Below are 57,671 nucleotides of genomic sequence, written 5' to 3'. Positions count from 1 at the left end.
CGGTCTGCTGAACACCGTCATCCTCTCGGAAACGGCTTCGAGGAACTTCGAGCAGGGAATGTCCGAGCAACAAGGACAAACTGAAAATCTGAAACGGTAAAGGCATGGCGATATGATAAGATGCGTGATGATAGAGCTATGCCGGTGTCTGTTCGGGATATCCGTTCTCGGACTGCACGTTCTGGGCTGCTACCGGTTGTTCGGGCTGGTGGCGACACTTGTCATCGTGGGCGTGCAGGTGCTGATTGCGGCATGGATTATCTATATCAAGATACGCGCTCCCGATTAGGACGTGTTTTTTCAGCGTATTCAACTTCAACAGACCTCACATTGTCCGAAGTGGCATATGTATCACTAAAAGACAAAGGAATTATGATTAAATGTAATGTAACGGTGTGCGGCGTTATCGGCCGTGACGCTTCGACACGCACAGGCAAGGATGATAAGATGTTTCTGTCTTTCCCGCTCCGTGTCGCAATCCAAGGTAAGGACGGCCAGAACGGTACGGTCGAAATCAGTGTAAGCAAAGACGGCAACGAGGAGGAAGCCGCCGACTACCGAAACGGCTCGCGTGCAGCGGTTACGGGTACGATGTACCTGAAACGTCGGGGCGACAAACTCTATTTCAACCTCTTCGCGGACCGAATCGGCACGGCTTCGGCGGACGACGCGGATTCCCTCAAGGGCGAGATGGCCTTCCGGGGCAAGGTGGGCAAGAACATCGAGCAGCGAAAGGATAAGAACGACAAACCTTACACGGTGTTCTCAGCGTTCAGCACGGAGAAGGTAGATGACGGCTTCGAATACCAGTGGGTACGTTTCTTCTGCTTCAACGGAGCGTGCGAGGAGTGGATGCAGCCGGGTATCAAGGTGGACGTCAAGGGCGAGATGGCTGTCTCGCTGCATAACGGGAAACCGGACATTTCCTGCCGCGTGGAGGAACTCACGCAATATGTCGCTTCACAGGATAACTCCAATCAGTAACGGTCATGGCTGGTTACAGAAAACCGAAAAACGACGGACCGAGCAGCGAGGATAAGGCACTGGACCTTTTTGCGGAAATGATGATTGAGAAAATCGAGAGCATCCGGGGTGACTGGAGGAAGCCGTGGTTCACCGAAGGCGCACTGCAATGGCCCCGTAACCTCTCCGGACGTGAGTACAACGGCATGAACGCCTTTATGTTGCTCCTGCATTGCGAGAAGGAGGGCTATACAATTCCACGCTTCTGCACGTTCGACTGCGTGCAACGGCTCAACAAGCCCGGCAAGGACGGACAGGAGCTGCCCCGTGTGTCGGTGCTGCGCGGAGAGAAGTCGTTCCCGGTCATGCTGACGACGTTTACCTGCATACACAAGGAGACGAAGGAGAAAATCAAGTACGATGACTACAAGAAACTCTCCGACAAAGAGAAAGAAGAGTATAACGTCTATCCGAAAATGCAGGTATTCAGGGTATTCAATGTGGCGCAAACCAACCTGAAAGAAGCCCGTCCGGAGATGTGGGAAAAGCTGGAACAGGAGAACGGACATCCTAAAATCGGGAACGGCGAGCAGTTCAGCTTCGCACCTGTGGACATGATGATAAAGGACAACCTCTGGATTTGCCCCATCAAGCCGATGCACCAGGACCAAGCCTACTACTCAATCTCGAAGAATGAAATCGTCGTGCCCGAGAAGGAGCAGTTCAAGGACGGAGAGGCGTTCTACGGGACACTTTTCCATGAGATGACGCATTCAACCGGAGCAGAGAGCGTACTCGACCGCTTCAAACCTACGGCTTTCGGCTCTCCAGAATATGCAAAGGAGGAACTGGTGGCCGAACTCGGCAGTGCGCTGGTCGCACAACGCTACGGCATGACGAAATATATCAAGGAGGACAGTTGTGCCTATCTCAAAGAGTGGCTCGATGAATTGAAGGAATCGCCGCAATTTATCAAGACAACGCTTCTTGACGTGAAAAGGGCGGCTTCACTGATTACCCAAAAGGTGGATAAGGTTGCGCTGGATTTGAAACAGGATGTCTCTGAGCAGGAGCAACAGGAGAACAAGGTATCTGCTACAGAGAAGATTTTCTACGCCTCGGTGGCTTACCTCCAGTTCGCCGATGACACGAGACAGCTTGACGAACTCAAGGACAAGGGCGACTATAAGGGACTGCTGACGCTTGCCAAGGAGTATTACGACGGCAACGGCATGGACGAGCAACAGACATACTCCTCTCCACTCCGGAGCCGTGGCGATGACCTCCTTATCGAGGATAAGGATTTCGCTGTAGTATATAACGGGAGTGTCGGTGGAACCTACGAGGTCATGCTGAAGTACACGGAACAGGAAGTATGCGACCACATCAGGCGCTACGGCATCGGCCGTGCCAGCGACGATGTTAAAGCAGTGGCGCGGGATATGGCGGCGGAGCAGTTTGCTGCCGTGTCGAGGCTGAAAATCCCCGCGTTCGAGCTTCCGGGCGGTGAAGTCCTGTATATCGGGTACAACAGGGAAACCGACTCGTTCGATGTCGGGCCGGCCACCAATGCTGGCATCATCGCACAGCACAGTTTTCCTTACGACCACGACGCCACGCTGGACGACAACCTGCAAAGGGTGAATGAACGGCTGAACGAAATGGAGGAATACCGTGCCGAAGAGGTACAAGAGGAGGATTACGGCGGGGGTATGCGCCGCTGACAATTGTGCAAAAAAAGGAATGTGGGGCGACTTCATCAGAAGTCCGCCCCACATTTTTCTCCATTGCAGATTGTCAATCAACCATGCGAACTTGTATTCTTATGTCTATTTTCCATTATCGTTTCAAAATTCTCCTGCCCCCATTGCTTCAAGCACTCTAAATGAGGAATTAAAGTCTCTCCAAATTCAGATATATAATATTCCACTTTCGGTGGAACTGAAGGGTATATTTTTCTATTTACCAATCCGTCCATTACCAATGAATGCAGAACTGTAGATAGCATTTTTTCCGATATAGAGGGGATTGTTTTATATAGTTCACTGAAACGTATTACTCTTTTCTCGTGTAATTTCAATAAGACGACCAAAGCCCATTTGTCTCCCAACCATTCCAGTATGGGAGATGCAGAACAATATTCGTAATCTAACTTTTTTCGCATTTTTTTCGTCCTTAAATATATTGATATTGAGAAAAACTAACTCAAACGTAAGTAGCTGACAGATAGTACAGTTCTTTTTTTAAAAAAAAGAGCATCCTAACTTCGCACTACAAAAATACGGAAAATAATTAATTCCAAGTGCTTAATTTATAAATATATGGAACTATTACATTTTACGGGACAAGTGTGGCGACCACCATACGAGGCAAATTCTCAACTCTTACAGGTAACTGCCGGATGCACTCACAACAAGTGCAAATTTTGTAGTTTATATCACGGAACAAAGTTTCGTCTATCTCCTGTTACGGAAGTCGAAGAAGATTTGAAAGTGATACAAAGTTATCAACCCAAAGCCCGGCGTGTGTTTTTAACAGGAGCCAACCCATTTGTGTTAAGTTATAACAAGCTGTTGGATTTAGGTCTTTTGATTAGGAAATATCTTCGTCATTGTGAAAGCATCGGTATGTTTGCCCGTATTTCGGACATTAAGCCGAAAACAGTAGAGGAATTGAAAAATCTGCGTCATTTAGGCTTTGATAGTATCAGTATTGGAACGGAATCGGGTGATGATGATACATTGGCAACAATGAACAAGGGATATACGGCGAATGATATTATTGAGCAATGCAAGAAACTGGAAGAAGCAAATATCGAATATAATCTCGTGTATCTAACAGGACTTGCCGGAAATAGCAAAGGAGAACGGAATGCTATCAATACAGCCAATGTATTCAACCAGTTACACCCTTTTACCATAAACTTCGTATCGCTGACTGTTTTCCCTGAAACAGAATTATATGAAGAAGTACAGCGTGGCAATTTTGTAGAAGCTACTGAGCACGAAAGACTATTGGAACTATGGACTTTCATTTCAAGGCTCCGAATAGAGACCACCTTGTTAGGAAATACGGTATCAAACACCGTTCCGTTCATTGGAATGATACCTAATGACAAAGTTCGACTTCTCAATGAATTGGATTTAGCAATAAAAAATATAAACAAAAAAGCATTTAGGCAATATAGAGATAATATTAAATCACTATAGGCGGATTATTCTTTTCTGTTTTTCTAAAAAACGTACCATTTTAATGTCGTTTTCTGATTGATTACGCTAACACGAAATTCAAGAAAGCCTATCAATTTGCTTTCTTGAATTTTAATAGGCTATTTATTACAATCAATTAGCCTGTAACCGTAACTGTCATTATTAGTTATGCCGATATAGTCTTATTACTGACTTTACAAATATTCTTCCCACTTTCCGCTGCTCGCTTATGCGGCGGGCGGCTTCCCGATGCTTGTCCGGCAGTATCAGAAGTGATAGTCGATGACCCCTCCGATGTAAAGTGTCGTACCCGGTTCAAGAGCGAAGATTTCCCGCAGGAACTCATAGGATTGTTCAGCATACGATTGTACGCCCTCTGCGTCCGTATAGAACCAGTAGCCGGTATCCAGCGGGTCTTTCAGGAATTTTTCGAGTTGGTAAACGGGGCCAATCCAATCCTGCATCTTATCAGGGGTAATGGCTTCCGCTCTCTTGCGGATTTCGGAAACAAACTCTTCTTTCCATTTTTCCGTTCCACCTTTGTAAAGGATAGTATCTTCGGAAGTCAATTCAAACATCCCTTTGGGGAGGACATGGTTTACCAGATAGCCGATATACTCCTTTCGTTCCTCGTCGTCAATTTCGGCACAATAGTCAAAATGACTGTTGTCCCCTTGCATGAGCGTGTCCTCGTTCAGGTAGTTGTCCTTCTCCACCCGTGTCTGGGTAATCTGAAAAATCTTGCTGTGCATAACTTTGAAATTTAATAGGTTATTTTTTTACTTTCCCTTTCATCGAGCCTTTTCGGCTTCTTGTCAGGGAGGGATTTTACATGCAGGACCAATAGCGGTAAGGGACGGGTAAGACAAGTAAACAGCCGGGAGACTTAACGGAATACCCACCCCGGAGGACGAGGCAGGAGCAGCGATATCCCGTCTGCCCCTGCCCGGCAAAAGACGGGGGACGGAAAGTCAATCTTTGATTTGGGAAGGCTGCCGTTAACCTCCGAAGGCCGTTAGCACAGCGGTACTTGAAGACCGGACAGCACGCTATACCTTTACATGATAAAATCGCACCGGCAAGGATAGCCGATGATGCGATATGGTAAGAACTGGAACGGGAAGCTAAAAGAGGGAGGAAAAACAGCCTGCGGTTAAAAAAGGATTCGCGACCTCTTTACGGCAGGAAACAAAATCCCCCGAACCTGCATGACAGATTCGGGGGCGTCACTCATAAGCGGTCGTGTTTGAACTTAATCCGTTATCCGATACTCGTTGATATTGACAAAGGCATCCTCGTTTTCCTTTTTCCATTCTTCAACGAGAGCTTCGACTTCCTGCTGCGATTTGACAGGCCGCTCTGCAAGGTCCTCCAGCCACTCGAACAGCCCCGACATATCGGCAAAGTATTCAGTGAGGTATTCCCCGTCATCCGTGCATACATCGGCGATATACTTGTCAGGAAAGTATTTGCCTTCATGGTCGTTTGTCCAGTATTCAACCATACCCGGCTCTTCCGATTGATAAAAATAGTAGAGAGAGGGGAATTTCTTGCAGACAAAATCGAATGTCTCGTTGCAAGGCGACCATGCGGTCATAGTCGAGAGTCTCAACACCTCTCCGTCGAATTGTGGAGTATCCCATTCGCCCCGACACCACACCTCGTTCCAATCGCCGCCCAAAGCGTCCACGAGGCAGCCGAGCCATGTCGTTCCAAATCCGTTTTTGACGGACGGCTCTTTCCGTTCCTGTAGTCTTTTCATCAACTCATAGAGGCTCTTCACTTCTTTTGCGTCGCCCTCTATCACATACGCAGTTGAACACCAATTCGGCATAATTTTGAATTTTAACTGTTGAACTTGTTTTTACTTTCCCTTTTCTCAAAGCCTTTTCGGCTTCTTGTCGGGAATTTTACAATGCAGGTCCAGCAACGGAAACGGGACGGGAAAGGCAAATAAATGGTCAGGAATTGAACGGAATACCCAACCCGAAGCGTATAGCGGTACGGGGGACTGAAAGTCAATCTCCGATTTGCGGAAGGCTGCCGTCCAATCCATGAAAACAATTAGCGCAGCGGTATTTGACGTCCGAACGGACGCTGCACCTTTGCATGGGAAAATCACACCGACAAGGATTGCCGATGATACGATAAGGAGAAGAATATAAAAACGCCGTCCCTCTCTTTCCGGTGACGACGTTTTCTTTTATAAAGGTAGGTTTGTTTTTTCGCGATAAGTGGAAAACAATACGCAGGGTTCCCTGTCCGATGGTTCAATGCTTATCCGTTTCCAGTGGGATTTGAACTCGGACACCGGGAACCTGATACCTCCTTTACGCAACTTGACAGGAACATGTATCAACCGGATTTCCGAAATGCAATGTGCTGCCATCAATGTTCTCAGGATGGGGGCTGATTGTGGAGACGCTTCCAAAGCAATGTACCCGGACAGCGTTGCCATAGACGACAGTTGCTCTTTTAGCAAGGAGGGCTCTACACTTATTTCTTCTTGTCCAGTTACGATGACACATTTACCGTCCTCGTAATAAAGCATGGCCGAGGCATTGCCCAAAAAGTTGCTTACACCAAACAACTCCGGTTTCAGGTACCAGTCTCGCAAACCGTCCTTGCGGGCAATGTAGCCATCTTTGGTGATTTGGGCCTGTAATATTAATTTCATACCTTAATTTATATATTCTTTATTATAAAATTTCCGTAAACATTACACAGAAAACAAAAGCTCTACCTGCCAGCGATTTTTATAAAGTTCAGCAACTTGAAGCGCAGATATATGCGTAGCATTGGTTATGAATGTAAATTCTCGTTCTTGTTCTTCATCCCAATATTTAACCAGTCTAAGTGGCTCTGGGTAATATTGTTTAGGATAGAATCCTGTCAGAAGTACACTCGCGTCTGAAAGCGCATTTTTAGGTAGCCTACATTTCCATTGGATGGATTTGTATCCGAGATTCTTTTTTGCTCTGACAACAAAGTAGGCTTCAATTTGATGAATTTTATACAGCATTTTGAAGTTGTTATAACCGCGGTCAAAGATGTAATAAGAGTTTGGTTCATAAGGAATTTCAATCATGACTTTAGAATCGTGTACGGATGCTTCCGTGATATGAAAGAATGCAGGAATCTGTGTTTCCACATCATATAATGTATGCACTTTGATACCACCTTTCTTTTTGCGGAATTTCGCCCACCAAAAGACTGAAAGGCACAGGTCAATAGTTGTCGAATCGAAAGCATAAACGTTACCGCTAAGTTTAAAAATATGATTAGCACACTTTTATCGTGCTTCGCTAACCAGGCAGTAAGCATATTCTTCAAAGATGTGATAGTCTCTATCTTGATTTGCTCTTGCCAGCGATGACTTTGATACATTTTTACCCATTCCTAAATGATAACATTTAGAATGATGAGCTTCAAGAGCAACTATCAAATCTCGCAGACTTTCACGATTAGAAAGTTGACCAAACATCAAAGCAAGTAGTTGATCCCAGCAGGTGAAGTGCTTCACATCTTTGTCGCCATCATACTTGGTGACTATGCGGTTAAACTTACTTCGATTCAGAAATGAAGCCAATTGAGCGAAAACGTATTTGTCTTGGAACATATGCCATCGGATTAATCTGATGCAAGGTTACAAATTCAAGTCCGTTCGCTCGGAAAATCGCTATAACTAACTAAATTTCAAATATTTCAAAGAACTCTTTTAAATTTTAATGGGACAGTAATGAAAAATTATATAAAAAACAAGAGTGGATATATTTTTTTTCTGAAAAATTTGCATATGAAAAATATTCTCCGTATATTTGAAGCACTGAAGTAGTCATTGGCGCCAAGGCTGTTTGATGTATCATATTAACTAAATAAAAAGAATATGGATACTTTACTAAATTCAACCTTCCACCAAGCATATCTATCGAAAAGATATATGCTTATTAAGATTGTTCTTTCGGCAATTGTCGTATTGTCTTAATATTTGTGTTCAGAATATTAAGACGTTAAGATTCACGTGACAATTGAATTCCTATTTTATCAATCTTATTAAGAATATAGTTATGAAAATTATCAATTTATCCAATCAGAGATTTGGAAAGAATGCAATGGTTGCATCGGCAGCCGGTTGTTGCTGTTGCTGTTGCTGTAATTGCAATTGCGGTGGGGATGAAAGTTCCACTACCACTGTCATAGTTGCAGAACGCGCGACAATTTCTAGCTTATAATCTGTAGTCGTATACATAACTTCAAAGTTGTGTAAATACCCAGTAGAATTATTGAAGTTTATTAACATAGGTGCGCAGAATTCTGCGCACCTAATAAAAAAGATATATATGCTAGCTAATTATGATATATTTAAAGATGAAGATAATGGCTGTTATCAAATCAGATCCAAAACATCAACCTATGCAATTGTTTTTGATGAAGAAATATCAGAGGCGATATTTTTACGAATAGTAGAATTGTCTTCTCAAGATAAAAGATTCAATTTGCAGAAAATAAGAAAGAATTTACTTGGAACTTTTGAAGAAGATAAGGTTTTGAGTGTCTTAAATAATCTTAGAGAAGCTGGACTTATCCCTGATGATATACATACATGCACAGGAGAGGATCTTTCTGAGTTTAGAAGTATAGGAGATATTTCTTTGGCAATTATAGGCGTTGGAAGCCTCACTAAAGCTCTAAAATCAGTTTGCGAAACCGAGAAATTCAAAACAATTTCTGTGGTTGAGTATACCATAAAAAATTTCGAAGAAAAGATTCTTCAAGTTTTTAATGAACATGATTTTGTTATTGTTGATGCAAATCAATGGTCTCCTTTTCATTTGGAAATAATTAATGATACTGCTGTCAAACAAAATAAGCCATGGCTATATATTTCTGGTGTAAATGAATCTAATATTGAGATCGGACCATTGTTTTATGGGAAAGAAACCGGATGTTATAATTGTTTGATATCAAGAATCAAAAGCAATCATGCACATCCTCAATATTTAACATCTTATGAAAATTATTTAAGGGGCTTAAAACGTCCGTCTATATCCAATGAGTTGCACCATGACGGTATCATATATTCATTAATTGCTAATTTTGCTATTTATGAAGTGGTAAAATTTATTGAAGGTTGGGCATTGCCAATAACATGGCAAAGCATTGTAACATTTAATTTATATAACTATGAGTCTACAATTCATATGTTATTAAAGAAACCATTGTGTGAAGTATGTAAACCGAATATTAAATACAATCCCTCACCGTGGTTGGATAAAATAACTTTAAAATAGAAACTATATGAACTATTCTTTTATAAATAAAAGTCTTAATGCTGTATCAACAGAATTAGGAATTTTGTACCATTTGGTTTCATCTCCAAGTTGCGCACAAGATCCTAAAATCCTTGGGTATGGTATTTGGCCATGTAATACAGTGTATTTAGGGCCTGAAAAATTCGAAGGGCGTAGTTCTGGATGTGGTTATGATCAGGAAGGATGTTTGTTTTCTACAATTGGGGAATCTGCAGAAAGATATGCACCGACTTTTTATGACAGTAAAGAATTGGTATTTGCTTCATATAATGAATTATCTATAGAAAAAGAGGCAATACATCCAAATCAGATTGCTTTATTCCATGATAAACAATTTGATTCAAATAACAATCAAAAAATCACAAAACTTACTCCAGATTTGAAAATTTCTTGGGTTCCGACTGTAGATTTGGTAAATAATAGAAAAATAACATATGTTCCTGCACAATTGATTTTCCTCCCGTTTACTAAAGATAACAAATGGATAACATACAACACCTCTACAGGTCTTGCTGCACACATTAATTATCATAAAGCTATTTTGAATGCGATATTTGAATGTATTGAACGAGATTCATTTGTGTTAACTTGGATGCAAAAGATTGCTGCTCCTAAAATTATCATATCAGAAGATATACAACAATATATAAATGAGAGATTTACTGCAAAATGTGAATGGCATTTTTTTGATATTACATATGATTTAGAGATTCCAACTGTATTTGGTATATGCTTTGGCGAAGCTGATTATGGTAGTTTTGTAGCTGTCGGATCATCAACACGGGCTACTATTGGTGAAGCTCTAAAAAAAGTAATATTAGAAATCGGACAAACAGCACCATATTTCAGATATGTTTTAGGTAAAAAGAAAGAAGAGAATTGGATACCCACAAATGATTTCTCTAAAATTAAAAATTTTGAAGATCATTCAGCTTTCTATCTAAAACGCCATGATTTGTGGCATGTTTTTGATGATTGGAGAAACATTGTACCCAGTAAACATATCGATTTTCATCAGAAGCAAGAATTAAGCGATGTGGAGCAAATCTTAAGATGTTTAAGAGTATTTAAAACAAAAGGATACAATGTGCTATTTAAAGATATAACGACTCCTGATATAAGACAATTTGGGTATTATAGTATAAAAATATATATACCTCAATTAATACAAATGGGAGGTTCATATTCGTGGTATTTTTTGGGGAGTCAAAGATTGTACACTGTTCCTAAGCAATTCGGATATACTTGTAACGGATTTGAAAATCTAAATCATTATCCACATCCTTTTCCATAAAAATATACAACGTAATAACATAAAAAATGATTCCATGGACGATAAATTACAGAAAAAACTCTCAAAGTTAGATGTTACAATATTTGGCAAAAAAAATATTGAGGAATCTTTAGCCATGTTGTATCACGAAAATTCAAAGTTTAACAAATATAAATTAAGAAAAAATGGTGAACGAATAGAAGCATTTAATAGTCCTTATATTATCGCTAGAGCTGCACAACCATATAAAATTTACCCTGCCAATATTTCTATAGATTTGAATTTATACAAAATGGCACCTCAAGTTGCTCTCCATGAAATTTTGGCTCTTCGCAGATCACTTAGACAATATAACGAGAATTATAAGATTTCATTGAATGAAATAGCGTATATACTATATAATTCTTATGGAGTGACCAAAACATTTAAAATTGCAGATTCATTCGAAGCCGATGGAAATTGGGGGCTTCGCAATGTTCCGTCAGCAGGAGGTTTGTACCCTTTAGAGTTATATATTGTTATTTTGAATGGTCACATTAGTTCTGGTATATATCATTACCGATCAGATACTAATACATTAGAGTTAATAAAAGAAGGAAACTTTCTAGATTATTTACGAGAAAATATGCAATGTGAACCATATGTAAATATCTCTACGGCGTCCGCAGTCATTTTTTCTACAGGAATTTTTGAAAGAGTTGCTATAAAATATGGAGATAGAGCTTATCGTTTTTTAATACAAGAATCGGGTATTGTTGGACAGACTATAACTCTTCTTCTCGAATCTATTGGTTTGGGTTCTTGTTGGATTGGAGCTTATATAGATGACATGATAAATGAATTGCTAGAAATAGATGGCGTATATGAGTCGGTAAACAATGTTATAGTAATTGGAAAAAAGAAATAAGTATGGACAATCTTATCACTTTGCAAAATGTCTCTTATTTTAGAAATGAAAAAAAAATATTGGACAAAATTAGCTTCACTATTGGTAGAGGTGAAAAAATAGCATTGCTTGGAAGTAATGGGGCTGGTAAATCGACTCTAATTGACATAATGACACAAGATATTAATCCAACAGATGGTAATATATTTTTTGATCGTACGTCAGTATTTCCCAAAAATAGAACTGGTGTTTTATATGGTTGTTTACCATTATTCCCTTACTTAAGAGTATTTGAGCAAATACGATATTTTACAGCTATTTATAGGCTTGATTATAAAGAGGTTGAAAAAGAATACTATAAACGACTCGGCATAGATAAAATTGAAAACTCTTTTATTTATCAATTATCGCAAGGTGAAAGACAAAAACTTGGACTGTTAATTTCAATCATTAATAATCCCGAACTACTAATTTGGGATGAACCTTTCAGTAATTTAGATCCTACTACTATTGACACCTTTTGGGGAATTGTTAACTCAAATAAAAAAACAATTTTTTACTCTACTCATAACTGGGAAGATGCCATGAAAAAATCCACTAAAGTATGCCTGTTACACGAAGGTAGATTATTAGAGGAGCCTAAAAATCCAGTAGAACTACTATCAGAATTTCAAAAGCAAAATGTTCTTATTGTCGGCATTGACAATCTTGTTTCTGAAGTAATAATAAATTATAAATACTATAAATTAGATGGTTGTTATTATGTCTTCTGGAACACTGATGAGCCTATTGTAACTGAAATATCTAAATTAACAACTAATTTTTCAGTAAAAAAAATCAGTCTTATAGATTACTATAGATACAGAACCTCTAAATTATAAGAATTATGATAAAAGTCTTTTTTAGTCTTGTATATTATAGAATAGTAGAATATCTACATGTAAGGCAAGCTATCTTCTTTTCTGTAGTTTTTCCTATATTCTTGTTTGTGATAATGACATCACTATGGGGTAATGTTAACGTTGATTATTCAAATTTCATGTTAACGGGTGTCATTGGAATGACCATAGCGAGTGAAGGAATATTTTCCATTGGTCAGAGTGTGAAAAGGTTTTATATGTCTGGAATGATAAAGTACATACGAAAAATGCCTTTTAGTGTGTTATTTTATATGATGAGTATAGTTGTGGCAAAGATAATTAATTTAATGGTTATCATAGCCCTTATGTATGCGATAGGAATCGTGTTTTTTGACTGTACGATAACGCCTATGGATATAGTTAATGCTATTAGTGGTTTATTAATAGGACTTACCCTATTTTCTTTTATCGGGCTTGTTCTTTATTTTATTAACATACGGATGGAGTCAGAAAAAAGCATTGTACATATTGTTTATTTATTAACTATTTTTGTCAGTGATGTTTTTTATTCTGTAGGAGATATCAGCGTTGTTATCAAAACTATGGGGGATATTCTACCTTTAAATGGTATCCTAAATATTATTAGATATGGAATATATGACTGGTCAATACTTCCATGGGCTGTTATTCCGGTATGCGTTTTTATCATTTTGATTAAAAAAATTGAAGTAAAAAGATAAACTTATGATTGAGATTATTCAATTATTGCTTTTTTCCTTGATAATTATATTTCTTCACGAATTAGGACATTATATAGTTCTGAAGATATTTAATATACCTATTTATAGCATGGGAGTCTCATGTCAACCTGTACCGCATTTTTATATTCGATATAAGTGGCCAACAAGTATTATTAAACATTGTGCTATTATTCTTTCTGGTTCGCTAACGACAATCTTGGGACTTAGTATATTGCTTTTATTTATTAATTATAATATGATGAAGATGTTGTTTGCAGTATATTTTTTTCAGTTAATATGTGAAACTAATCCATTCTTTTCAGATTATGTCTTTGCATATGTAATTTATAAAAATAAAATAATAAACTCAAGCCCACAAAGTTTGAATGTTTATCGTTCATTAATTAATAAATACATGTTTAGTTTTGCTTGGTATATTCATTTCATATTATGGAGTATTCTTATTATTTTATTAATACGATTAATTGATTTTAAGGATATACTAAATATATAATTTTATTTGTCACATTACTTTATAAAATAAATTGTTTTACAAATAAAAGAATTCATTATGGAAAATAAGAAATTAAATGAAACTGAGAGTATTGAACTAATAATACAAATGATCAGAAACACTCGGAGAAATATTGTTGTTGGAGGTGGGAATCAATTTATAGTATGGGGAGTATCTATTCTCTCAGCATCTATAATTGTAACTATACTTAATTTATTTATAAACAATCATCTTTGCAATTTTGCTTGGTTCATTATACCCGTTATTGGTTGTGTCTGGAATAAAGGATTGAAGCATAAGGAAAAACTATTTACTTATGTCGACAAGATATTAAAATATATATGGATAACTTGTTGCATTTTCTGTGTTTTAACACCAGTGTTTATCGGGGTGTCATATCATTTTAATGGTTCCGAATTATTGTATAGCATTATCCCATTTATTGAATTATTGATAGTATCTATCGGTGTTGCAATATCAGGTTTAGTTTTAAATGCAAAGTATGTAGTAGTTTCAGGCTTTGGAGGATTTGTTGTTTCATTTATTACATTTATCAATATTCCACACATTATACCATTAACGTATGCAATTTGGGCTATAGCTTGTATGATTGTTCCAGGAATATATATAAAATACAAAAGGTTATGCTAAAAGAATTAAATCCGCTACTTCATTCTGAATTGAGATTGGCTATAATGTCAATTCTTTTAAATGCAGAAAAAGCTGATTTTACTTATCTACTTGAAACGTGTCATGCAACCTCAGGGAATCTTAGTATCCAACTTAGCAAATTACAAAAGGCTAATTATATATGCATACAAAAAGAATTTGTTGGTAAACGTCCTCAAACGATGTGCTTCATAACAGAACAAGGGAAATTGGCTTTTGAGCAATATGTTGAAAACTTGAAAAGCTATATAAATTTATAACATATGTTTAACCATTTAAATTAAAAAAAATGAAGTCTCTATTATTAATTTCAATTATTGCACTAAGTGTAGTATTTCAGAGCTCCTATGCCACTACTAGCGTATGTTTTTACATGAATGATCAAATTTGTGTGGAAACACAAGAAGAACAGAATGTTCATAATAGAATAATGGATGCTTTTATGAATTCATTTGTTGAACAAAACAACTCAAAAATGTTATCACTTATTGATGAATTTTCATCATTGTATCACAAAAGCAATAATTCTATTTTCCTATATTGGAAAGGATATACTCATTATTACTGTAGTATATTTTATTTAAAAAAAAGTGAAACAGGTAAATCTTACGAAGAATTAAAGAAAGGTATTGACGCATTAGAATCAATAAAGAAAAAGAATTCGGAAGATTGTGCCCTGCTTTCAATGTTACACAGTTTCTCATGTCAGTTTTTAAAATTTCCAAAAGTAATTCAAGCGTCTAAAAGTGCAACTGATTATATTGAGCGTGCTTTAAAACTTGATGATAACAATCCAAGAGTATACTATGTCTTGGCTAATAATGATTATTATACTCCCGAAACCTATGGTGGAGGAAATAAGGTTGAAGAATATGCATTGAAAGCTCTTTCTATTTCTTCTATACAAAAAATTGCCAATCCTTATTTACCTTCCTGGGGCAGACAAGAGAGCTATGAATTACTGACAAATTATTATATAAAAAAAAACAATATGAAACAAGCAAAAAAATACATTGAGTTAGGACTATTAGAATATCCCGATAATTATACTCTAAAGTACAATAAGTCTAAGTTGTAAAAAATCTCTTTGAAATTCTGGAATAAGGTTCTTAATATTATATTACCTGTTTCAGAATTTCAAATTAGCTATATCCATTCAACAACAATATATTATGAAGAAATTATTTATATCATTAATTACAGTTTTTACTTTAGCAAAAATTGTAAATGCGCAAGAAATATCAGGGACAGTGGTGGATGAGAGGAATTTGCCTATATTTGCTGCTAATGTTTACTTTAAATCAAATCCTCATAATGGTGCAATAAGTGATTTGAATGGGTATTTTTCTATTCCTTATACATATGATAATGACACCCTCATTATAACATTTATTGGCTACCAGAATAAAAGAATTCCGGCTGTTGAATTGGAAGAGGATTCAAAGAATATCATAACATTAAATGCCGACCCTGTACTTTTAGATGAAGTTGTTATTGCAGGGACTACTCCAATATCAGAGCAATTTTCGACAGAAAAACTCAGCAGTTTAGATATATATATGAATCCTATATCTCAAGCCGATCCTTTAAAAGCCATAATTAATATGCCTGCTTCTACCAATAGTGATGAAAGCGCAAATCCATCTCTGCGTGGAAGCAGTTCTGATCGTTCAAGAGTTATATACAATGGCGTACCAATTTATCGCCCAGTAAGAGCTTCAAGTTTAAATAACATTGGTTTTTTTAGTATTTTTAATCCTGAGATGATAGACGTACAAACTGTATATCCATCCAATCCTCCTTTAATAACTGGCAATGCTTCAGGGGGGATAATAGATATATCAACTATTAAGAAAATTAGCAAAAACACATATCAACTTTCAGCAGGGATTGGAAATATTGGCTTTTCAATGGGGCAAAAGTTACAAGGAAAATCTACTTTTATTCAAATTTATGGAAATTGGCAAAATTCATATTTGCTAAAAAAAATAAACACTAAGAGTTTGCCTGATATGAAAAGTTATGATACAAAAGATGTGGGTATAAATTTTCGATATACTCTTAATGATAAAATGTATTTTAATTCTTATAATTACTTTATGAGCGAGAATTATAATGGTACATCTGCAATGTTAGCTTACCAGGGAAATCTTAAATCTAATGGATTAAGATATTTCTCTGTTAACAATTTTGTTATATTTTTTAAAAAAGGGATGTTTAAAATTAATCATGGGTATAATTACGAAAAAAAAGAAGTGCTATTTGGAAATAATATTTTGAACTCAAAAGACTATTCCCATTATGCGTCAATAGATTATAAAACAGATATTACAAAAAAAATAACTTTTCAAACAGGGGTAAGTTTAGATAACCAGAATACTTTGGTAAAAAATAAAGTTCCGTTGTATTATTATGCGATGAATAAGGAATCTCCTACCTATAATCAAGATACAATAGTTTCAAATTATATACTTGAACCATATTTTTATGTGAATTGGGATATACATAAAAGAGTTTCTATGTCAATAGGAGCTAGAACAAACATACCAATCAATAAACAAAAACAATACACTAGTTTTCAATATAGCCTAAAGTATGTACCTGCTAATAATCATACATTGATTTTAAGTGCTGGACATTATCATAATTACACACAGCCTGATTATTATAATTTAAAATACAGATTATTGAAGAGCAAACAAGTTTCTTTGGACTATATATATGAAAATAGACAAACTAAGATTCAATCGGCATTATACTATAAGCAAGAAAGTGGAGAACGAGACATTGACTTTTATTACACTATAAATAAGACTCAGACTTTGGGGGTTGAATTCTCAATATCGCAAACTTTATGGAATTATCTTACTATATCTTTATCTAATTCAACAATCAAACAAGAAGCGAATGTAAATGGAACAAAATATAAAGGAGGACATAATTTTTTATATTTTTTGAAACCATCAATTACATATAGTAATCCTAAATTGTTCTCAATCGGTCTTATGTATATAGGACGTCCTGGAAGTTATAACCTGCATTATCCGGTACTTTCTTCTCGTTGGAATTCTGAAGCAAAGGCATATGAACCTATATATAGTCAATTAGAAGAATTTCAAAATAGAGCATATAACAGATTGGATTTATCTATGTCAAAATACATGACCTTCAAAACATGTACATTAACTGTATATTTATCAATAAATAATATATTGAATACTAAAAATGAAACTAATGAATTGTATTATTATTCAGACTATTCCAGTATTTATAAAAAATATCATTCTTTAAAAACTTGGTATTTTGGTGTAGTACTTACATTTTAATAATAATAACAATAATTATACTATAAATTATTCAACATCACAGATATAGATTATAAATTTCTGAGGATTAATGCATTTTTCTTGTAAGCACCCGAGAGCCTGTGCAAAAACCTTAGACGCTATATTGAATTATCAGTTATTTTTCGTATATTTATATGGGTAACGACATTCCTGCATGGTTATATCCTTTCGAACATCAATGCGGAGATACAAATGACAAGGACCGCCTCGTCTCCGATTACATGTTAAAAACCATTTGGTACGAACAATTTCCATGTGCAATACCTGTACCTTATGTTCCGGGTAAAATATCTTATACTGAAGTTCCACATGAGAAATGGGCCATAAGCTCAAAATTTTCCGGCTGTAAAATGGCTTTGTTTTATAGTAAAGGCGAACAAGGCAGACGTTATGTCTGTCATCTTGCCATTAATGACAGAGCGTATAGATACGAAAATAAAGAAGCATTTGAAAGGGATGAGAGAATCCAAAAACATTATATGTGAAATATTTCAAAGAGAGAGAATTTTTGCTGAACTGATAGTAGATTGTCAGATTGAATTGAACAAAGATGTATATGGTCTTATTTCCGGAACAGACGAATTCTATTCATTTGTCATAGGAAGAAAAGAAGGACGTCCTTGGAGAATTGTAGCGTGGGCACGACTAACGGTTTGTGGAAAACCACATGAAATCACTGAAATGAGATGGCTGTAAAAAAACTATATAAATAGTTGAATTTCCCGTTTCAAAGAAGAGTGCCGAATCGAAAGAAACAGCACTCTTCTTTCAGTTAATCGTATGTATTATTTCGTTGTTTTTGTCGTTTCAAGAAAGAACAGTTCCACTTTCGTATGGCGGTTGGCTTCTATCGGTACATAGTCGCTGATACCGCCCTTGCCTGTCTGTGTTATGCGGTCATACGGGATTCCTCTATGCTTCAATTCATCGGCAATGTAGGCGGCGCGTGATGCACTCAATGATTCGTTGATGTCTGCCGTGCCTGTTGAACTGTCCGCCGCACCTGTCACCATCACCGCCACCCCGTGTTTCTTTGCTACCCGTGCCAATTCATCAAGATTGAGCATTTGCGAAGCATCCGTCAGTCTGTTCGAATTGAGGGAGAAAAAGAAATATACGGGAGAGCCAATACATTCGCTTCCGTCAGATGCAAGGGAGGCATATCTTCCAGACGTGAATATGGTATCGGTATCGGAAAGATTGCCGTTCCCGCCTCCGTTTTCATTGATGCCGGACGTGCTGTTTCGATTAGCAGCCGTCAGGGTGTCCGTCCGTGTATCTCCGTATGAATACTCGCCCTCAAGAAGCGACTTCCCGTCCCAATGCCTGTTTTTCAACCTTGCCCGGAGTGAATTTAATCCACTGTAATTGTTCACGGGATATTGGCGTCCGGTGGCATCCTCGCTCCCGAACAGTTGGCTGTACGTGTCGAGCAGACCTTCTATTTCCAGTATCTTCTTCAATTCGGCAAGCGTCCGCCTGTCCTGATCGATACGCCCCTTGGAACGGTTGTTCTCCTCCGACAGGAAGTTCGTGTAGTCCGTGAGCCATTCGTTCCTGCGGATGTAGGGCGTGGCGTCTATCGCACGCTTCCATCCGGTCTGCCCGATGTGGAACGTGAACCCTGCCGAGAGCGACACCATGTGGTCGCCGAGACGGTTCGCCCTGCCATACCCGTCGAAGTCCTGGAATGTGGTCATGCTTGAGAGTTCCAACATGGCGCTTAACCGGCTGTTGATACGATACTGTCCTTGTACGCCATAGGAAATAGCGAACGGATTGTGCCCGTTGGTAGCGTGGTGTAGTAGCCCGACACCCGCAAAGGGTGCAAGGCTCCAGCGCACCTGTTCTTGCCGGGCGTACCCGTAACCGAGCACATTCCATAGCAGATCCGCATGGATGTGGTGATAGTCCTGTGTGGATAGCCGGGCGTCCTTGAACTGCAGGCCGCTGTAATTTATCCGTGCGCCGACAGACGGCGTGAACCACTTGCCGACAGCGAGGCTGTACGAGGGTTTCATCCGCCCGAACAAGTCCTCACAACCGAGCGGGGTGCCGAGAAAAGCGGTCGTGCCTCCGGCAATGCTGACAAACCAGTTGCCGCTTCCGCGAGCCGGAAGTACCACTCCGTCGAGATAAGCCGGCGGCATTGATTGGAGCTGTTCAGTGACAACATGATGGGACGTGTATCGTACAGTGTCCTCTTGTTTGGGTTGGCTATTTGCCCATGTCTGCATCGAGCAAAATAGCGCAAAAATAAAAATGATTTGTTTCGTCATATATTGATGATTTTATGTTATACATTTGATTTATTTACGGGATTATCCGCCATTTACCGCTTGGACTTTTTGCCGATGCTCGGACGCATCATACGACTTGCCATCCTCATGCAGCGGAGCGCCCACGCCCGGTTGTCTTCATCATCGTCGCGCCCCCATTTAAGGTCGCTTCCGCCGCCTCCGCCGCCATGTGTTTCGGCAAACGTGGTGGCATCATCGACCATGCCGAGAAAGAGCATCGTAGCGCAGTGCATGACTTCCGTACCCTGTTCCGCGATGGACTGTACGAGTGTACCGTCAAACAGTTGCCGTTCTGACACGCCCATCTGTGCCGACACGTTCCGGAACTCGCTGACCACACTTTCCAACAGGGCATCCTTTAACAGGTTGTCCACTTTGGAGTGTACGTCGTGCGAATACCGGTAGGCTTCTTCCTTGAGTTCTTCCGTGCGTTCCTCAATGGCACTCATGTTCTCTTTCAGGTCGGCGAGTTGTCGGTCAGCCGCCTGCAACTTGCCTTGTTTGTCTGCCAGTTGCCGGGTGATTCCTTGCAGCTCTTTCTCCAAACCTTGAACCTGCACGGCCAATTGCACTGCATCCCCCTTGTTCGCTTTCAGGTCGCTTTCGGCTGCCGATAGCTGCGCCTCCTTTTCGGCTTTCGCCTTTTCGAGGTTCTCTACCATCGTCGTAAGACCTTTTACCCTGCGTTCTGCCAGCCGGATTTCCGATTGCAGGGAGGACAACACTTCCTGATGACGGCCAATCCGTTCCTCCATAGTCGTGCATTCCTCCGACAGCATACGGCGGTATTCCTCGGTCGTGCGGTGCCGTGCGCCGGTCTCGGCGATACTCCGTCCTCTCGACATTCCCCATTTCGTATTGACTTCGGCGAAAAAGTCGGTATGGAGCTGTTTCATCCGTTCGCTGTACTCGAACTTGTCCTTTCCGGCGAATATCTCCTTGTACGCAAACTTGCCGTCCTTGATTGGCAGAAGCGTACAGTGGACGTGCGGGTTCAGCTCGTCCAGATGTACAATGAAGGCGGCTATATTCAGCTCGCCGTATCTGCGGCTCACGAACGAATAGACATCTTTCGCCCAGCGTTCGATGTCGCCTTTCCTTTTGATGCGTGAATTGTCCGCGCCCTCCTCAAAATCCACCTGCTGCGTGCCGAACGCCAGCTCGTGCATCCGCTCTCGCGAACCTCCGAAGATGATGTTCACGACCGTGCGGTATTTCGGCTCCACCAGCCCCTCATTGGGGTCCTTGATGCCACGATGTTTCAAGATGTCGGCCATGCGTTCGGGAATGCTCCGACTCGTGTCTATGGGGCGTATTTTACCACCGGGAGCAATCTCGAAGTTCAACTGTTTGCGCGTCGGATCGTAGTTGCCTTTTTTCATGGCGTACTTTTCCGCCTTTTCGCTACGGTTACGCTGATGCTCGTTGCTTTGGGCGGTGGTGATGCCTTTCGACACCTGAACGTCGAGCACTTGTTTTGCATTTGCCATATTGTTTTCGTGTTATTTCGGTCAATCCACCGTGTCCCAGCTTGCTGTTCCAAAGGACACCCTTCCCGCCGACGTAAGGCAGGTGGGGTATTAGGCTCCCCACTCCCTCTGTTCCGTGGCAGGCGGGCAAGCCCGCGTGCCTGTTATAACTGGCAAGGTTCCCGACCGGGACCAAAGGCGAATCGTCCGGGGTTATACATTCGGTTTGCGGTCTCCGGTCTGATACGCCGCTTCCTGTGCCCTCGCGGCGAGCGCCATGAAAGGCTTGGAAAGCGCATCGAAAATCTCCTTGTCGTCATCGTCGAGATTGTCTTCCTCCGCTTCGGGATCGAGAATATACTTGGCGAGCAATCTCGAAATTTCAACGATGCCCGTCCAGTCTCCGTCGAAGCGGGTACGGAAGTCTTCCAAAAATTCCGAACCGTTGTCGAACCTTCGCTTGCGTAGCGCCCGCTGCATGGCGGCATGGGAAATACACCCCAAAGCGGTCGTGCAGATTTTTACGGCCCGTTCGTCATCACTCGCGGCCAAATTGACAGAGGAGGAGTTGTCCGGTTTCGGGCAAATGCCGGGTACGCCTGTCTCGGTCATCGCCTGACGGACGAGCCGCTCGCACTCGTATCCGATGTCATCGAGTTCCGCTTTGCCGATTACCCAGTCGGACAATACCGCACGCAGTTGGTCGGCAAGGCCGGGTGTTTCCTGTACATTGCGTGAATCCGCAGGATGTCCGGTTTGCAAGGGCATGGTTATGATGACGCTTTTCGTCAGCCGGGTGCGTTCCAACTGTCCGAGCGCTTCGAGCGTGTCCAGAAACGAGCGGACGGTAGCGCGGTGCCAGCGCCACTCCGAGGCGAGGTCGGAAACAGTTACATGACACTGGCATGGACGGAGTTCATAGTCCTGCTTTCTTAAAAAAGGTGATACGAAACCTGCCAGCGATTTATCCAGAAGGTCCGCGTAGGCTTCCGTCCTTGTCTTTCGCTCGCCGACTTTTTCCTTGAGGTAGTCGAAAACCTCTACGTTTGCCAGTATGGAGGCCGGCATTTCATTTCCATTTTTCATTTTGATTCTTTTTTTGATGATTTGTCATTGTGAAAATTGTTCGGGTTTATCAAGTTGTCGTTGTCCGCTTCGTGCGGCAACATTACGTGATGATTGTCGTGATAGCTTTCGGCAAATGTCTCGGGGTGCTCAACCCAATTGAAAATCTTATCCATGTCGTTTTCCTTCCATTCGGACATTACCCGCACGGAAGGATAGAACAAGGCTGCCAGAAGAACGAAGGAGATGGTAACGGCCAGCGTGTGCAGATGCGGTATGCCGACGATGACCACTGCCACGAGCGCGTAGATGGCGAACGCACGCGGCCGGTCGAGCAGGTAGCGCAGCCAGCGGTCCGTCCGTCTGTGAGAGGCCAATGCGGCACATACAATGGTCGAGAACACGATACCGAAATCACCGGGGTGTCCGTTCGTATATACATAGTGGTACAGGAGCAGCACGGTGAGCAGTACCCACGTGTGGAGTTTGCGGGCCTTTTCGTTGCGGACCATTCTCTCGTAGAATCTGTCCATGAAACGACGGTTGCTCTTGTACAATGCCGATGTTATGGCGACAGGCATGGCGAGAAACAGGAATTGCAGTATAATCCAAGTCATAGATAATATGAGTTTGAGAATATGTTAAGTGGCCGGACCACAAGTTCAAGCCGGATAACGCCGTAGGTGGCCAGCCGGATAATGGCTTCGGCATCTCTTGCCGAGAGGTAGCTGTCGCCTTTCTTGATACGGGTCTTGAACGAGGCGTCCTGCTTTCGGTAGGTGGCCAAAGCCTTGTCCAGTTCGTGTTCGGGAACCATCCACGTCATGCCCTTGTCGTATGGAGCATTGTCCTTGTAGGCACGCAGTACCAGCGTGCGGGAAACGAGGTAGTCGGTACGGGTGCGTCTCTTGATGACATGTTCCTTGTAGAGACTGTCGTCGGCGACCTCTATCCATGTACGGTACGTGTCGATGCAGAATACCAGCTGCCGGTATATCGTATTTCGCATGGCCCGGTGTTTCAAAAGAAATCAATCAGGACATCCGCATGGTCTTTCTTGTACTTGAAATGCCCGTTCTTGGAGTGCAGTTTCAGGTCAAGGCAGAGGTCGCCGTACATCATTTCCAGCGAATCATAGACAGTCGCGGTGATATGACGCACCTTGCCATCCGCCTCCGTCCTGGCATTGATTTTAAACATCTGTCCGAATGCGGGGTTTGAATAAGCGCAGGTACTGTGTCCGAAATTACCAGATCCGCCTGGGATGTGATGGTAAAGCGTGATTAGCTCCATATCATCCTCAAACATATCCATCACCTCTTCCAAATCGTAAGGATCGCGTAACGGGAACGTGAGCAACACGTAGTCGCCGTAGAACTTCGGCTCTTCCATTGTCGTAATGTTAAGCAGCCGGGGCAACTGCAGGGGAACGGACGCCATGAAGTCGTCCAGAAAATGTCGTAGCATAATCATATCATGTATTTTGTTAGACTTTGTTTTTATAGCGTGGCGATGTGGATTTCGATAAGCATACCGGGCAATTCTTCCAGCCTGTCGTTCTCCGAGGACAGGATTTTACGCAAAGTGCTGAAAGCACCGGGCGTTTCCGTCGCCATCCTGTCAAGCACCTCCTTTTCACGGGGTGAAAGCAGTGCCAGGCAGAAACCGTCCAGCGAGGCGTATGGCTGGAGAATCATCCAGATAAAGGCATGGGCTTGTCGGGGTGTGGTAACCTCGCCCCGGTGTATTCCGTCAAGGCAGGCCTGTACATTCTGTATCACCCGCCGGTTGGTGCGCATGGCCATGTAGAGCATGGCTTCCTTATAGGTGATTTCCTGCCGCTCGGCGGCACGGAACACCTCGGCGCAGCATTTTTCCGTATCGCGGGTGATGTCGGACAGGTCCATGTCGTCGTAATCGTTCAGGCGTGCAAGGAAAGCACGGAAAAGGGCATCTTCCTTTCCGATGAACCGGGTAAGGTCGCTGTGTCCGTGTATGCCCTTGCGCTGTGTCTCGGAGAGAAGCGTGCGGTACGCCGACAAAAGTTGTTCTTTGCCACCCCGGTATGCCATGCGGCTGTCCAGCGAGGCGAAAAACGGTTGTATTTCCTGCGCAGAGCGATGCAGCTCCCCGTCTTCGGCGTATGGAGAGAAGTGCTCTTTAAGTGCCAGCACCTCTTTATAGGTGCGCGGTCTCGACAGCGCCAGCCGGGAAAATTCCATACGGATGGAATCGTGCAGCAAGAGACATTCTTTGCGCATATCGGTGTGGGAACGCCACAGCGTGTCCCGTCGGATATGTGCGGACACGGAATCCCTGACCGTCTGCCATTGCCCGAGACGTGCCGTCAAACCTTCAAAAGAGAGCCTGTCCTGTGTTCGTAGTTCGGACAGGTATTCTCTGTATGTTCCGGCAGGGGTGTCTTTGGCTTCGTCGTATGACTTTCCGCTTCCTCCGCCGCATGATGTCAAGGTGAAAACGGCAACTGGTATGGCATATATTCCGATAGCGGAAAGTGCAATTTTTAAGTATGACATATATAAATCATATTTTAATTTCATATTTTAACCGCAAATCTATGTATTATTTTCAAGACATCTATCACCCTGTTCCGTTTTTTGATTATTTTTCAATATCATACTTAATAGTATGATTTTCAGTGAAAACAAGTGAAGAAAAAGCGGTCAAAAAAGTGGCAAAGTTCATTTTTTCAACCAAAGTATGATATTAGATGAAATAAAACTCTTACATTTGCACTTGTTAGCATAGCAATATAGATGGTATGGCAAAAGTTGGTTATATATTCAAGGCGGATCTTTATGAGGGATTCGACGCGGACAGAGAGTGGATGCAACAGCACGGGTGCATACAGATAGTAGAGGAATCAGTTGAACACGAGTCGCTTCGACCTCAATGGAAGCAGCTTATCTCCAAGCTCGAACGTGGCGACGAAATTGTGGTATCCAAATTCAGCAATGCCGTGCGGGGAACGCGCGAGCTGGCATCGTTCATCGAGTTCTGCCGTATCAAGGTAGTGCGTATTATCTCCATCCATGACAGGATAGATTCAGCAGGCAAGATGTTCCCCGAGACGACGGCTGTCGATGTGCTGAACATGCTGGGGGGACTTGCCGAGGAGGTAACGGTGTTGCGTAACTCGTCCGCCCATGCCATGCAACTGCAACAGAACATAGGGGCGCGGACAAAAGCGGTAAAGGCCATGGATCAGAAAGACCGGGAAAATACCATCGTGGATATGTACAACAACGGTCATTCGATTGATTCCATCCTTGCCGTGAGCGGTTATAACAGCCGAAGTTCGGTGTTCCGCATTCTCAACAAGTACAAGGTAAATCTCAACCGGGGCAAGTTCAGCGGTCCTCTGGGAAAAAGGAAAAAGAAAGGAGATGACGGTCTTGAGGAAGAACTGTCTGACTAAGCGGGGCGCAAGCATGGTTCATGTCGGCAATGCCGATTTCCAAGCGGACGTGTTCTTTTCATTTATGTAACTACATAATTATATAATATAATAACTACAATCCGTACATTATCGTCAAGATGGTGTACGGATTGTCTTTTATACGTTTGTTATCACATTGATTATCCGAGCTATTAGTTATGTTTATGTCTTATATAATTATATAATTCAATAAGATAACAAATATATAATTATATACCGCTTTCCCTTGGCGGAATGGATGGAAATCCGTATCTTTGCAAAAGGAAAATAATTAAAGAAAACATAGAGCGATGAAGAACAAAATCATCATATTCAGCAACATCAAAGGGGGCGTCGGAAAGACAACACTATGTGCGCTGTTTGCAAGTTATCTGGCTGAACGGGGCTACCCCGTCATGGCAATCGATGCGGATTTGCAGGCGTCATTGTACCGTCACAGGAAGCGCGAGAAGGATGTAGCACCGGAAGTACAGGTCCCGTGGAACGTGGACTTGCTGGATACAGCAAACAGGGAGCTTCTTGAACGCGTCATGGGCAAACTGAAAGAGGTGCCGGGAGTTGTCCTCATAGACTGCCCGGGTAATTTGAATGACCGCAATCTGGAATACATCTACAAGTCGGCGGACACGGCCATCATTCCCGTTTCGTTCGATGCGGACACAGTGGACGCGACGGGTATCTTCGTCAAGGCACTGAAAACCGTGTCAGCGGCAGACCTCGTGTTCATACCAAACCGTATCAACACGTCCGAGAAGAAATCGGAAGAGTTACGCCAAAGGGCACAGACCACCGAGTTCCTGGGATTGGTTGGTACAGTCATACCGACGGTAAAGCAGAGCGTGGCCGTCAAACGATATACCACCTTGTACCCACTGGAGAAAAACCAGCTCTCGGCAGTCGAACCTTCATTCGACAAAATCATCGAGACACTTCATCTTAACGAATAGGTACTATGGCAAAAAACAACAGACCGACGATAGACAATCCACTGGCAAGCATGGGGCTTGATGACATTGTTCGCGGTATAACCGCTTCCGGAAACGACACAGAGGCCGTAACCGAGAATGCAAACGAAATCTCGGAAACGCCGAAGAAAACGGGTAAGCCACGTCGCGGCGGCAAGAAGGCCTTCGAGGAGAACCTCGCCAGGTACACCGGCATCAACGAGCAAGGCATCGCCATCTGGCTGCCCAAAGAGGTCAAGAAGAAACTGGAGCTTATTCGCGTCAATGCGAGTCGTAACATTCCGTTGCGGTCTTTGGCAGCTGCCATTATCATGACCTATATCGAAGAGAATGAGGACAGGCTCAATGAGCTGTAATCCAAAAATATATAAGTATGTAATTATATAATTATTTAATTGTGTAATTACATATTTCATTAAATATATGATTAAATAAAAATATATAGCAGTATGGAATTAATAGTGATAATCGCTGTGTTCTGGGTCGTGGGAAAAATCCTCAAAGGGGTGTTCGGCGGCTTCAGTAAGAGTGACTACAAGCGAGATGAGTAACAGGTAGGCTCGGCGGTATGGCGGACCGAGGGAATCCGCATGGAATCGGGTGTTTTCTGTAAGTTTTCGGGAGCTACCAGTGTTTGTCCGGGAGTTCCTGTTCCGTTCGGATGTAAATTTTCGGAATTTCAACCTATGGAAGATAAAGTGATAATTATTACCTTAACACAAAATTCATAACTTAAAAATTTCTGGCAGTATGACAAAAGCGGATATTGTAGCCCGGATTGCACAGCAGACCGGAGTGGAAAAGGCGGTTGCTATGACCGTCGTGGAGGCATTTATGGAAACCGTGAAAGATTCGGTGGTCGCAGGAAACGAGGTATTCCTACGCGGGTTCGGCAGTTTCATCATCAAAAAGCGGGCGAAAAAGGTTGCCCGGAATATATCAAAGAACACGACTATCGTGATTCCGGCTCACTCCGTCCCTGCGTTCAAACCTGCAAAAACGTTTCTTGAGGCAGTAAAAGAGGGAAAATAAAAAGAACAAGACTGTTGGAAAACCGTCTGTGAAACAGTGTTCCGATTGTCAAATAATGAATACCGTAACCATCTTTGAGGGATGTGTTGCGGTATTTATTTATAGGGTCTGTACAAAGGGAAACGGCATGGGTAGATGGGTATAAAAGAAACATCCAAAAAAGATATAAGCGGATGACTCCAGCAACAGATTCAGGACACACTTATCATCCGTGTATCCTGAATCCGCTTCGGTTGTTACCGGTATTGGAAGTTTAGGCTATCCACTTGTAACCTTCGTCCGTCAGTTCAAAGTATTCCTCCATGTCCGGTTTTACAAAGAACATGATTTCAAAGGCTTCGTTGCTTCCGCCATCGGGTATTGTCATGTCGATTTCACCATTTTGTATAATCCCTCTGCCCACATTGAACCCCAAGTTTTCATCTGCATAGGCATAGTGCAACTCAACCTCTGGGAATACCTCGGAGAGTTTTTGAATAAGTAGCGGCACGCTCTCCCAAGCCGTATTAAACCATAGGATGTTCGGCTCTTCAAGATATTGGTCATAGGCATTCTATTTTGTGCCCCAAGTGGCAATAGACCACTCGTACCAAGTAGGATAACCGTATTTTTCCAGATTGCTCAGATACGACGCTCCAAGCTGCAACATCTCTTTTCTGTATTTTTCCTGCAGTTCTTCCACCCGTTGAATGGTTGCCAAGTCATCCTGTGTATATAACGGCTTCCGCTGCATTGCAGTGAGATACTCCATTCCCAGTTTTCCACTGCTGGACGCTTCAATCAACAGTTCTTTGGGCATGGGGATAATCTTGTTGAAGTCGATGTGGCAAGGCGTACCGTCCTCCTCGTTTACCCCTTTCAGGAAATTCATTACTTTCTGTACTGTTTCGTTGTCCGCTATTATTTCTAAACGGTTTGTCACGTGATTAGGCATGATTCTGTTTTTTAATTGGTTAATACTTTTTATTTCCCCTTTATCAGTTCTTTGTCTCCTGAGCCGCTTTGGGGTTTTATGGATGCGGTACACGGTTGTCGGGATAACTTCATGCGGTGGCTTTTCCTGCCAAATTACTCTTGTGCAGGAAGGAAGAATTTTGCAGAAAATACACTTCAAGCCACCGGATCAAGTGCGACAGCCGACTTTTGCATCTGATAAAACCAAACCGGTGACAGGATGAAGGACAGAAAAGAGAAAAACGAAGGGTGGAAATAGATATAAGGGATGGATTACTGAAGATAAAAAAGGGAATGTGACCAGTTAGAAAAGAGGGATAGCCGTCTGCCGGGACATATAAAAGAGAACGGTTTGGCACTCCGGCCATTCAATAACGAATACTGCAGCCATCACTGGGACGGTTGCAGTATTTGTTTGAGAGTGCTTTTTCTGTTCGGTAATTACCGTGTTCTGACTTCGCTAATCCGTAACATCATAGAAATAGCTTAGTTCTTCATCTTTCAGGTTCTCCGCTGCATACTGGTCAGCCTGTATGTAGAGGGTGTTGTAGAGCGTTGCATAATCTGACCTTTTTTCATGATACTGCCATATCTTGTGATTGAGCACCAGTACCAACTCGGTGAGATACTTGTAGTTTTCTTTCCACTCCTCGAAAGCACGGTTGAACGTGTCTTGAACGGCCGAAAGACCAAATCGGTCGGCTATTGAAAAATCATTCCAAAAGGTTGTTTGCAACTCGTACCCGTTCTCTTGCATAAATTCTCTGAATGTCATATCATTTCAATTTTTAAGATTAATTTTTTTTGTTTTCCCTCCGATACATTTCTGTACCGAAGGCTGATTATTTTTCTGCCCGGAGGATTGGTGGCAGGTCCAGGCAAGGAGGACACGGAAAATACGCTCCCGATATGTCGGAGAGGAAGATTTTCCAGTGGCAAGCGTAAGTGGTACTTGACAGGGCTGACAGCCGGCAATCGAACTTTGCAGAGAAAATAACCGGGCTTCTGGAATGGAATATGGGGGGAACAGGTACGGTGAAAATAAAACAGAGGGAAAGTAAAGAATGTAAAAATGGGTACACCGCTCCATAGAGCGGAATGTACGTAGGGATATCCTGGAAAGAGGACCGACTGACGGTTCTGTTATAAAAGGAAACGGGCCGCACTTTGTCGGACATAAGAAAGAATACCGCAATCGTCTTTGTGACTGCGGTATTCTTATGGGATGATACCTTATGCTGCCTTGTTAGGCTTCTCCGGCTTGCGCTGCCTTGTTTCCCAGCCGTACACACCGGCTACATACGGATAGAGGGAACGTGTTCTCTTGCGGAAACCCTGCTCGTCGATTTCACGGTTGTAGATTTTCTCAGCGATACGTTCCGCTTCTTCACGGTCTTTGGCAACCCTGTACAGGATGTAGTTCGTGCCGTCGTGGTGGGTCATCCGACTCCGAATGTTATAGCCGTCGCCGTACCATTCCGCATATTCGCACGAGGATTTAAGGATGTCGGCAATATTGTTTCCCAAAATCTGGTAGCCTTGCTTCCGGCCATTCCACAATCCAAGGTCTCCGAACACGATAATAACGCCGTCCACCTGTTTGTTCAGGTTGCACCGTTCATCGTCCAGCCAGTTATAAACTTCTTCCGCCCATTCTTCATCGCTGACCTCGTAGGTGTCATCGTCCAGCATTTCCCGTTGGGAATTTTGATAATCTTCCTTGGCTGCTTCGTTCAACAAGTCATCGCTTGTCCAAATCATGTGTTTCATACGTTTTGAATGTTAATGTATTACTTTTTTATCCCTGTTGTCGGAGGCTTTTACCTTGCCCGACGGGATTCGATTTTACTGCGGAATAAAAGGTGAAAAGGCGGGAACAAGCCAAGGAGGAAGCGGCAGTCACGGATGGTTCCATTTGTGTTAAGAAGTATTGGCGAGCTTGCGAGTTGATGGTTGTTAATCGCAAATGAAGCCGCGCCTTGCCGGTTCACGCCAGCCTTAACTTTGCAGGGAAAATCAATGGACGGCGGGTAAGCGAAGAATGGACGGAGTGTATAAAAGCTGTGATTCTGCGGAACGGCAACGAGCAAAACAAAAGCGGTCGGGAGACCGCTCTGTTCAGAATAAGGCGGGGATTACTTCTTGCCCTTTTTCTTTTTCGGCTCCGTAGGAGCTTCCTCCTTCTCGACAGCCGGATAGAACTTGACAGCAACCATCACGATGCGGTTGTGCTTCACGCCGCCCTGGTCGGCCCACTCTTCAGGCTTGAAGTACCCCTCCACGGTGAGCAGCGTGCCTTTGGTGAGCTGGTCGAACGACCCGGTATTCTCGTTTTTGCGCCACGCTTCCATGTTCATCAAGGCTGATACGCGATTAGTTCCCTCTCCGTTCTTCTCCTGACGGCTGATTGCCAGAGGGAAACGTGCTACACTTGCGGTGGTGAAATGGCGGATTTCTGCGTCTTTTCCTACGAATCCGGTTACTACGAAATTGTTCTCGATCTTTTTCATTGCGATTGTTTTTTGAAGTTAATGAATCATTTTTACGGTGCCGAAAAAGTAGGTGCAGCAAAGGGAAAGCACCAAGGATAACGCATAAATACTCTTTATTTTGAGGCGTAGCTCCAAACCGGAGGCCTGATAAAGGAAGATTTGTGCGGTACGCCATTGGTCAAGGTTCATGGAACCGGTGCCGTCTGCACACTATCTTTGCAACGGAATAATGATGATGACTTCGATAGGAACCGGTCGCGGAAAAGGCGGGATGAAACAAATCGTGGCAGGTTCGGAGAACCGAAAAGACCTGTCCGCCTACTGGCACAAGATTACGGCGCGTTCCGGCATGAAGCGGAGAAGGACATCGAGGCGTGAAAACGTACCGTCCGGCCTCTTGGGTGGAAGCGGCAATAAACGATATGCTGTCCGACCGGCCATGCGCATTGTGATGTGGAGCGTGCATCAGACGAAGAGCCGACAACCGACGTGTGCCGCATATCGTCAGTGCGCTGTCCTTATCCGACTGTTATATGAGGAAGGAGAGGCAGGAAAAGGGAAAATGGCGGAAGCCTGCCTTTCCGGCAAAACGGTGGAGTGGCGTCCTGAGAGTGGAAAGGCAGCTATAAAAGGATGTGGCGCAGCCAAAAGAGAATAAATGATATTCCAGTAAAAAAGGGTTATCGTACCGTAGGCATTTATATTGGGAGTGTATAGCAGTTTAGGATAAAAGGGATAATCGCGGAGACGACGATTGTTGTCTGCCACGACGGAGAGAACGGGCTGAAACCGGATGTCCCGGTTTGCCCGTTTATAACCTATTGATTTTATTCTTCTTCCGCTATCATTTTCTTGCCGTATTCCTTGATTTCATCCATCGTCAGCCATTCAGGTCTTTCTTCCTCTTTGAAACTTTCATAAAGTTTTGTCATGGTTTCGATTTGGGCTTCCTCATTACCTGCCCACAAGCGGTCGGTGTTTCTGTTCCCAAACCCCAAGTAATACTCGCAATCTGCCTGCAAACGACCTAATAACATGTATCTGAAGCGTAAGTCATGCTGCAAAATTTCGTCTATCGTCATACTCTTGTATTTTAAGTTTTTATTTCTCCCTCTTGTAGCTTGTCGGCTACTTTCGGGCTTGATTCAATTATGTCGCCTCAAAAGGTGGCATGGCTCTTTATGCAGGGTTTCACTACCAAATACGACCTCGGCAAAGCAGAGGTGGAGATTTTGTCGTGAACCGTCAGGCATGACCTTGCATACAAGAAAGACATGGCAGGTACCTTTGCGACACAATTCGTATCAGGCAGCCCGGAAGTGGATAGGCGAACTCAGGGAAGAGAAGGTTTCCTGCAAAAGGGTGATGATTTGTAAAAAAGGGGTACATCCAAAAGAGGAAATACAAATGGGTATTCCTGAAAGGTGGTTGTCGTGCCGGAGGCATTTGTATTGGAAGCGCATGGCGGTTCAAGGTAAAAAAGGTTATCGTGCCGACAGGTTTGTCTGTCATTATGGGAAAATGCGGATTGAAACCGGAAAAACCGTCTCAATCCGCATAGCTCGTCAATGGATTTTGTGCTATCCTGTTATGTCAAAAGGTCAAAATCGTGCCATCATAACACGATGCTTAAACAGTTTGTTTTTGTCGCTCGGTCGTCGCTGGCTTATCCAGATATGATGTGCGCCATATCCGAACGTGAAATATTCCTCAAGCTGTGTTTCCTCCTTCAAATGTTCCATTCCCGCACGGAGTTCAGCTTCATTGCCCGAAAAAAGAATCGTGTTCATGATTCTGAAATAAATCTCCGTCGCTTCATCGCAATAGGGACAAAAGCTGTGTTCGATTATTACTTCCATATTCTTGTTTTAATTGCTTACTTCGACAATGACCTCAATTCTACCGTACAGCACAGAGCGTAGTGCCGTTTTGTCAATGGCGTAATACTCGCAAATTTGCCCGTACTGTTTGACAAAGTACCGTTTGAGAATATCCGAGAAGTCAAAATGATACCCGTTCAATGCAATGCCCCGGCTGAAATAGATGCTTTCCCGCACTTTACGGGTAATCCAGTTTTTCTCCTCACGGTTCAATTTATCGCCGCTATTCAGACGTTCCCGCAGCTTGTAAACACGACTTTCCCGTAATGTAGTCAGTTCGGGGACGTCCCATTTGACGAATTTTGTTGCTATCTGTGCCATAGGTCTGTTGGTGCTAATCATAAATAATCACTTCATCACGATATTCTGAAATTTCCTTACCGCTTTCAAGGCGGACAACTATAGTGTTGCCATAGTCGCCCACGATTGTACCCTCCGTGTAGCCTTTGTACGGGTTAAGCAGTGTGCAATGCAATCCGATGATGTCGGACGGTTCTTCATATTCATACATAGAGCAATGTTTTTGCGGTTATAATTTGATTTCCCATTTTCCTTGAGAGAACTTCCTGAAGCTCACGTATTCATCTTCAAGTTCGTGAGTTAGTATGCGCATATAGATTTCGTTTTTAGCTTCCAACGAATCCACCAGCTTGTTGATTTCTTTTTCCGGGTATTCCCAGCGAGAAGAAAATTCCGCATCTATAACATCGGCATACCGGTTGATATAGCCGTCAAAATTATCGTCCAAGAAAGCCTCTATCTTGTCGAGATCTTGTTTGTTCGCAGTGGTAGCGTGGAAAATGTTTGTTGCAATGTTCGCCATAATCTCAAATTTTAAGTTTTTTCTTTTTTCCCTCTTGTAGCTTGTCGGCTACTTTCGGGCTTGATTCAATTATGTCGCCTCAAAAGGTGACATGGCTCTTTATGCATGGTTTCACAACCAAATACGACCTCAGCAAAGCAGAGGTGGAGATTTTGTCGTGAACCGTCAGGCATGACCTTGCATACAAGAAAGACATGACAGGTACCTTTGCGACACAATTCGTATCAGGCAGACCGGAAGTGGATAGGCGAACTCAGGGAAGAGAAGAAGATCCTGTAAAAAGAAGGATTGCTTGTAAAAGGGGATTGCAGCGAAAAGAGAAAATGTGAGTTGGATTCATTTTCTTTTTTGACTGCACGGTTAGAACGGGAAGAAGGCGCAAAAAGGGGCGAAAATTCAGTTTAGTTTAGTACATTAGCCTTATATATATGCTAAATCAAAGTAAACTAAATATAGGTATGCATATTTGCCTGCCTGTATGTTTGTGTTTGGACGAAAATACTTACCTTTGCAAAGACTCCAAGAATGATTTGTTTTTTCTTTTGGCTGCAATGATTATTCGCTGATGCGACGTTCGGACAGGATGGGCAAAAATGATGTCGAAAATGGATGAAAGCCGTTAAGAGTATAAGCAAGTGCAAGGAAAGAAACACAATGAAAACAAAAAAATGGGAAATCTCTTAAAAGCACAATTTTGTTCCTGTTTTGTTTCTCAATAAAATCAATCAAATTTATAATATATTGATTATCATTTTATTAAGTAATTCAATTTTGAAAGGTTGAATTTATTGGCAATAACACTGAGCATGGTTACTTCTTTTACTGCATGTAGCAGTGACGACGATTCGGACATTCCTGTATATTCCCTTAAAGATGTTGATGGTAATTATTCCGGCACAATGCTGACAGAATCCACCCCAGTCAGTCCCCTGGCAAATGCAGAAGAGGGAGAAGAACCGGCAGGAGCCGGAGTTACTGCCGAAGTAAAAGACAATCAGATTATGATTAAGAAACTTCCGGTTAACGACCTGATTAAAAGCATCGTCGGTGAAGAAAATGCAGGAGCTATCATCAAAAATTTGGGCGATATCAACTACAACATTCCTTATACACCGACCTTTGATGAAAGTAAATCTAACATCTTACTTCAACTAAAACCTGAACCACTGGACATTAAATACACCGAACCAATTCAAGTACAAGAAGAAGGACAAGAACCGGCTGAAAATCTTATAACAGTAACTATTGAAGCTGAAAAGAATGGCGTTTATACTTATGACGGCAAAAAACTGGCATTCGTTATCAAAGCAACTGAAGTAAAAGTCGGAGATGTAAATTTCCCCAATTTCCCCGTTACAACATTCACTTTCAGCATGGTCAAGAAGTGATATACAAACCTTTCGCTGAAAAAAAAGAAAAATGGAGCATGCCTGCACGCAAGACATGCTCTTTTTTTATATAATTTTGTGAAGAAAACAACTATACAAAATGACTACAACAGAAAACATTCGAAAAGAATTGCAGGATTTGGTAGATTCCAAGTATCAGGAATTTCATTCTGCCTTGGTTCCCGGAATCGGGAATATTCTTGGTGTACGTATTCCGCAACTACGGATATTGGCTAAAGAAATCGCAAAAAGAGATAACTGGCGTATGTTTGTGGAAGCAACCGATACTAAGTTTTATGAAGAAACAATGCTTCAGGGAATGGTTATCGGATTAGCAAAAATGGAACTGGATGAACGAATGAAACACATAAGCATGTTCGTTCCACGTATCGACAACTGGGCTGTATGTGATATCTTTTGCGGCGAACTGAAGACTGCCGTGAAGAAAGGAAAAGCAACTGTATGGCAGTTTATCCAGCCTTACCTCATATCTCCCAAAGAGTTCGAAATCCGCTTCGGAATTGTGATGCTTTTCCATTATGTAGACGAAGAACATATCGACGCATTGCTGGCATACGCAGACACTTTCAGCCACGATGCTTATTATGCACGTATGGCTATGGCCTGGATGATATCCATCTGTTTCATCAAATTCCCCGAAAAGACAATGGAGTACCTTAAACAGAGCAAGCTGGATAACTGGACTTATAATAAGTCATTGCAGAAAACTATCGAATCTCTCCGGGTAGACAAGGAGACTAAAGATATACTTCGTGGTATGAAACGGAGGTAATGACACCATAAAAAATAAAGCTCGGTAACTGTTCTGCTTACCGAGCTTTATTTTTGATGATGTATCAAATGATTTATGATATAGCAAATGAATTAATTCCTCTTTACCTTTTTCCTTCTGCTTCTGCGCCTTTGTTGTTTCCGGCGGCTGTAACGTTGCCATCTTTTATATATCATCCAGCCGCTCATCAAAGCAACGACGACAAAGATAAGAATAGTGATACCCACTCCTAAATTATCCCCCTTAATACGCGACCAAATATCAAGAACTTCTTTTGTCTTATCGCCGAAGTCACGAATCATAGCGCATCGTTCCACTACTTTGCGGTCGGGATATTGTATCTTGTCAATCTGTATGCTATCGGCATCCGGACCGAAGAAATAACTAAGATCGGAAAAATAGGTAAGTGTCGTATCTATCTTCTCTTCCAGAATCTCCGGAGTAGCAATCGAACTTACATATCCGCAGAAATCCATATTTCTCAGAGCAATATCCGGACGACACATGAAGTTGATAAAATAGCTGGCAGCTTCCGGGTTTCTTGCATATTTCGGAATCACCCAACCGTCATACCATATATTACTTCCTTCTTTCGGAACTTCGTAATCCAAGTCTACACCTACCGCATCGGCTTCTTCAATCGCCCATATCGCGTCACCGCTCCAGGTCATATTCAACCAAGCCTTGTTCTTCGTCATCATCTCCTTTCCGAAATCGGCTTCCCAGCCTGCTATATTCGGTTTCAGGGCTTTCAGATATTTTTCCGCAAGCTCCATAGCCTGTGGAGAATAGTCGTTCATCAGTTCTTCCACCGTCACACTCCCCGCTTCTAGTTCCTTGGCGTGCGCATAAATGATAGCCGTACCGTAAGCGTCGCGGTAACTATCTTTCATAAGGATTTTGCCGACATACTTCTTATTCCAAAGACATCCCCAGGATGCAGCGACCGAATCAGGAACATAAGCCCGGTTATAAAGAAGTCCCGCAGTTCCCCACATATAGCATACCGCATAACGGCTGGCTTCTTCACCCGGCTGGCTCAATTTATTAATCTGCTCCCGTATGAACGGAGCCACATTGTTCATATAGTTGGGAGAATGGGCAAAGTTCGTATCAATAGGCAGAAGCAGATGCTTCTTCAACATACGCTCAATAATGTATTCCGAAGGACAAACCACGTCGAAATCCTCATGTCCCTTCTCTATCTTGGTCAACATTATCTCGTTAATGTCGAATGTCTGATAAACGATGCGGATATTTTCGCCTGTCTGTTCTTTATAATATGCTTGAAAATCCTCGAGCACACCATCCCCGATATAATCCGCCCAGTTATAGATTTTGAGAACCCGTTCGCGAGGCTCGCCGGAATTATAACATCCCGTAAAACTCAGCAACAACAGGATAGCAGGAATTATTCTTTTCATAATTAATAATTTTATAATGTGCCAATATGCCAATACAGAAAACGGTCGCCATACAATCAGCATATCAGCGCATTGGTATATTGAATAATTATTTCTTCTTCGCTTTCCCAGCCCGGTAATTGATGACAATCAACAACGCCAGCACCACGACAAAAATAATCGCGGAAAGCGGACGAAGCTCCGGTGTCAAACCTCCTTTGCGGGCATCGGCATAAATATAAGTGGAAAGCGTCTCCAAGCCCTGATTACCAATGGTAAATACCGTTACGGCAAAATCATCAATAGACAGTGTCAGTGCAAGCATAAAGCCACTAATCATTCCCGGACGAATCTCCGGCACAATGACTTTCCACAAGGCTTGCATGGGAGTTGCTCCCAAATCAAGGGCAGCTTCATAGATATTCGGATTCATCTGCTTCAAGCGAGGCAGAACACTCAACACGACATAAGGTGTGCAGAAAGTGATATGGGCAAGCACTACTGTGGTATATCCTTGCGTGATTCCCAAAGAAACAAACAGAAGGAAAAGCGAAATACCCGTGATGATATCTCCGTTCAGGACAGGAATGCTATTCACAAAACTAATCGCTTTGCGCGAACGGGATTTCAGATTAAAGATGCCGATAGCAGCCACACTACCCAACAAGGTAGATGCCGTTGCAGCCAACAAAGCAATGGTAATCGTGTTAATCAATGCATTCATCAAAGAATGATGCGTGCCCGTAGTGAAAAGCGAAGTATAAAGTTTGGTAGAGAAACCGGTCCAGTTGCCCAGCACTTTCGCTTCGGTGAAAGAATAGATGACGATAATCACGATAGGAGAATAAAGCAACAACAGCAATATCCACAAATAAGCCTGCGCAAATATTTTCTTTACCATAGCCCACCCCCTTCATTAGAATTGTCCTTATCGTCTGTGCTGAATAAAGAAGTGGCGGCAATCAGCAACAGCATGATAAGCGAAAGTGCCGCACCATAATTCCACATACTGTTATTGATATTTTCTTGAATCGTCGTACCGAAGAGTTTGATATTGTTCATCGTCAACAACTCGGCAATGGCGAAAGTCGATATAGTCGGCATGAATACCATCATGATGCCACTCATCACCCCCGGCATGGAAAGCGGAAGGACTGCTTTCAGAAAGACCTGCAGGGGATTGGCACCCAAGTCCTGCGCAGCCTCGATATAACTATGATCCATCTTCTGCAACGTATTATAGATAGGATAAATCATAAAAGGGACAAAGTTGTACACCATACCGAATATCAAAGCTCCTTCGCCCAACGGTATGCTGAAAAAGTCGAAGAGGGCAACCGTAGCCAGGGTACGCACCAGGATATTCACCCACATCGGCAGAATAAACAGGACAACCATTGTTTTGGAACGGTTCAGCTTACTGTTGCTCAATATCCAAGCTGCCGGATACCCCAGCAAAAGACAAACAAGGGTGGTGATGATAGCAATACCTATCGAATAGACAAAGGTATTGATTGCTTCGGGATGTTCAAAGAACTTCTGAAAATTGGCAAGTGTCAAATGACCGTTATCATCGGTAAACGCATACACAACAATCAAGAACAACGGTATGACTACAAAAATCGCCGAAAAAATAATGTAAGGGAGAGTCCAACTCTTACGTGATGACAAAAAGACTAAAAACCTCTTATTCACTTCCTTTCCTGTTAATCGGTTATTTTAATTACACGAATGGCATCCGGGGGGATGGTAATACCTACGCGGTCGCCGTCGTCCCATACGTCATTCGTATCTACAAACACATTCTCGTCCCAGTCGGAGAACACCGTCAGATGGTAATGGTCACCCTTGTAAAGGATAAACTTCACCTCTCCCGTCAGTGTTCCGTCTTCCTCATTATCCTGAAGAATCACCTTGTCGAAATCCACTTCCACTTTGACGTTCGTATCGGGCTCCATACCTTCTACCGGAGCACACTCAAAAATGCAACCGAGGAATTCCACATGAGTGGCATCCAGCAACTTTCCTTCAAAAGTATTGCAGATACGCTCTTTCTTCATAATATGAATATCGAAAGGCTTCACTAGCAAACCGACTTCCGCCCCTACCTCAAAATGATGGTAATCCTGCACTAGGAATTCATAACCGCCGCAAAGCACGGTCATTTCATAATGCACGCCTTTGAATATGGAAGTCTGCACCACTCCCGTCAACTGCGCCATATCCGAAACCGGGAAAATATACAAGTCTTCCGGACGAATCACCACATCTACCGGAACATTCTCACCGAATCCTTCGTCCACACATTCGAACTCCGTACCGCAAAAACGCACCAGCTTGTCATGAATCATCTTGCCATTCAGTATGTTACTTTCTCCGATAAAGTCCGCAACAAATGAATTGATCGGTTCATTATATATATCAATCGGTGTACCGATCTGCTGAATCTTCCCTTCGCTCATCACGACAATCGTATCGCTCAATGTAAGCGCCTCTTCCTGATCGTGAGTGACGTAGACAAATGTGATTCCCAAAGATTTATGCATCTCCTTGAGTTCCATCTGCATATCCTTGCGCATTTTCAGGTCGAGCGCAGCCAGCGGTTCATCGAGCAGCAACACTTCCGGCTCGTTGACAATGGCACGGGCGATGGCAACACGCTGTTGCTGGCCACCGGAAAGAGAATCGACATCACGATATTCATAATCCGTCATGCCCACCATTTTCAGAGCAGCTTTCACTTTCTTCCCAATGGTCTGCTTCGGGGTCTTTTTCAGTTTCAGACCGAAAGCGATATTGTCATAAACATTCAGGTGCGGAAATAGGGCATATTTCTGGAATACCGTATTTACCGGACGCTTGTGGGGTGGAGTTTGTGTGATTTCCTTCCCGGAAATTCTGATTTCACCTTCCGAAGCCGTCTGAAAACCGGCAATGAGACGCAACAACGTGGTTTTCCCGCAACCGGAAGGTCCGAGTATCGTGACAAACTCGCCCTTTTTCACATTCAAAGTCACATCATCCAATGCTGTTTTCTCGCCAAAATACTTCGAGACATGGCTCACCTCAATGATGGATTTATCTTCTTGCATATTCATTCTAAAGTTTGGGCTGCAAAGGTACACATTTCTGCGGTTTTCACCTACGTGTTAATCTAATATAACAGTGTTTTTCGACACCCGATAGAAAAATAATCTATCTTTGCATAAATATTTATTCACTAATCTTACAAAAGCATGAAAAAATTAACTTATTTAGTTATCGCAACTGCTGCTTTAGGTATGGTAGCTTGTACCGGCAACAAAGCCGGCTACGTTGTTACGGGTACAGTAGAAGGCGCAGCCGATGGTGACACCGTTTATCTTCAGGAAGCTACAGGTCGAAATCTGACTAAACTCGATACAGCTGTCATCTCTAAAGGAACTTTTACCTTTAAAGGTACACAAGATTCTGCTGTCAACCGCTATGTCACTTGTGAAGTTAACGGAACACCATTGATGGTTGATTTCTTCCTCGAAAACGGAAAAATCAATGTCACTTTAGGTAAAGATGATGATTCCGTTACCGGTACTGCCAACAACGACGCTTATCAGGAACTCAGAGCTAAAATCAATGACATCAGCAAGAAAATGAATGCCATCTACGAAGCGATGGGGGATTCCACATTGAGCGATGAACAGAAAGAAGCCAAACAAAAAGAAGGAGCCGACTTACAGGAACAGTACGAAAACGCAGTCAAGGAAGCTGTACAGAAAAACATCACCAACCCTGTTGGCGTATTCTTGTTCAAACAGACTTTCTACAATAACTCTACTGCCGAAAACGAAGCATTACTGCAACAAATTCCGGCAAACTTGCAAAACGATGAAGCTATCGCAAGAATTAAGGAACTGACCGACAAGCAGAAAAAGACTGCCGTAGGTACTCTATTTGTTGATTTCGAAATGCAGACTCCGGAAGGAAAGACCGTGAAGTTGTCTGACTATGTGGGTAAAGGCAAAGTGGTATTGGTTGACTTCTGGGCAAGCTGGTGCGGTCCTTGCCGTCGCGAAATGCCTAACCTGGTAGAGGCTTACGCTAAATATAAAGGCAAAAACTTCGAAATCGTAGGCGTATCTCTCGACCAGGATGGAGCGGCATGGAAAGAAGCAATCAAGAAGATGGACATGACTTGGCCGCAAATGTCTGACCTGAAATTCTGGCAATGTGAAGGTGCACAGCTTTATGCTGTGAACAGTATTCCTCACACTGTATTAATCGACGGTAGTGGCAAAATCATCGCTCGCGGTTTGCATGGAGAAGAACTTCAGGCTAAAATTGCAGAAGTTGTAAAATAAAAGAAAGAAACAAGCCGAACCATGTGCTTGAGTTATTCAAGTCTCCTACATCATTTCATAGAGTGTAGTACTTGTTACAGGCAATTCTTCTACTTGTTGCAAGCAATTCTCCTACTAACTATTAAAATAGAAAAAACGCCTTCAGCCTTCAGTTCTTCAAAAAAGCCTCTTTTCATCGGTGTTTTCGGCTGAAGGCACTCCTGAAGGCGGAAGTGTATGCCTCCGGCTCACTTTTGCCCACATGGTGAATCTATATACCCCGCTTGGTGGATATATAGAGCCAGCGCGGTGGACATATAGATCCACCATAGTGAGTATATATACCCACCACGCTGAATATATACCCCTACCGGTAAGCCCGAAAAGCTGAAACGGCTGAAAGCGGATTATAGCATGAAAGTTCAATAAGAGGGTTTTGACTGGTTGAGATGCAGATAGTTGGGGATTTTATTCAGAACAGTATGGGAATGAATAAATGTTTAGGGATAGGGTTGTGTCCTGCCCCCAAAGAATTACAACTGAGCCATAAAATTTATCCCCTGTATTCTTTAAGATTACAGGGGATAAATTTTACATATGAAAGTAGCAGGGAGATTTACTCTCCCCTACCTTATTATTCTCAATCAATCAGACAAACCAACGTACATAGCAGAAGTCTTGACGGTGTGGCAGTTCCGAATTCTTCGGGAACATACGGTAAGCCACCTTGAAGCTACCTGCATTGGACAAGCTGTGTTTAACCTGGAATGTATACAAGTCACCTTCTTTCTTGATTACATCAAACGGTTCTACAGAGTAGATGTGTTGTTTTCCATCGGCCGTTGTGTAAGTAGTAACCAATTCCAGACCCACTGCATCATTCAAACCTTTTTCATCGATTACGTAAGTAATAGTATATTCTTTTCCGCTTTCGATATCACCGTTCTTCAGTTCTTCTACCTTATCGCAAGATACGATTTCGATAGCATCCCATTTGGCAACCACTTCTTCTTTCCAAGCTGCGATTTCTTTGGCTTTCGCATTATCGTTAGCAGACAAAGCAGCGAAACGTTTGGCTTGTTTACAATAGAATTTGCTATAGTAGTCATCCAACTGACGTTTCATTGTATAATGAGGAGCGATCTGTGCGATAGAATTCTTCACGACCTTAATCCAGCCTTCAGAATATCCTTTCTTGTTACGCGCATAATACAACGGCAAGATTTCAGTTTCAAGAATACTGTAAATAGTAGCAGCATCCAATTGGTCCTGATGTTCCTGGTTCTGATAAGTACGTTTTTCTGTCAACGCCCAACCTGCACCTTCACGGTAACCTTCCAACCACCATCCGTCTAATACGGAGAAGTTGACAACACCGTTCATCAAAGCTTTTTCACCCGATGTACCGGATGCTTCCAACGGACGAGTCGGAGTGTTCAACCAAATATCAACACCGGAAACCAAACGACGAGCCAACTGCATATCGTAGTTTTCGAGGAAGATAATCTTGCCCAAGAATTCAGGACGGCGAGAAATTTCGATGATACGCTTAATCAATCCTTGTCCTGCACCATCGTGTGGATGAGCTTTACCTGTAAACAGGAATTGTACCGGGTAATCAGGATTATTCACAATCTTAGAAAGACGATCCAAGTCGGTGAACAACAAGTGTGCACGTTTGTAAGTAGCAAAACGACGGCCGAAACCAATCAGCAATGCATTCGGATTGATCTTATCCATCAGTGAAACGATACGGGAAGGGTCTCCCTGGTTCTTCAACCATGTATCGCGGAATGACTTACGGATATAGTCAACCAACTTATTCTTCATAGTCATACGAGTCTTCCAAATCTCTTCATCGGGCACATTGTAGATAGCTTCCCAAATCTTAGGATTAGATTGATCGAACCAGAAGTTTTCGTTGAAATATTTAAAGTACAGTTCTTTCCATTCAGTTGCACTCCAAGTCGGGAAGTGAACACCATTCGTTACATATCCTACATGACTTTCTTCCGGGAAATAACCTTTCCAAATAGAAGAGAACATTTCTTGAGAAACCTTTCCGTGCAGCCAGCTCACACCGTTCACTTCCTGTGAAGTGTTGCAAGCAAAAACAGACATACAGAAACGTTCGCCTTTGTCACCCGGATTGTTACGTCCAAGATCCATCAAGTCATCCCAAGTGATACCCATTCTGGAAGGATAACCACCCATATATTTGCCGAACAGGCCTTCATCAAAATAGTCGTGACCTGCAGGAACCGGAGTATGAACAGTGTAAAGAGAAGAAGCACGAACCAACTCGATAGCTTGATCGAAAGTCAATCCTGTAGCTACATAGTCGCAGATACGCTGAACATTGATTAATGCAGCATGTCCTTCATTACAGTGATAAACATCTTTCTTGATGCCCAACGCTTTCAAAGTCAGGATACCACCGATACCCAACAAGATTTCTTGTTTCAAACGGTTTTCCCAGTCGCCGCCATAAAGCTGGTGAGTGATAGGACGGTCGAATTCACTGTTCATTTCATTATCCGTATCAAGCAGATACAAAGAAATACGTCCAACGTTTACACGCCATACGTTTGCATGAACAAAATAATCAAGATAAGGAACGTCAACTATCAACGGCTGACCATTGGCATCCATTACACGTTCAATAGGAAGTTGACCGAAGTTTTGTGCTTCGTAGTTGGCAATCTGCTGTCCATCCATAGACAACGTTTGAGTAAAGTAGCCGTAACGATACAAGAAGCCTACCGCACACAAATCAACATTGCTGTCGGAAGCCTCTTTCAGATAGTCACCAGCCAATACACCCAGACCACCGGAATATATTTTCAGGACGCTGCTCAAGCCATATTCCATACTGAAATAAGCGATAGATGGGCGTTGCTCATCCGGCTTCACATCCATGTAATCTCTGAATTTCGTATAAACTTCATTCATTCTTCTTAGAATCACTTTGTCTTTTGCCAGCGCTTCCAGCTTTTCATAGCTCATACGTTCCAGCAACAGTACCGGATTCTGTCCACATTCTTTCCAAAGTTCCGGATCTAAATCTCTAAACAGCTCAGTCGCTTCAAAATTCCATGCCCACCAAATGTTGCGTGCGATTTCAGACAACTTCTCCAACTCTACTGGTATACGTGATTTCACCGTAACCTCTTTCCAGTTGGGAGTATTCACATTACTAACTTTGATTTTCATAATGTTTTTGTTTACTTATTGATGAATAATACTTTCTTAACTCAGTTGACGCTTCATAGCATTGCGCAAGGCAATGTCATAAGCCTCATAGTAATATTGTATGAAGTGTTTCCATAAAGCCTGTTCCGCTACTTCAGCGGCACGCTTACGGATTTCCTTCACTTCTTTTTCCGTCTTATCGGTAAACAGCGTAATCGTATCCTTGATGCCATCCGCCACTTCCGAATAATTATAGTCCGAACGATGCAGCACTTCTACTCCGTCATTAATGCCATGCTGGTTCTTCAGGCTGTTTACCCAAAGACCGAATCCGGCCAAATCAGTAGTGATTGTCGGCACATGAAATGCTACACTTTCCAGCGGAGTATATCCCCACGGTTCGTAATAAGAAGCGTAGACACTCAAATCCTGTCCCAACAACAAATCGTAATATTCCTTGTTCATAATGCCGTCACGACCATTCAGATAGCAAGGCACAAAAATCACCTTTACCTTATCTTCCGGACGATTGCCCATTCCCAGATATTTCAGCATGTCCAACACTTGGTCATGAGTCATATTGTGCAGCCAATGAGTAACAAACGGAACTTCGAGCGGGGTATCAAACTTTTTCTTGCTTTTCAAACGTACTTGCAAATCCTCACGGGGTTCTCCTACCCAACCGGGAACATTGATGAATGCCAACACATTCTTATGCAAGTTCTTATCCCTGTTCAAGCGGTTTAATGATTCCAAAAAGACATCAATACCTTTATTCTTAAACTCATATCGCCCGCTGGTTCCGACAATTAATGTATCATCACCCAGGTTTGTTCCCAATAGTTTATTCGCTACACTGAGCATCAAGGCACGCGCACGTTTACGTTTTCCGGTAAATGTGCTTCCTTTCGGCACAAAATCATCTTCAAAACCGTTCATCAGAACCACATCTGCCGGTTTATCCAGTAATTCTTTACACTCATTATTGGTTATTTCGCTCACTGTCGTAAAACAGTCTACGTAATGCGCAGTCTGTTTTTCAATCGAGTGTTTCGATTGCATGTTCAGTTCCTGCGCCATCTGGTCGCCATTATAAGCAAACAGATAGTCATACAACGGCTTATGATTACCAGCAATAGAACGACCGATAGAAGTAGCATGGGTCGTAAAAATAGTAGCTACCTCCGGCACAGCTTCCTGTACATAAAGCGCTCCCATTCCAGTCATCCATTCATGCGCCTGATATACCACCTTGTCCGTTTCTGTCAGGTTGTAGCGATAGAAACTCTCCACTACCCTGCCCGCAGCGTATGAAAACATAGAAGCTTCATCGTAATCACCGTATGCGTGCAACGAATCTACCTGATAACGATTCCACATTTCTGTGTATATATCGTTTTTCTTTTCAAAAAAAGGTTGAAAATCAACAAGAATGACTATGGGTTCACCGGGAATGTTCCATCGTCCTACACGGACAGAAAGTTCATCTTTCTCACGTGCATGCTCTTTCCAAGCGGCACACAGATTATCCGACTCGATGAATAGAGGGTTTTCTTTTCCTTGCCACACATCAGGACCTATGAAGAAAATTCTATCGCGGAATTTTTCCTGCAATGTATTTGCCCGTGTCGACAAGACAGTATATATTCCTCCCACTTTATTACATACTTCCCAACTGGACTCGAAGATATAATCGGGGGTTAATAAATCTTTTACCATATAATATATTAAAACTCTTTTTAGTATGCGGGTGCAAAAGTACACATTATTCTTTGAAAAATAATACTTTATACAAAAAATATGAGCTAAGACGCGGAAAGAAACATTGTCTTACTATGAAAAAAGAACATCCCCTTGCACATGCAAAGCTGCATGAACAAGGGGATTGAACGTTTTTTTTAGGAAATAAATCCTAAAAAAGATTTACGTAGAAAAACTACATAAATTTGAATATTATACCATCAACGCTGCTACCAACGCCAAAATAGCGTAAAACTCAGGAAGAGCCGCATAAATCATTGTATTGGTTTGTACATCATGTCCTTGAGAAATTCCAAGAATACCATTTGCACATACCTGTCCTTGACGAATGGCAGAGAACAGACAAACAAGTCCTACACCTAAACCGATACCCAACATCAAAGGACCTTCCGTTGCAAAATCTCTACCCATTGACATCAGAAAAGCAACAAATCCATAAAGACCTTGAGTAGCCGGAAGTGCAGACAGAATCATATAACCGGCAGATTTTGAAGGGTCTTTCTTCAAAGCGCCTTCTGCCGCATTTCCTGCAATCGTTGTGCCAAAACAACTACCAATTCCCGCAAGGGCCAACATCAAGCCCAATCCTAAATAACCTAAAACTTCATTCATAACTTTATTATTTTATTTATTTTTTAATTAATTATTTTTTTACTGTAGCAAATGGTTTATAGGCTTCACCCTTACCATTATAACCTGAATTCTTAAAATATTCGACAAACGTAAGACGAAGCGGATGCACAAAAGCACTCAGACAAGACATGGCTATATTCAGCGTATGTCCGAATATCAATATCACACCGCAAAAAATCCAGCCCAACACCGGACCCGCAGCGTCATTCACCATAAATGCCAATTGATTAAATACTCCGCCAAGCATGGCGCCTGCCAGTCCTAAAGCATACAGACGAATGTAAGAAAGCACATCACCCATCAGTCCGGTGGCCATATTGTAAGTATCCCATACACCGGCACCGATATTAACGAATATATTGCGATGAATGTTATTCAACAGATAAATGCCAATAGCCGAAATTCCACCTATCACAATAAATGCCCATGTTGACACGTCTTCTGAAATGACCTTGAAAAATGACAGGCCTCCCGTAGCAATAAAACCTACCACAAGCAACAACCATCCCCATGCGCTCAACGACTCCTTGAAACCGAATCGTACTGTCTGTCCGATAGCCTTCACCAGCATGGCAATACAAATATGCACCACACCAATAATAAGTGCCAGCAACATTTGTTTGTCATACGTAGTTTCACCAATTTTACCGACAATCATGAATTGCTTCAGTTGATCCGGCAATTCCAAGTCAAACAAGTTGACACCAAAGAATGTACCCAATATGGTTCCGATAACAGATGTGAAAACACCTAACGTTATGACCAGATTCATCATTCCCCGCATCGATTCCGGCATTTTCTTCTTCAAGAAGAAACCTAAAAGTATCAATGCCAGCCCATATCCTGCATCTCCCATACAAAAAGCGAAAAAAAGCGAAAAGAAAGGAGCTACAAGAGGAGTCGGATCAAACTCGGCATAATCAGGCATACCATACATCTTGGTAAGCACCTCATACATACGAGTGAAGGCATTGTTTTTCAATTTAATAGGCGCGTTGTCTTCACGTGTAGCAGGACGTATTTCATAATATACGCTGCTATTATCAAGCAATGTCTGCACTTCGTGCTGATTATCTTCGGGAATCCATCCTTCCAACAACACAACTACGCCTTCGGCCATTTCCCGACTGTTGCGTTTCACTTTCAGCAAATCGATATCGCCCTCAAGTTGAATACTACATTTCTCCAGTGTACGATAGTTCTTCTTGCAGAAAGCTTTCAGTGCATCCTTTGCCTGTACAAGCATCTCTTCCGTCTTTGCCTGTTTCTGTCTCAATTCGGACAGACTCAAAGAAGGCAAACGAAGAGACTCTCTTTCCAGTTCCACCGCTTGCGAAGTCACAGTCATGAAAAAGATCACTCCACCTTGTTCATTTATAATGATGGCATTGTGTTCTTTCACCCACACTTCGTCAAACTCTTTCTCCGGACAAGTATAGAAACGTACATACAAACCTGCTTTTTCTAACCGCTGAACGGACTGCCAATCGAAATCTCCCCACATTTCCATCTGTGCTATATCTTTGGAAATGGCAGGTAATTGCTGGTTCAAATCTTGTATTCTTACCTGCAACTCTTCGTATTCCTTCGTCAAAACATCAGCCGACTGTTCCGCATAGATCGTTTCATCCGGTTGTTTATCCGCCCAAGCATACATGTTTTGAAGCATATTCTTGTACAGAACGCGTTTTTGGATAAACTGTTGCAAGTCATCATCCATTTCGCCCAACTGCTTTTCTACAATATGAACAACTCCTAACTCACGGATTTTTTGCAAAAACAACTCATACTCTTTATGATAAACCAGGAATGTGAGTTTCTTCATTTTTGTAATCATGCCTCTACCTCCTTCCTTTTTTCTTGATGGGATTTCATGATCTTTTGCGAAGATTTCGACAGGTTTTCTTCATCTTCCATAAATCGCTTGATCTTTCGCAATGCATCCTGATAGCCCGGTATCTGCACCTTCTCAAAAAGGTTCACCTTTTGAGTGGTCTTTTTCCTTGCATGTTCTAACAAGTTCAGCTTGGCGAGCATAAATTCACGTTCAATTGCCGTATGAGCCAACTCTTCCAACAGATGGATACCGTCGGCATACCACTTGGGAGCATTAAACATACTGTACGGACGTATCTCGAATTCTACATTCTCGAGCAACGGTACACGCACACCCGCAATCTTTTTCACGCCAAGATGAACATCATTCACCTTTATTAATGAAGCGTCAAACTCATTCCAAAGGGCGAACATGGCTTCATAGGCTTGAATTTGTTGTTCGAGCCTATCCTCCAGATCGGCAGCTTCCGTTTTACAGCGTTTCACTTCCATGCGGAGGGCACTTTCCTTATTCTTAATGATAGGAAGCGTACGCACCCGCACTTTCAGTTGCTTTTCGAGCTGCTGAAGAGAGGTTTTGTTATATTGAAACTTTATAGCCACGATGTTCTATTTACTATTTAACTATTTACGATTTACGATTGAAATTGCTTTTATGACCATTTACAATTAATAAGTTTCAATCATAAATGATAAATCGTCTAATCGCTAATTATTTTGTTTTGGCCAGTATTGATCCACCAATTCTTTCTTGATATTCACTTCTTCCGGACGGAAGTATTTACCGAACAAGCCCCAAGCTACATCCAACATTTCAGTAGTATCCAGATTGACATCAATAGCCAACAACTGATTGGAATAGTCCTTCGCAAAAGCCAACGTACGTTCGTCGTAGTTTGTCAGGTCGAAACCGTTTTCCATCTTCGTCTTAGCGTTAGCGGCATCTGCATAAAGACGTACAGCGGCATTCATCACCTGCGGATGGTCTTTACGCGTCTTCTTACCGGTAACCAGCTGTTTCAAACGAGACAATGAACGGAACGGGTCAACAATAACCTTACCAATATCACTATCACGACGCAGGAACAACTGACCTTCTGTGATGTATCCCGTATTATCAGGCACAGCGTGCGTAATATCTCCACCAGACAAAGTAGTCACCGCAATAATTGTGATTGAACCGCCGGAAGGGAACTGCACCGCCTTTTCGTAAATCTTCGCCAAGTCCGAGTAAAGTGATCCCGGCATAGAGTCTTTAGACGGAATCTGGTCCATACGGTTGGATACGATTGCCAACGCATCGGCGTAGCTGGTCATATCCGTCAACAGTACCAGGACCTTCTCATTATTATTTACTGCAAAATATTCTGCAGCAGTCAGTGCCATATCCGGAATCAGCAAACGTTCTACCGGCGGGTTTTCGGTCGTATTCATGAAACTCACGATACGGTCGAGCGCACCGGCATTAGAGAACACATTCTTAAAATACAGGTAATCATCATTCGTCATACCCATACCGCCGAGGATAATCTTATCCGTTTCAGCACGTAAGGCCACGTTTGCCATTACCTGGTTGAACGGTTGGTCCGGATCGGCAAAGAATGGAATCTTCTGACCGGATACCAGCGTATTGTTCAAGTCGATACCAGCAATACCCGTTGCAATCAGTTCCGACGGTTGTTTACGCCGAACCGGATTCACAGACGGACCACCAATTTCCACTTCCTGTCCTTCAATGTCCGGACCTCCATCAATCGGGTCACCGAAAGCATTGAAGAAACGTCCGGCCAGCTGCTCACTCACTTTCAATGTAGGCGATTTGCCGAGAAATACTACTTCGGCATTGGTCGGAATACCTTCCGTACCTTCAAATACCTGCAAAGTGACATCGTCACCGGCAATCTTAACCACCTGTGCCAGTTTACCGTCCACGGTGGCAAGCTCGTCATACCCTACCCCTGTCGCTTTCAACGAACAAGTAGCCTTGGTAATCTGAGTAATCTTGGTATATATCTTTTGAAAAGCTTTTGTTGCCATCTTACTTATTTACGATTTAACAATTTACGATTTACGATTGAAGTTTCCTCTCTTCAATCAATTCCTTCAGTTGTTTCTGGAATCCTTCATACTGTTCTGATTTGAACTTCGAGTAGTTCATCTGCTTACAGATATTAATTATCTTCTTGAAGTAGTCCATTACTTCATTGAAGTTATCAAATTCAAATTCCGTATGACAGATGTCGATTACCATGTTCAGAATGTCTTCCTGACGTTCCATCGGAGTTACCGCATCAATTTCGTCGAATGCATCCTGTTGCAGGATTACAAAGTCAATCAATTCAGATTTCCAGAAGATCACGTGATATTCTACTGGTACACCGTCGTCACCGAGGATATTGATCTGTTCAGCAATTTCCTTACCACGTTGTAAACGGGTCTTAAGTTCATTGACTTTTCCGATCCATTCACCGTTGATATGACCTTTGATATACTCTTCAAATTCCGGATATTCGATATATTTTGAATAAGAATCAATCGGATTCACTGCCGGATAACGTTTCTTATCGGCACGGTCCTGTTCCAAAGCATAGAAACAGCGGGCTACCTTCTTCGTATTTTCAGTTACCGGTTCCTTCAAGTTACCACCGGCAGGAGATACTGTACCGATAAATGTAATAGAGCCCGTTTCGTCATTGTTAAGTTTTACATATCCCGCACGACCGTAGAAGTTGGAGATAATAGCCGAAATATCCATCGGGAAAGCATCTGGACCAGGCAACTCTTCCATACGGTTGGACATCTCACGCAGAGCCTGCGCCCAACGGGAAGTAGAGTCAGCCATCAACAAGACTTTCAATCCCATTGAACGGTAATATTCCGCCAGTGTCATCGCTGTATATACAGATGCTTCACGCGCAGCTACCGGCATGTTAGAAGTATTGGCAATAATAATAGTACGCTCCATCAACTTACGTCCTGTGTGCGGGTCTACCAGTTCGGGGAACTCGGTAAAGATTTCCACCACCTCATTCGCACGTTCACCGCAAGCTGCAATGATAACGATATCCGCTTCCGCCTGCTTAGAAATAGCATGCTGAAGCACCGTTTTACCTGTACCGAACGGACCGGGAATAAATCCCGTACCACCTTCCACAATCGGATTCAGCGTATCAATCACACGTACACCAGTCTCCAACAATTTGAAAGGACGCGGTTTTTCCTTATAATTCGTCATCGCACGTTTTACGGGCCATCTCTGAATCATAGTTACAGGAATATCATTACCTTCTTCGTCTGTCAGGATTGCGATAGTATCTTCTATCTTATAATCACCTTCCGGCATGATTGTTTTTACGGTAACCGTTCCCTTCATAGTGAACGGGGCCATTATTTTTAACGGCTGAAAGTTTTCATCCACCTGTCCCAACCATGCAGAAGCCTGCACTTTGTCACCTACATTCACCAATGGTACGAAATGCCATATACGCTCTTTATCCAACGGATACGTATATTGTCCTCTCTTCAGGAAAACTCCGTCCATCTTGTCGAGGTCATTTTGCAGACCATCATAGTTTTTCGATAACATACCCGGGCCTAATGTCACCTCAAGCATGTGTCCTGTAAATTCGGCTTCGGCGCCCACTTTCAGTCCACGGGTACTTTCAAACACCTGGACATATACATGTGAACCTACAACCTTAATCACCTCCGCCATCAACTTATCGCCACCGGTCGAGATATAACAAATCTCATTTTGAGCTACCGGTCCGTCAACGACGAGGGTCACCATGTTGGCAATAACGCCACTAACAGTTCCTTTTGTTGCCATATATTTCTTTAATTTTATTATCTGAATTCTGCAGGAATCTGCACTTCGTTCTTCAGCGACTCAATAATGCTTCTGAACAACTGATTACCTCTTTCCTTATCCAGTGAAATCCACCTTTCAATCATTTCCAGCTTCAGCAGGAAAGCGAAAATACGCTCAATAGTGAAATAGTCGAAGAAAGTAGCATCCTCTATCCAGTTCCACCGCAGGGCATCCAACTTCTTCTCACGCTCCACCAGTTCTGTAATCTCACTGATTTTCACTAACGATTCAAAAACATCCACTTCACCGGACAGTCCGAAATCACGGGCACTTGATGTACGCAATGCTTCGCATACTTCCGTATTTCCCACAACATTGGAAGCAATATCCCACTTGAATTTACGGCTGGTAAATGCAACAAGAATATTATTGATGTTCAGATTGAATTCAAACCAGGCAGAAACAAACTTATTTCCACACTTCATAGCATACTCATAATACAAAGCAGCCAGATGATCTTCGTGCAAAGTCGTACTTTCAGCCGGAGTATTCAAATAATCAGTTATAAAAGTGGAGAGATAAACCGGAAATTCTTTAGGACTGATTTCTCCGCCTTCTCTCAGAACAGAAATATATTCTGTGAGTTCTTCAGCAGAGTAGTTTCCCCGTTTGTCAATTTCCGCTTCTTTATCTTTGAGAAGTTTCAGCACATTTGCATTGTCAAACTTCAGATAAAACAAGTCGATCAACTTCCGGTCTGAAGCAGACAATCCATTGTAGATTTCAGTTTTAAAATCGGCTACTGTATAGCTCAGCTTACTGTCTTCCAGTGAAAGTTCCGGCAAACCTGCTACCAAGTAATAGTACTTACTACTCATAGTCGCTTTTTTTAAAATAGCATTTCTACTAATTGAGGACGCAAGAACGCTTTGAAGTAATTCATGAATTCTTCTTCTCCGAAGTTCACCTTATACGAACCGTCCGCCGGAGAAACGGTAAACAGAGTCTTGATACCATTTACTTGCTGAATAGTCACTCCCTTGTCTAATAAAACTTTTGCATGAGCTGCAAAATACTTTTTCAGTGATTCCGCATCGGCTGTTGAGATGACGATAGGTTCGTCTATGCTCCATTTGGATGCCAATGCTACGATAAACGCGTTCAGATAATCTTTATCCTGAGCGAAATCTTTCACGGAAGCGGTTATCAACTTGTCAGTTACCATTGTAGCGACTTCAGATTTGAGCGCATTCACAGCCTGACCGGCAAATAGTTTTAACTCTGATTTAGTATTTTCTGCTAACTCATCAGCAGATTTACGAGAGGAGTTTACAATTGATTCTGCCTCTTTACGGGCATCCTCAATGATTTTCTTAGCTTCTTCCTGAGCATTCGCGATAAGTCTTTGCGCTTCCTCGTTTCCTTTTTCCACGCCTTCACGATAAATCTTATCGGTCAACTCTTGAATTTTGTTTTCCATATTAACAGGAGTATTTAGTATTATTACTATATTAACTATGTGTCCTTTCTCAGATTCTCGCCAAATTTACAAAAATCAATTTGATAAAAAAGAGAAAGATGCAAAGAAATCGAATCTCTTCTTATAAAATCACACTTTTACACCAATTTTATTCCGTTTTTCACACGGTAATATTACTAAATGACACCTGTTTTAAAATATTATAACGAATAAAGCACCAACACTGAATTATTTTTGCCTTGATTTGATATATTCTTCTTCTTTCCCTGTAATCATACCAAGCCCTCCGGTATAGTATCCAGCATATTATTACTTATCTCTACTTCCCGGAATCCGTCTAAGTCCGGCTTTGAATTACAGCCGGACAAACCAGCCAACAGACTTAAAACAACAAAATACTTTATAGTTTATTTCCGTTTATATTTAACGATTCAATATAATCTCACCCTTTTGTCTCATAGTAAGTTTCTTGATATTAATATCCACCCTGACAGCACGATTCTCGATAGAGTACCCTAACACACAGAATTGTCAATCATAAATATAGCACATTTTTGCAAAGTCCCAAAAAACAGAAATCCCCTTGACTCATTGCTGAATCAAGGGGATTCTTCTTTAAAACAGCGGCTACCTACTCTCCCACTGCTACGCAGTACCATCGGCATGACGAGGCTTAACTTCTCTAACATATATGTATATGATATTTAATGAGTTATTATTAAGCGTCTTTTCACTTTAGTAAAATATAACGAATCCGGTGGTAATGCTCCCAATCTTTCGAGATACGGCTTTGCCTCTATAGGAATATTATTTTGCAATGGGAGATAAGAGGAAGCGATGAATATTTCCCTAAAATGTCTGATATCGCCTATTTTACGATATGGATACAACTTATACAGCTTTGTATCATACATTATTCTAAAATTTCTTCTTATAACTTGAGCATAGTCTCTTTTTAATATTTCCCAATACTCTTCTTTAGTAATGTTTGGTTTCTTTAATGCAAGAGAATCCATCACCTCCATAATTCTTTCAGTAGCATCAAGGCGGTGCATGATTAAAAATGGAAATCTCTTCAAAAGTAGTTCCGGAAAATCTAAAAGAGGCGCATCTAATATATTCTCATAGATGAGAGAGTCTATATATAAAGCAGGAGTTACAGCTGGTGTTTTTATTTCCACAAGACTTCTCATGACCGGAATATCATGCTTCAACATCTCCCGACCAAAATAAGTTGGTACTCCATAAACAGCATTCCTAATTTCCTGAATAGTAAGACCTTTGAGAGAACGGTCATAATCATTACTACCTTCATTTATATTCTGTCCCTGAGGATAAACTGCTACTGTACATACTAAAAGTACTAGTATGGTTAAGTTTTGAATTAGTGTTTTCATGATATCATTGTTTTAATTAATAATCTATTAAAGCTTTTGAGTATAGTTACCAGCATAAGATAGTGTATAAAATGAATTACGGTTATGCCCTCCATATATTATTCCTCCTGAACCATAATCTAACACAACAGACGGAATTCTATTATCATTAGCTGTATTATTGTCTTGATCAGAAGGACCAGTCTCGCGGCTAGATGTACTTGGACAATTTGTAAGAGGAGGATGTGTATGAAATAAAGCTACACTATACGAAGCAGATGTATTATTTTCTATATCATCTATATTAAATTGTATTGTATTTACTGCCCCAGTCGTACAATCATTTGAAGGTGTACCTGTAGTTTCTGAAAAAGAGTATATTGGTTCCTTTTCACTTTCAACTTTCATTTGTACAACAAATCCAAATTCTCTTCTTGAATTAGCTTCTTCTGATGATTTTGTATTATCCCAACAATCACTCATGTGTTTTTTAACTTCAGTTTTTTCAATTAAATCACTTATTAAAGGTCCCATAACTTTAAAGTCAAAGACTTCAGTTTCCATTACTTGTCCATCATCCATATATACTGTTCCTTTTATATAGCATAATCCTAATTTAAAAGCATAAAGATCTTCAAATTGAAGAGTAGTGGAATAACCAGATGCAATAGTCACATATCTATCATCAGTACCTGTTTTCATTTCCAAAGCGAAACTTGAAATATTGGTAGGGATATCCTCCCCTGTAGATATACGAATGCCCAATCGTTCGCCAAGAACATAAGTGTCTTTACCTCCAACAAAAGTCCATTTTTCAGAAGAAATAGTTCTTGTCAATGATGAAGTATGAGTACACCTATCTTCCTTATCTTCACTACATGTGAAAAAAAGAACCGAAATAAGAAAAATTAATAGTTTTCTCATAATATAATATTTTGGTTGATTCTTATCAGCAAAGATAGACCATATATTCCACAATAAAGTATAATAATCAGTCAAAAAGGTTCATTTATTCTGCAAAGGGTACATTATTTATAAACATCATAATAAAGTAGCCAAATATAAATATACAAAACCGAGTAGAAGAAAAACAATGTAGAAAATAAGCAGGAGAAGCTAAACATCAGACAGAACACCAAAGCATTGATAAATCCCAAAAACATCCTTTCAAGGAAAGTGTATGAACACAGAAATCCCCTTGACTCATTCCTGAATCAAGGGGATTCTTCTTTAAAACGGCGGCTACCTACTCTCCCACTGTTACGCAGTACCATCGGCGTGACGAGGCTTAACTTCTCTGTTCGGAATGGGAAGAGGTGGAACCCTCGTGCTATAACCACCTGAATAAGGTTATGACATGATGAAAAAGTAAAAATCAAGTCTATTACTGATCAGTAATCCGCTAAACGTATATAAACAAACGGTACAAAGCTGAAAGAAAGTGAACGGGCAATTAGTAATGCTCGGCT

The 57,671-nt window shown here is 41.9% G+C and carries 60 protein-coding genes, 1 rRNA gene and 1 pseudogene (1 of these 62 running past the window's edge); 23 read left to right on the top strand and 39 right to left on the bottom strand.

From position 1 onward, the window contains the following. The 4 genes from NSB03_RS06795 to NSB03_RS06780 all read left to right on the top strand — a co-directional run. Window positions 1-100 carry the end of a glucosaminidase domain-containing protein gene (locus NSB03_RS06795; RefSeq protein WP_135036375.1) on the top strand. It extends 1,445 nt beyond the left edge of the window, so the window shows 100 of its 1,545 coding nt (coding positions 1,446-1,545); the start codon falls outside the window, past its left edge; its stop codon occupies window positions 98-100. 12 nt (window positions 101-112) lie between these two features. After that, entirely contained in the window at window positions 113-289 is a 177-nt protein-coding gene (locus NSB03_RS06790; protein ID WP_167764620.1) for a hypothetical protein, read from the top strand. A gap of 83 nt (window positions 290-372) precedes the next feature. Continuing rightward, window positions 373-984, top strand: a complete 612-nt coding sequence (locus tag NSB03_RS06785) for a hypothetical protein (RefSeq protein WP_024986570.1) — start codon at window positions 373-375, stop codon at window positions 982-984. 5 nt (window positions 985-989) lie between these two features. Then, the gene (locus tag NSB03_RS06780; RefSeq protein ID WP_024986571.1) at window positions 990-2,687 is read left to right on the top strand and encodes a zincin-like metallopeptidase domain-containing protein; all 1,698 of its coding nucleotides are present in this window, start codon (window positions 990-992) and stop codon (window positions 2,685-2,687) included. 77 nt (window positions 2,688-2,764) lie between these two features. On the opposite strand, the gene NSB03_RS06775 is transcribed toward NSB03_RS06780, so the two are convergent. Further along, on the bottom strand, window positions 2,765-3,127 hold the full coding sequence (locus NSB03_RS06775; RefSeq protein ID WP_024986572.1) for a winged helix-turn-helix transcriptional regulator: 363 nt from the start codon (window positions 3,125-3,127) through the stop codon (window positions 2,765-2,767). A 157-nt stretch (window positions 3,128-3,284) separates the two neighbouring features. On the opposite strand from NSB03_RS06775, the gene NSB03_RS06770 reads away from it, so the two are divergent. Then, a complete protein-coding gene (locus NSB03_RS06770; RefSeq protein WP_257466292.1) occupies window positions 3,285-4,172 on the top strand; it encodes a radical SAM protein in 888 nt (295 codons plus the stop codon). Window positions 4,173-4,438: 266 nt separating this feature from the next. Here NSB03_RS06770 and NSB03_RS06765 read toward each other — a convergent pair whose 3' ends face one another. From NSB03_RS06765 to NSB03_RS06740, 6 genes are all read right to left on the bottom strand, one after another. Next, window positions 4,439-4,924: a hypothetical protein gene (locus NSB03_RS06765; protein ID WP_024986573.1), complete on the bottom strand. Its 486-nt coding sequence runs from the start codon at window positions 4,922-4,924 to the stop codon at window positions 4,439-4,441. A gap of 500 nt (window positions 4,925-5,424) precedes the next feature. Beyond that, window positions 5,425-6,006 carry a hypothetical protein gene (locus NSB03_RS06760; RefSeq protein ID WP_135036381.1) on the bottom strand — a complete coding sequence of 194 codons (582 nt, stop codon included), beginning with the start codon at window positions 6,004-6,006 and terminating at the stop codon, window positions 5,425-5,427. Window positions 6,007-6,051: 45 nt separating this feature from the next. Further along, window positions 6,052-6,228, bottom strand: coding sequence for a hypothetical protein (locus tag NSB03_RS06755; RefSeq protein WP_159102120.1), 177 nt, complete (start codon window positions 6,226-6,228; stop codon window positions 6,052-6,054). 147 nt (window positions 6,229-6,375) lie between these two features. Then, window positions 6,376-6,849: a dihydrofolate reductase family protein gene (locus tag NSB03_RS06750; protein WP_024986574.1), complete on the bottom strand. Its 474-nt coding sequence runs from the start codon at window positions 6,847-6,849 to the stop codon at window positions 6,376-6,378. Window positions 6,850-6,891: 42 nt separating this feature from the next. Beyond that, window positions 6,892-7,398 carry an IS4 family transposase gene (locus NSB03_RS06745; protein WP_228099350.1) on the bottom strand — a complete coding sequence of 169 codons (507 nt, stop codon included), beginning with the start codon at window positions 7,396-7,398 and terminating at the stop codon, window positions 6,892-6,894. Between the two features lie 66 nt (window positions 7,399-7,464). Next, complete coding sequence (locus tag NSB03_RS06740; protein ID WP_128824253.1) at window positions 7,465-7,791, bottom strand: DUF4372 domain-containing protein; 327 nt, start codon at window positions 7,789-7,791, stop codon at window positions 7,465-7,467. A 721-nt stretch (window positions 7,792-8,512) separates the two neighbouring features. Here NSB03_RS06740 and NSB03_RS06735 point away from each other — a divergent pair. The 10 genes from NSB03_RS06735 (at window position 8,513) to NSB03_RS06690 (ending at window position 18,258) form a co-directional block, all read left to right on the top strand. Next, entirely contained in the window at window positions 8,513-9,463 is a 951-nt protein-coding gene (locus NSB03_RS06735) for a TOMM precursor leader peptide-binding protein (protein WP_128824254.1), read from the top strand. Between the two features lie 7 nt (window positions 9,464-9,470). Further along, on the top strand, window positions 9,471-10,778 hold the full coding sequence (locus NSB03_RS06730; RefSeq protein ID WP_172504298.1) for a YcaO-like family protein: 1,308 nt from the start codon (window positions 9,471-9,473) through the stop codon (window positions 10,776-10,778). A gap of 34 nt (window positions 10,779-10,812) precedes the next feature. Then, window positions 10,813-11,664 (top strand): SagB/ThcOx family dehydrogenase, encoded by an 852-nt coding sequence (locus NSB03_RS06725; protein WP_128824257.1) that lies wholly within the window; start codon window positions 10,813-10,815, stop codon window positions 11,662-11,664. A gap of 2 nt (window positions 11,665-11,666) precedes the next feature. After that, window positions 11,667-12,524 (top strand): ABC transporter ATP-binding protein, encoded by an 858-nt coding sequence (locus tag NSB03_RS06720; protein ID WP_128824258.1) that lies wholly within the window; start codon window positions 11,667-11,669, stop codon window positions 12,522-12,524. A gap of 5 nt (window positions 12,525-12,529) precedes the next feature. Continuing rightward, the gene (locus NSB03_RS06715) at window positions 12,530-13,243 is read left to right on the top strand and encodes an ABC transporter permease (RefSeq protein ID WP_135036387.1); all 714 of its coding nucleotides are present in this window, start codon (window positions 12,530-12,532) and stop codon (window positions 13,241-13,243) included. 571 nt (window positions 13,244-13,814) lie between these two features. Then, on the top strand, window positions 13,815-14,408 hold the full coding sequence (locus tag NSB03_RS06710; protein ID WP_024986581.1) for a hypothetical protein: 594 nt from the start codon (window positions 13,815-13,817) through the stop codon (window positions 14,406-14,408). Then, on the top strand, window positions 14,402-14,686 hold the full coding sequence (locus tag NSB03_RS06705) for a winged helix-turn-helix domain-containing protein (protein ID WP_024986582.1): 285 nt from the start codon (window positions 14,402-14,404) through the stop codon (window positions 14,684-14,686). The genes NSB03_RS06710 and NSB03_RS06705 overlap by 7 nt, the downstream gene beginning before the upstream one ends. A 29-nt stretch (window positions 14,687-14,715) precedes the next feature. Then, window positions 14,716-15,504 (top strand): tetratricopeptide repeat protein, encoded by a 789-nt coding sequence (locus tag NSB03_RS06700; protein ID WP_187367864.1) that lies wholly within the window; start codon window positions 14,716-14,718, stop codon window positions 15,502-15,504. A gap of 94 nt (window positions 15,505-15,598) precedes the next feature. After that, window positions 15,599-17,752: a TonB-dependent receptor gene (locus tag NSB03_RS06695; protein ID WP_024986584.1), complete on the top strand. Its 2,154-nt coding sequence runs from the start codon at window positions 15,599-15,601 to the stop codon at window positions 17,750-17,752. A gap of 155 nt (window positions 17,753-17,907) precedes the next feature. Further along, window positions 17,908-18,258: a hypothetical protein gene (locus tag NSB03_RS06690; RefSeq protein WP_135036396.1), complete on the top strand. Its 351-nt coding sequence runs from the start codon at window positions 17,908-17,910 to the stop codon at window positions 18,256-18,258. A gap of 300 nt (window positions 18,259-18,558) precedes the next feature. On the opposite strand, the gene NSB03_RS06685 is transcribed toward NSB03_RS06690, so the two are convergent. The 7 genes from NSB03_RS06685 to NSB03_RS06655 all read right to left on the bottom strand — a co-directional run bounded on the left by NSB03_RS06685 (window position 18,559) and on the right by NSB03_RS06655 (window position 25,144). After that, window positions 18,559-20,052 (bottom strand): OmpA family protein, encoded by a 1,494-nt coding sequence (locus NSB03_RS06685; protein ID WP_024986586.1) that lies wholly within the window; start codon window positions 20,050-20,052, stop codon window positions 18,559-18,561. A 53-nt stretch (window positions 20,053-20,105) separates the two neighbouring features. Next, window positions 20,106-21,563, bottom strand: a complete 1,458-nt coding sequence (gene mobV / locus NSB03_RS06680) for a MobV family relaxase (RefSeq protein WP_024986587.1) — start codon at window positions 21,561-21,563, stop codon at window positions 20,106-20,108. A 192-nt stretch (window positions 21,564-21,755) separates the two neighbouring features. Then, window positions 21,756-22,628, bottom strand: coding sequence for a MarR family transcriptional regulator (locus NSB03_RS06675; protein WP_135036399.1), 873 nt, complete (start codon window positions 22,626-22,628; stop codon window positions 21,756-21,758). Next, window positions 22,625-23,224 (bottom strand): hypothetical protein, encoded by a 600-nt coding sequence (locus tag NSB03_RS06670; RefSeq protein WP_024986588.1) that lies wholly within the window; start codon window positions 23,222-23,224, stop codon window positions 22,625-22,627. Before NSB03_RS06670 ends, NSB03_RS06675 begins: the two co-directional genes overlap by 4 nt. Continuing rightward, window positions 23,221-23,616: a hypothetical protein gene (locus NSB03_RS06665; protein WP_024986589.1), complete on the bottom strand. Its 396-nt coding sequence runs from the start codon at window positions 23,614-23,616 to the stop codon at window positions 23,221-23,223. The genes NSB03_RS06670 and NSB03_RS06665 overlap by 4 nt, the downstream gene beginning before the upstream one ends. Window positions 23,617-23,627: 11 nt before the next feature. Further along, the gene (locus NSB03_RS06660; protein ID WP_024986590.1) at window positions 23,628-24,080 is read right to left on the bottom strand and encodes a hypothetical protein; all 453 of its coding nucleotides are present in this window, start codon (window positions 24,078-24,080) and stop codon (window positions 23,628-23,630) included. Between the two features lie 26 nt (window positions 24,081-24,106). Then, complete coding sequence (locus NSB03_RS06655) at window positions 24,107-25,144, bottom strand: hypothetical protein (RefSeq protein ID WP_128824262.1); 1,038 nt, start codon at window positions 25,142-25,144, stop codon at window positions 24,107-24,109. A 245-nt stretch (window positions 25,145-25,389) separates the two neighbouring features. Between NSB03_RS06655 and NSB03_RS06650 the strand changes: the two genes are divergently transcribed. The 4 genes from NSB03_RS06650 (at window position 25,390) to NSB03_RS06635 (ending at window position 28,064) form a co-directional block, all read left to right on the top strand. After that, on the top strand, window positions 25,390-26,046 hold the full coding sequence (locus NSB03_RS06650; protein WP_024986591.1) for a recombinase family protein: 657 nt from the start codon (window positions 25,390-25,392) through the stop codon (window positions 26,044-26,046). Window positions 26,047-26,357: 311 nt separating this feature from the next. After that, on the top strand, window positions 26,358-27,014 hold the full coding sequence (locus NSB03_RS06645) for a ParA family protein (RefSeq protein ID WP_024986592.1): 657 nt from the start codon (window positions 26,358-26,360) through the stop codon (window positions 27,012-27,014). A 5-nt stretch (window positions 27,015-27,019) separates the two neighbouring features. Next, window positions 27,020-27,388: a hypothetical protein gene (locus tag NSB03_RS06640; RefSeq protein ID WP_024986593.1), complete on the top strand. Its 369-nt coding sequence runs from the start codon at window positions 27,020-27,022 to the stop codon at window positions 27,386-27,388. Window positions 27,389-27,770: 382 nt separating this feature from the next. After that, window positions 27,771-28,064, top strand: coding sequence for an HU family DNA-binding protein (locus NSB03_RS06635; RefSeq protein ID WP_257466296.1), 294 nt, complete (start codon window positions 27,771-27,773; stop codon window positions 28,062-28,064). Between the two features lie 253 nt (window positions 28,065-28,317). On the opposite strand, the pseudogene NSB03_RS20750 reads toward NSB03_RS06635, so the two are convergent. The 4 genes and pseudogenes from NSB03_RS20750 to NSB03_RS06610 all read right to left on the bottom strand — a co-directional run bounded on the left by NSB03_RS20750 (window position 28,318) and on the right by NSB03_RS06610 (window position 31,528). After that, window positions 28,318-28,998: pseudogene (locus NSB03_RS20750) on the bottom strand (DUF1281 family ferredoxin-like fold protein). Between the two features lie 480 nt (window positions 28,999-29,478). After that, window positions 29,479-29,793 carry a hypothetical protein gene (locus NSB03_RS06620; RefSeq protein ID WP_024986595.1) on the bottom strand — a complete coding sequence of 105 codons (315 nt, stop codon included), beginning with the start codon at window positions 29,791-29,793 and terminating at the stop codon, window positions 29,479-29,481. A gap of 458 nt (window positions 29,794-30,251) precedes the next feature. Continuing rightward, complete coding sequence (locus tag NSB03_RS06615; RefSeq protein ID WP_024986596.1) at window positions 30,252-30,788, bottom strand: hypothetical protein; 537 nt, start codon at window positions 30,786-30,788, stop codon at window positions 30,252-30,254. A 365-nt stretch (window positions 30,789-31,153) separates the two neighbouring features. Beyond that, complete coding sequence (locus tag NSB03_RS06610) at window positions 31,154-31,528, bottom strand: single-stranded DNA-binding protein (protein ID WP_135036408.1); 375 nt, start codon at window positions 31,526-31,528, stop codon at window positions 31,154-31,156. A 169-nt stretch (window positions 31,529-31,697) separates the two neighbouring features. On the opposite strand from NSB03_RS06610, the gene NSB03_RS06605 reads away from it, so the two are divergent. Continuing rightward, complete coding sequence (locus NSB03_RS06605) at window positions 31,698-32,168, top strand: hypothetical protein (protein ID WP_024986597.1); 471 nt, start codon at window positions 31,698-31,700, stop codon at window positions 32,166-32,168. Window positions 32,169-32,337: 169 nt separating this feature from the next. Here the strand turns inward: NSB03_RS06605 and NSB03_RS06600 are convergent, their stop codons facing one another. From NSB03_RS06600 to NSB03_RS06580, 5 genes are all read right to left on the bottom strand, one after another. Then, a complete protein-coding gene (locus NSB03_RS06600) occupies window positions 32,338-32,592 on the bottom strand; it encodes an LPD11 domain-containing protein (RefSeq protein ID WP_024986598.1) in 255 nt (84 codons plus the stop codon). 519 nt (window positions 32,593-33,111) lie between these two features. Further along, window positions 33,112-33,369 carry a DUF8466 domain-containing protein gene (locus NSB03_RS06595; RefSeq protein ID WP_024986599.1) on the bottom strand — a complete coding sequence of 86 codons (258 nt, stop codon included), beginning with the start codon at window positions 33,367-33,369 and terminating at the stop codon, window positions 33,112-33,114. A 9-nt stretch (window positions 33,370-33,378) separates the two neighbouring features. Beyond that, window positions 33,379-33,711 (bottom strand): hypothetical protein, encoded by a 333-nt coding sequence (locus NSB03_RS06590; RefSeq protein ID WP_024986600.1) that lies wholly within the window; start codon window positions 33,709-33,711, stop codon window positions 33,379-33,381. Window positions 33,712-33,724: 13 nt separating this feature from the next. Then, on the bottom strand, window positions 33,725-33,901 hold the full coding sequence (locus NSB03_RS06585) for a hypothetical protein (protein WP_024986601.1): 177 nt from the start codon (window positions 33,899-33,901) through the stop codon (window positions 33,725-33,727). A gap of 18 nt (window positions 33,902-33,919) precedes the next feature. Further along, window positions 33,920-34,213 (bottom strand): hypothetical protein, encoded by a 294-nt coding sequence (locus NSB03_RS06580; RefSeq protein WP_024986602.1) that lies wholly within the window; start codon window positions 34,211-34,213, stop codon window positions 33,920-33,922. Between the two features lie 806 nt (window positions 34,214-35,019). On the opposite strand from NSB03_RS06580, the gene NSB03_RS06575 reads away from it, so the two are divergent. Together NSB03_RS06575 and NSB03_RS06570 are read left to right on the top strand one after the other, a co-directional pair. Then, complete coding sequence (locus NSB03_RS06575) at window positions 35,020-35,601, top strand: DUF4840 domain-containing protein (protein ID WP_257466294.1); 582 nt, start codon at window positions 35,020-35,022, stop codon at window positions 35,599-35,601. 100 nt (window positions 35,602-35,701) lie between these two features. Then, window positions 35,702-36,394, top strand: coding sequence for a DNA alkylation repair protein (locus tag NSB03_RS06570; protein WP_024986604.1), 693 nt, complete (start codon window positions 35,702-35,704; stop codon window positions 36,392-36,394). Window positions 36,395-36,486: 92 nt separating this feature from the next. Here the strand turns inward: NSB03_RS06570 and NSB03_RS06565 are convergent, their stop codons facing one another. From NSB03_RS06565 to NSB03_RS06550, 4 genes are all read right to left on the bottom strand, one after another. After that, window positions 36,487-37,818 (bottom strand): ABC transporter substrate-binding protein, encoded by a 1,332-nt coding sequence (locus tag NSB03_RS06565; RefSeq protein WP_024986605.1) that lies wholly within the window; start codon window positions 37,816-37,818, stop codon window positions 36,487-36,489. A gap of 88 nt (window positions 37,819-37,906) precedes the next feature. Then, window positions 37,907-38,698, bottom strand: a complete 792-nt coding sequence (locus NSB03_RS06560; RefSeq protein ID WP_024986606.1) for an ABC transporter permease — start codon at window positions 38,696-38,698, stop codon at window positions 37,907-37,909. After that, entirely contained in the window at window positions 38,692-39,492 is an 801-nt protein-coding gene (locus NSB03_RS06555) for an ABC transporter permease (protein ID WP_024986607.1), read from the bottom strand. The genes NSB03_RS06560 and NSB03_RS06555 overlap by 7 nt, the downstream gene beginning before the upstream one ends. 11 nt (window positions 39,493-39,503) lie before the next feature. Further along, a complete protein-coding gene (locus tag NSB03_RS06550; RefSeq protein ID WP_024986608.1) occupies window positions 39,504-40,895 on the bottom strand; it encodes a polyamine ABC transporter ATP-binding protein in 1,392 nt (463 codons plus the stop codon). 138 nt (window positions 40,896-41,033) lie between these two features. Between NSB03_RS06550 and NSB03_RS06545 the strand changes: the two genes are divergently transcribed. Then, window positions 41,034-42,134: a TlpA disulfide reductase family protein gene (locus NSB03_RS06545; protein WP_024986609.1), complete on the top strand. Its 1,101-nt coding sequence runs from the start codon at window positions 41,034-41,036 to the stop codon at window positions 42,132-42,134. A 627-nt stretch (window positions 42,135-42,761) separates the two neighbouring features. Here the strand turns inward: NSB03_RS06545 and NSB03_RS06540 are convergent. From NSB03_RS06540 to rrf, 12 genes are all read right to left on the bottom strand, one after another. Beyond that, window positions 42,762-45,326, bottom strand: a complete 2,565-nt coding sequence (locus NSB03_RS06540) for a glycosyltransferase family 1 protein (protein ID WP_024986610.1) — start codon at window positions 45,324-45,326, stop codon at window positions 42,762-42,764. A gap of 36 nt (window positions 45,327-45,362) precedes the next feature. Then, a complete protein-coding gene (locus NSB03_RS06535; protein ID WP_024986611.1) occupies window positions 45,363-47,024 on the bottom strand; it encodes a glycogen/starch synthase in 1,662 nt (553 codons plus the stop codon). 234 nt (window positions 47,025-47,258) lie between these two features. After that, window positions 47,259-47,678: an ATP synthase subunit C-like protein gene (locus NSB03_RS06530; protein WP_024986612.1), complete on the bottom strand. Its 420-nt coding sequence runs from the start codon at window positions 47,676-47,678 to the stop codon at window positions 47,259-47,261. A 31-nt stretch (window positions 47,679-47,709) separates the two neighbouring features. Beyond that, the gene (locus NSB03_RS06525) at window positions 47,710-49,536 is read right to left on the bottom strand and encodes a V-type ATP synthase subunit I (protein WP_024986613.1); all 1,827 of its coding nucleotides are present in this window, start codon (window positions 49,534-49,536) and stop codon (window positions 47,710-47,712) included. Beyond that, a complete protein-coding gene (locus tag NSB03_RS06520; RefSeq protein ID WP_004297640.1) occupies window positions 49,533-50,138 on the bottom strand; it encodes a V-type ATP synthase subunit D in 606 nt (201 codons plus the stop codon). The genes NSB03_RS06525 and NSB03_RS06520 overlap by 4 nt, the downstream gene beginning before the upstream one ends. 105 nt (window positions 50,139-50,243) lie before the next feature. Continuing rightward, the gene (locus NSB03_RS06515) at window positions 50,244-51,572 is read right to left on the bottom strand and encodes a V-type ATP synthase subunit B (protein ID WP_024986614.1); all 1,329 of its coding nucleotides are present in this window, start codon (window positions 51,570-51,572) and stop codon (window positions 50,244-50,246) included. A gap of 31 nt (window positions 51,573-51,603) precedes the next feature. Further along, window positions 51,604-53,364 (bottom strand): V-type ATP synthase subunit A, encoded by a 1,761-nt coding sequence (locus tag NSB03_RS06510; RefSeq protein WP_024986615.1) that lies wholly within the window; start codon window positions 53,362-53,364, stop codon window positions 51,604-51,606. A 17-nt stretch (window positions 53,365-53,381) separates the two neighbouring features. Continuing rightward, window positions 53,382-54,224, bottom strand: coding sequence for a DUF2764 domain-containing protein (locus NSB03_RS06505; RefSeq protein ID WP_024986616.1), 843 nt, complete (start codon window positions 54,222-54,224; stop codon window positions 53,382-53,384). 11 nt (window positions 54,225-54,235) lie between these two features. After that, entirely contained in the window at window positions 54,236-54,826 is a 591-nt protein-coding gene (locus NSB03_RS06500; RefSeq protein ID WP_024986617.1) for a V-type ATP synthase subunit E family protein, read from the bottom strand. Between the two features lie 704 nt (window positions 54,827-55,530). Then, window positions 55,531-56,223, bottom strand: coding sequence for a hypothetical protein (locus NSB03_RS06495; protein WP_135039155.1), 693 nt, complete (start codon window positions 56,221-56,223; stop codon window positions 55,531-55,533). 27 nt (window positions 56,224-56,250) lie between these two features. Beyond that, window positions 56,251-57,126: a hypothetical protein gene (locus NSB03_RS06490; RefSeq protein ID WP_128824263.1), complete on the bottom strand. Its 876-nt coding sequence runs from the start codon at window positions 57,124-57,126 to the stop codon at window positions 56,251-56,253. Between the two features lie 309 nt (window positions 57,127-57,435). Beyond that, a 5S ribosomal RNA gene (rrf, locus tag NSB03_RS06485) occupies window positions 57,436-57,546 on the bottom strand. Window positions 57,547-57,671 lie beyond the last annotated feature (125 nt).

Origin of the sequence: Bacteroides acidifaciens (assembly GCF_024623065.1) — a bacterium.
Classification (GTDB): Bacteria; Bacteroidota; Bacteroidia; order Bacteroidales; family Bacteroidaceae; genus Bacteroides; species Bacteroides acidifaciens.
The sequence above is the reverse complement of the archived record's forward strand: the minus strand, read 5'-3'. Positions and strand labels throughout refer to the sequence as shown.

What these genes read in the sequence shown, in the direction of transcription:
- NSB03_RS06790 (WP_167764620.1), top strand. Translation starts at nt 113, where the DNA reads ATGATAAGATGCGTGATGATAGAGCTATGCCGGTGTCTGTTCGGGATA.
- NSB03_RS06785 (WP_024986570.1), top strand. Translation starts at nt 373, where the DNA reads ATGATTAAATGTAATGTAACGGTGTGCGGCGTTATCGGCCGTGACGCT.
- NSB03_RS06780 (WP_024986571.1), top strand. Translation starts at nt 990, where the DNA reads ATGGCTGGTTACAGAAAACCGAAAAACGACGGACCGAGCAGCGAGGAT.
- NSB03_RS06775 (WP_024986572.1), bottom strand. Translation starts at nt 3,127, where the DNA reads ATGCGAAAAAAGTTAGATTACGAATATTGTTCTGCATCTCCCATACTG.
- NSB03_RS06770 (WP_257466292.1), top strand. Translation starts at nt 3,285, where the DNA reads ATGGAACTATTACATTTTACGGGACAAGTGTGGCGACCACCATACGAG.
- NSB03_RS06765 (WP_024986573.1), bottom strand. Translation starts at nt 4,924, where the DNA reads ATGCACAGCAAGATTTTTCAGATTACCCAGACACGGGTGGAGAAGGAC.
- NSB03_RS06760 (WP_135036381.1), bottom strand. Translation starts at nt 6,006, where the DNA reads ATGCCGAATTGGTGTTCAACTGCGTATGTGATAGAGGGCGACGCAAAA.
- NSB03_RS06755 (WP_159102120.1), bottom strand. Translation starts at nt 6,228, where the DNA reads ATGGATTGGACGGCAGCCTTCCGCAAATCGGAGATTGACTTTCAGTCC.
- NSB03_RS06750 (WP_024986574.1), bottom strand. Translation starts at nt 6,849, where the DNA reads ATGAAATTAATATTACAGGCCCAAATCACCAAAGATGGCTACATTGCC.
- NSB03_RS06740 (WP_128824253.1), bottom strand. Translation starts at nt 7,791, where the DNA reads ATGTTCCAAGACAAATACGTTTTCGCTCAATTGGCTTCATTTCTGAAT.
- NSB03_RS06735 (WP_128824254.1), top strand. Translation starts at nt 8,513, where the DNA reads ATGCTAGCTAATTATGATATATTTAAAGATGAAGATAATGGCTGTTAT.
- NSB03_RS06730 (WP_172504298.1), top strand. Translation starts at nt 9,471, where the DNA reads ATGAACTATTCTTTTATAAATAAAAGTCTTAATGCTGTATCAACAGAA.
- NSB03_RS06725 (WP_128824257.1), top strand. Translation starts at nt 10,813, where the DNA reads ATGGACGATAAATTACAGAAAAAACTCTCAAAGTTAGATGTTACAATA.
- NSB03_RS06720 (WP_128824258.1), top strand. Translation starts at nt 11,667, where the DNA reads ATGGACAATCTTATCACTTTGCAAAATGTCTCTTATTTTAGAAATGAA.
- NSB03_RS06715 (WP_135036387.1), top strand. Translation starts at nt 12,530, where the DNA reads ATGATAAAAGTCTTTTTTAGTCTTGTATATTATAGAATAGTAGAATAT.
- NSB03_RS06710 (WP_024986581.1), top strand. Translation starts at nt 13,815, where the DNA reads ATGGAAAATAAGAAATTAAATGAAACTGAGAGTATTGAACTAATAATA.
- NSB03_RS06705 (WP_024986582.1), top strand. Translation starts at nt 14,402, where the DNA reads ATGCTAAAAGAATTAAATCCGCTACTTCATTCTGAATTGAGATTGGCT.
- NSB03_RS06700 (WP_187367864.1), top strand. Translation starts at nt 14,716, where the DNA reads ATGAAGTCTCTATTATTAATTTCAATTATTGCACTAAGTGTAGTATTT.
- NSB03_RS06695 (WP_024986584.1), top strand. Translation starts at nt 15,599, where the DNA reads ATGAAGAAATTATTTATATCATTAATTACAGTTTTTACTTTAGCAAAA.
- NSB03_RS06690 (WP_135036396.1), top strand. Translation starts at nt 17,908, where the DNA reads ATGGGTAACGACATTCCTGCATGGTTATATCCTTTCGAACATCAATGC.
- NSB03_RS06685 (WP_024986586.1), bottom strand. Translation starts at nt 20,052, where the DNA reads ATGACGAAACAAATCATTTTTATTTTTGCGCTATTTTGCTCGATGCAG.
- mobV (WP_024986587.1), bottom strand. Translation starts at nt 21,563, where the DNA reads ATGGCAAATGCAAAACAAGTGCTCGACGTTCAGGTGTCGAAAGGCATC.
- NSB03_RS06675 (WP_135036399.1), bottom strand. Translation starts at nt 22,628, where the DNA reads ATGAAAAATGGAAATGAAATGCCGGCCTCCATACTGGCAAACGTAGAG.
- NSB03_RS06670 (WP_024986588.1), bottom strand. Translation starts at nt 23,224, where the DNA reads ATGACTTGGATTATACTGCAATTCCTGTTTCTCGCCATGCCTGTCGCC.
- NSB03_RS06665 (WP_024986589.1), bottom strand. Translation starts at nt 23,616, where the DNA reads ATGCGAAATACGATATACCGGCAGCTGGTATTCTGCATCGACACGTAC.
- NSB03_RS06660 (WP_024986590.1), bottom strand. Translation starts at nt 24,080, where the DNA reads ATGATTATGCTACGACATTTTCTGGACGACTTCATGGCGTCCGTTCCC.
- NSB03_RS06655 (WP_128824262.1), bottom strand. Translation starts at nt 25,144, where the DNA reads ATGTCATACTTAAAAATTGCACTTTCCGCTATCGGAATATATGCCATA.
- NSB03_RS06650 (WP_024986591.1), top strand. Translation starts at nt 25,390, where the DNA reads ATGGCAAAAGTTGGTTATATATTCAAGGCGGATCTTTATGAGGGATTC.
- NSB03_RS06645 (WP_024986592.1), top strand. Translation starts at nt 26,358, where the DNA reads ATGAAGAACAAAATCATCATATTCAGCAACATCAAAGGGGGCGTCGGA.
- NSB03_RS06640 (WP_024986593.1), top strand. Translation starts at nt 27,020, where the DNA reads ATGGCAAAAAACAACAGACCGACGATAGACAATCCACTGGCAAGCATG.
- NSB03_RS06620 (WP_024986595.1), bottom strand. Translation starts at nt 29,793, where the DNA reads ATGACATTCAGAGAATTTATGCAAGAGAACGGGTACGAGTTGCAAACA.
- NSB03_RS06615 (WP_024986596.1), bottom strand. Translation starts at nt 30,788, where the DNA reads ATGAAACACATGATTTGGACAAGCGATGACTTGTTGAACGAAGCAGCC.
- NSB03_RS06610 (WP_135036408.1), bottom strand. Translation starts at nt 31,528, where the DNA reads ATGAAAAAGATCGAGAACAATTTCGTAGTAACCGGATTCGTAGGAAAA.
- NSB03_RS06605 (WP_024986597.1), top strand. Translation starts at nt 31,698, where the DNA reads ATGGAACCGGTGCCGTCTGCACACTATCTTTGCAACGGAATAATGATG.
- NSB03_RS06600 (WP_024986598.1), bottom strand. Translation starts at nt 32,592, where the DNA reads ATGACGATAGACGAAATTTTGCAGCATGACTTACGCTTCAGATACATG.
- NSB03_RS06595 (WP_024986599.1), bottom strand. Translation starts at nt 33,369, where the DNA reads ATGGAAGTAATAATCGAACACAGCTTTTGTCCCTATTGCGATGAAGCG.
- NSB03_RS06590 (WP_024986600.1), bottom strand. Translation starts at nt 33,711, where the DNA reads ATGGCACAGATAGCAACAAAATTCGTCAAATGGGACGTCCCCGAACTG.
- NSB03_RS06585 (WP_024986601.1), bottom strand. Translation starts at nt 33,901, where the DNA reads ATGTATGAATATGAAGAACCGTCCGACATCATCGGATTGCATTGCACA.
- NSB03_RS06580 (WP_024986602.1), bottom strand. Translation starts at nt 34,213, where the DNA reads ATGGCGAACATTGCAACAAACATTTTCCACGCTACCACTGCGAACAAA.
- NSB03_RS06575 (WP_257466294.1), top strand. Translation starts at nt 35,020, where the DNA reads ATGGTTACTTCTTTTACTGCATGTAGCAGTGACGACGATTCGGACATT.
- NSB03_RS06570 (WP_024986604.1), top strand. Translation starts at nt 35,702, where the DNA reads ATGACTACAACAGAAAACATTCGAAAAGAATTGCAGGATTTGGTAGAT.
- NSB03_RS06565 (WP_024986605.1), bottom strand. Translation starts at nt 37,818, where the DNA reads ATGAAAAGAATAATTCCTGCTATCCTGTTGTTGCTGAGTTTTACGGGA.
- NSB03_RS06560 (WP_024986606.1), bottom strand. Translation starts at nt 38,698, where the DNA reads ATGGTAAAGAAAATATTTGCGCAGGCTTATTTGTGGATATTGCTGTTG.
- NSB03_RS06550 (WP_024986608.1), bottom strand. Translation starts at nt 40,895, where the DNA reads ATGAATATGCAAGAAGATAAATCCATCATTGAGGTGAGCCATGTCTCG.
- NSB03_RS06545 (WP_024986609.1), top strand. Translation starts at nt 41,034, where the DNA reads ATGAAAAAATTAACTTATTTAGTTATCGCAACTGCTGCTTTAGGTATG.
- NSB03_RS06540 (WP_024986610.1), bottom strand. Translation starts at nt 45,326, where the DNA reads ATGAAAATCAAAGTTAGTAATGTGAATACTCCCAACTGGAAAGAGGTT.
- NSB03_RS06535 (WP_024986611.1), bottom strand. Translation starts at nt 47,024, where the DNA reads ATGGTAAAAGATTTATTAACCCCCGATTATATCTTCGAGTCCAGTTGG.
- NSB03_RS06530 (WP_024986612.1), bottom strand. Translation starts at nt 47,678, where the DNA reads ATGAATGAAGTTTTAGGTTATTTAGGATTGGGCTTGATGTTGGCCCTT.
- NSB03_RS06525 (WP_024986613.1), bottom strand. Translation starts at nt 49,536, where the DNA reads ATGATTACAAAAATGAAGAAACTCACATTCCTGGTTTATCATAAAGAG.
- NSB03_RS06515 (WP_024986614.1), bottom strand. Translation starts at nt 51,572, where the DNA reads ATGGCAACAAAAGCTTTTCAAAAGATATATACCAAGATTACTCAGATT.
- NSB03_RS06510 (WP_024986615.1), bottom strand. Translation starts at nt 53,364, where the DNA reads ATGGCAACAAAAGGAACTGTTAGTGGCGTTATTGCCAACATGGTGACC.
- NSB03_RS06505 (WP_024986616.1), bottom strand. Translation starts at nt 54,224, where the DNA reads ATGAGTAGTAAGTACTATTACTTGGTAGCAGGTTTGCCGGAACTTTCA.
- NSB03_RS06500 (WP_024986617.1), bottom strand. Translation starts at nt 54,826, where the DNA reads ATGGAAAACAAAATTCAAGAGTTGACCGATAAGATTTATCGTGAAGGC.
- NSB03_RS06495 (WP_135039155.1), bottom strand. Translation starts at nt 56,223, where the DNA reads ATGAAAACACTAATTCAAAACTTAACCATACTAGTACTTTTAGTATGT.
- NSB03_RS06490 (WP_128824263.1), bottom strand. Translation starts at nt 57,126, where the DNA reads ATGAGAAAACTATTAATTTTTCTTATTTCGGTTCTTTTTTTCACATGT.